At 66.6% G+C, this 56,728-nt stretch carries 50 protein-coding genes, 2 tRNA genes, 1 other RNA gene and 2 pseudogenes (2 of these 55 only partly in view); 23 read left to right on the plus strand and 32 right to left on the minus strand.

Going from position 1 to position 56,728, the window contains the following annotated elements:
• Window positions 1-663, plus strand: partial view of an NRDE family protein gene (locus VHP37_32770; protein HEX2831152.1) — the 3' portion only. The gene continues 138 nt to the left of window position 1, outside the view; 663 of the gene's 801 nt are visible here — the last part of the coding sequence; the start codon falls outside the window, past its left edge; it ends in the stop codon at window positions 661-663.
• Here the strand turns inward: VHP37_32770 and VHP37_32775 are convergent.
• The gene (locus VHP37_32775) at window positions 617-1,090 is read right to left on the minus strand and encodes a GNAT family N-acetyltransferase (GenBank protein ID HEX2831153.1); all 474 of its coding nucleotides are present in this window, start codon (window positions 1,088-1,090) and stop codon (window positions 617-619) included. The two genes, VHP37_32770 and VHP37_32775, sit on opposite strands and share 47 nt — an antisense overlap.
• 43 nt (window positions 1,091-1,133) lie before the next feature.
• Here VHP37_32775 and mtnA point away from each other — a divergent pair, with 43 nt between their 5' ends.
• On the plus strand, window positions 1,134-2,177 hold the full coding sequence (gene mtnA, locus VHP37_32780; protein ID HEX2831154.1) for an S-methyl-5-thioribose-1-phosphate isomerase: 1,044 nt from the start codon (window positions 1,134-1,136) through the stop codon (window positions 2,175-2,177).
• A gap of 83 nt (window positions 2,178-2,260) precedes the next feature.
• On the opposite strand, the gene fabG is transcribed toward mtnA, so the two are convergent.
• The 4 genes from fabG to guaB all read right to left on the minus strand — a co-directional run bounded on the left by fabG (window position 2,261) and on the right by guaB (window position 6,744).
• On the minus strand, window positions 2,261-3,001 hold the full coding sequence (gene fabG / locus VHP37_32785) for a 3-oxoacyl-ACP reductase FabG (GenBank protein ID HEX2831155.1): 741 nt from the start codon (window positions 2,999-3,001) through the stop codon (window positions 2,261-2,263).
• Between the two features lie 166 nt (window positions 3,002-3,167).
• Window positions 3,168-3,608 carry a tRNA adenosine(34) deaminase TadA gene (gene tadA, locus VHP37_32790; GenBank protein ID HEX2831156.1) on the minus strand — a complete coding sequence of 147 codons (441 nt, stop codon included), beginning with the start codon at window positions 3,606-3,608 and terminating at the stop codon, window positions 3,168-3,170.
• A 17-nt stretch (window positions 3,609-3,625) separates the two neighbouring features.
• On the minus strand, window positions 3,626-5,188 hold the full coding sequence (gene guaA / locus VHP37_32795; protein HEX2831157.1) for a glutamine-hydrolyzing GMP synthase: 1,563 nt from the start codon (window positions 5,186-5,188) through the stop codon (window positions 3,626-3,628).
• Window positions 5,189-5,277: 89 nt separating this feature from the next.
• A complete protein-coding gene (gene guaB, locus VHP37_32800; GenBank protein ID HEX2831158.1) occupies window positions 5,278-6,744 on the minus strand; it encodes an IMP dehydrogenase in 1,467 nt (488 codons plus the stop codon).
• A 118-nt stretch (window positions 6,745-6,862) separates the two neighbouring features.
• Here guaB and VHP37_32805 point away from each other — a divergent pair, with 118 nt between their 5' ends.
• Window positions 6,863-7,309 carry a DUF4124 domain-containing protein gene (locus VHP37_32805; protein HEX2831159.1) on the plus strand — a complete coding sequence of 149 codons (447 nt, stop codon included), beginning with the start codon at window positions 6,863-6,865 and terminating at the stop codon, window positions 7,307-7,309.
• Between the two features lie 4 nt (window positions 7,310-7,313).
• Here VHP37_32805 and VHP37_32810 read toward each other — a convergent pair.
• Both VHP37_32810 and VHP37_32815 read right to left on the minus strand, forming a co-directional pair.
• A pseudogene (locus tag VHP37_32810) lies at window positions 7,314-7,590 on the minus strand (RnfH family protein).
• 4 nt (window positions 7,591-7,594) lie between these two features.
• Window positions 7,595-8,026 (minus strand): type II toxin-antitoxin system RatA family toxin, encoded by a 432-nt coding sequence (locus tag VHP37_32815; GenBank protein ID HEX2831160.1) that lies wholly within the window; start codon window positions 8,024-8,026, stop codon window positions 7,595-7,597.
• A gap of 64 nt (window positions 8,027-8,090) precedes the next feature.
• Between VHP37_32815 and smpB the strand changes: the two genes are divergently transcribed.
• Window positions 8,091-8,534 carry an SsrA-binding protein SmpB gene (gene smpB / locus VHP37_32820; protein ID HEX2831161.1) on the plus strand — a complete coding sequence of 148 codons (444 nt, stop codon included), beginning with the start codon at window positions 8,091-8,093 and terminating at the stop codon, window positions 8,532-8,534.
• 42 nt (window positions 8,535-8,576) lie between these two features.
• Window positions 8,577-9,293, plus strand: a complete 717-nt coding sequence (locus tag VHP37_32825) for a ribonuclease HII (protein HEX2831162.1) — start codon at window positions 8,577-8,579, stop codon at window positions 9,291-9,293.
• A 37-nt stretch (window positions 9,294-9,330) separates the two neighbouring features.
• On the opposite strand, the gene VHP37_32830 is transcribed toward VHP37_32825, so the two are convergent.
• The 3 genes from VHP37_32830 to VHP37_32840 form a co-directional block, all read right to left on the minus strand.
• Window positions 9,331-9,819, minus strand: coding sequence for an adenine phosphoribosyltransferase (locus VHP37_32830; protein ID HEX2831163.1), 489 nt, complete (start codon window positions 9,817-9,819; stop codon window positions 9,331-9,333).
• A 166-nt stretch (window positions 9,820-9,985) separates the two neighbouring features.
• Window positions 9,986-10,061 (minus strand) — tRNA-His (locus VHP37_32835).
• Between the two features lie 79 nt (window positions 10,062-10,140).
• Window positions 10,141-10,217 (minus strand) — tRNA-Arg (locus VHP37_32840).
• Between the two features lie 249 nt (window positions 10,218-10,466).
• Here VHP37_32840 and dksA point away from each other — a divergent pair.
• Window positions 10,467-10,829 carry an RNA polymerase-binding protein DksA gene (gene dksA, locus VHP37_32845; protein ID HEX2831164.1) on the plus strand — a complete coding sequence of 121 codons (363 nt, stop codon included), beginning with the start codon at window positions 10,467-10,469 and terminating at the stop codon, window positions 10,827-10,829.
• Between the two features lie 132 nt (window positions 10,830-10,961).
• Here the strand turns inward: dksA and pnp are convergent, their stop codons facing one another.
• The 7 genes from pnp to rimP form a co-directional block, all read right to left on the minus strand.
• Window positions 10,962-13,109, minus strand: a complete 2,148-nt coding sequence (gene pnp / locus VHP37_32850) for a polyribonucleotide nucleotidyltransferase (GenBank protein ID HEX2831165.1) — start codon at window positions 13,107-13,109, stop codon at window positions 10,962-10,964.
• Window positions 13,110-13,284: 175 nt separating this feature from the next.
• On the minus strand, window positions 13,285-13,554 hold the full coding sequence (gene rpsO, locus VHP37_32855) for a 30S ribosomal protein S15 (protein ID HEX2831166.1): 270 nt from the start codon (window positions 13,552-13,554) through the stop codon (window positions 13,285-13,287).
• Between the two features lie 78 nt (window positions 13,555-13,632).
• A complete protein-coding gene (truB, locus tag VHP37_32860) occupies window positions 13,633-14,532 on the minus strand; it encodes a tRNA pseudouridine(55) synthase TruB (protein HEX2831167.1) in 900 nt (299 codons plus the stop codon).
• Window positions 14,529-14,903, minus strand: a complete 375-nt coding sequence (gene rbfA, locus VHP37_32865; GenBank protein HEX2831168.1) for a 30S ribosome-binding factor RbfA — start codon at window positions 14,901-14,903, stop codon at window positions 14,529-14,531. The genes truB and rbfA overlap by 4 nt, the downstream gene beginning before the upstream one ends.
• A complete protein-coding gene (gene infB / locus VHP37_32870) occupies window positions 14,903-17,512 on the minus strand; it encodes a translation initiation factor IF-2 (GenBank protein HEX2831169.1) in 2,610 nt (869 codons plus the stop codon). Before infB ends, rbfA begins: the two co-directional genes overlap by 1 nt.
• 66 nt (window positions 17,513-17,578) lie before the next feature.
• The gene (gene nusA, locus VHP37_32875; GenBank protein HEX2831170.1) at window positions 17,579-19,063 is read right to left on the minus strand and encodes a transcription termination factor NusA; all 1,485 of its coding nucleotides are present in this window, start codon (window positions 19,061-19,063) and stop codon (window positions 17,579-17,581) included.
• A 16-nt stretch (window positions 19,064-19,079) separates the two neighbouring features.
• The gene (rimP, locus tag VHP37_32880) at window positions 19,080-19,514 is read right to left on the minus strand and encodes a ribosome maturation factor RimP (protein ID HEX2831171.1); all 435 of its coding nucleotides are present in this window, start codon (window positions 19,512-19,514) and stop codon (window positions 19,080-19,082) included.
• A gap of 267 nt (window positions 19,515-19,781) precedes the next feature.
• Here rimP and lexA point away from each other — a divergent pair, with 267 nt between their 5' ends.
• From lexA to VHP37_32900, 4 genes are read left to right on the plus strand one after another with little or no spacing between them, the layout of a single operon-like run.
• Window positions 19,782-20,384 (plus strand): transcriptional repressor LexA, encoded by a 603-nt coding sequence (gene lexA, locus VHP37_32885; protein ID HEX2831172.1) that lies wholly within the window; start codon window positions 19,782-19,784, stop codon window positions 20,382-20,384.
• Window positions 20,385-21,077, plus strand: coding sequence for a translesion DNA synthesis-associated protein ImuA (gene imuA, locus VHP37_32890; protein ID HEX2831173.1), 693 nt, complete (start codon window positions 20,385-20,387; stop codon window positions 21,075-21,077).
• 34 nt (window positions 21,078-21,111) lie between these two features.
• A complete protein-coding gene (locus VHP37_32895) occupies window positions 21,112-22,560 on the plus strand; it encodes a DNA polymerase Y family protein (GenBank protein HEX2831174.1) in 1,449 nt (482 codons plus the stop codon).
• On the plus strand, window positions 22,557-25,748 hold the full coding sequence (locus tag VHP37_32900) for an error-prone DNA polymerase (protein HEX2831175.1): 3,192 nt from the start codon (window positions 22,557-22,559) through the stop codon (window positions 25,746-25,748). The genes VHP37_32895 and VHP37_32900 overlap by 4 nt, the downstream gene beginning before the upstream one ends.
• A 167-nt stretch (window positions 25,749-25,915) precedes the next feature.
• Here VHP37_32900 and def read toward each other — a convergent pair whose 3' ends face one another.
• From def to smc, 7 genes are all read right to left on the minus strand, one after another.
• Window positions 25,916-26,449, minus strand: coding sequence for a peptide deformylase (gene def, locus VHP37_32905; protein HEX2831176.1), 534 nt, complete (start codon window positions 26,447-26,449; stop codon window positions 25,916-25,918).
• Complete coding sequence (locus tag VHP37_32910; GenBank protein ID HEX2831177.1) at window positions 26,439-27,185, minus strand: S-methyl-5'-thioinosine phosphorylase; 747 nt, start codon at window positions 27,183-27,185, stop codon at window positions 26,439-26,441. Before VHP37_32910 ends, def begins: the two co-directional genes overlap by 11 nt.
• A gap of 71 nt (window positions 27,186-27,256) precedes the next feature.
• A complete protein-coding gene (locus VHP37_32915) occupies window positions 27,257-27,808 on the minus strand; it encodes a hypoxanthine-guanine phosphoribosyltransferase (GenBank protein ID HEX2831178.1) in 552 nt (183 codons plus the stop codon).
• Entirely contained in the window at window positions 27,808-28,689 is an 882-nt protein-coding gene (gene galU, locus VHP37_32920; GenBank protein HEX2831179.1) for a UTP--glucose-1-phosphate uridylyltransferase GalU, read from the minus strand. Before galU ends, VHP37_32915 begins: the two co-directional genes overlap by 1 nt.
• 39 nt (window positions 28,690-28,728) lie before the next feature.
• Window positions 28,729-30,813 carry an NAD-dependent DNA ligase LigA gene (gene ligA / locus VHP37_32925; protein HEX2831180.1) on the minus strand — a complete coding sequence of 695 codons (2,085 nt, stop codon included), beginning with the start codon at window positions 30,811-30,813 and terminating at the stop codon, window positions 28,729-28,731.
• Complete coding sequence (locus VHP37_32930; protein HEX2831181.1) at window positions 30,810-31,928, minus strand: cell division protein ZipA C-terminal FtsZ-binding domain-containing protein; 1,119 nt, start codon at window positions 31,926-31,928, stop codon at window positions 30,810-30,812. The genes ligA and VHP37_32930 overlap by 4 nt, the downstream gene beginning before the upstream one ends.
• Window positions 31,929-31,941: 13 nt before the next feature.
• Complete coding sequence (smc, locus tag VHP37_32935) at window positions 31,942-35,478, minus strand: chromosome segregation protein SMC (GenBank protein ID HEX2831182.1); 3,537 nt, start codon at window positions 35,476-35,478, stop codon at window positions 31,942-31,944.
• Between the two features lie 143 nt (window positions 35,479-35,621).
• Between smc and queF the strand changes: the two genes are divergently transcribed.
• From queF to prmB, 5 genes and pseudogenes are all read left to right on the plus strand, one after another.
• A complete protein-coding gene (gene queF / locus VHP37_32940; GenBank protein HEX2831183.1) occupies window positions 35,622-36,038 on the plus strand; it encodes a preQ(1) synthase in 417 nt (138 codons plus the stop codon).
• A 48-nt stretch (window positions 36,039-36,086) separates the two neighbouring features.
• A complete protein-coding gene (dapC, locus tag VHP37_32945) occupies window positions 36,087-37,280 on the plus strand; it encodes a succinyldiaminopimelate transaminase (protein HEX2831184.1) in 1,194 nt (397 codons plus the stop codon).
• Window positions 37,281-37,455: 175 nt separating this feature from the next.
• Window positions 37,456-38,277 (plus strand): 2,3,4,5-tetrahydropyridine-2,6-dicarboxylate N-succinyltransferase, encoded by an 822-nt coding sequence (gene dapD, locus VHP37_32950; GenBank protein HEX2831185.1) that lies wholly within the window; start codon window positions 37,456-37,458, stop codon window positions 38,275-38,277.
• A 63-nt stretch (window positions 38,278-38,340) separates the two neighbouring features.
• Window positions 38,341-39,528, plus strand: a complete 1,188-nt coding sequence (locus VHP37_32955) for a PilT/PilU family type 4a pilus ATPase (protein ID HEX2831186.1) — start codon at window positions 38,341-38,343, stop codon at window positions 39,526-39,528.
• Window positions 39,529-39,645: 117 nt separating this feature from the next.
• Window positions 39,646-40,380: pseudogene (prmB, locus tag VHP37_32960) on the plus strand (50S ribosomal protein L3 N(5)-glutamine methyltransferase).
• 49 nt (window positions 40,381-40,429) lie between these two features.
• Here prmB and VHP37_32965 read toward each other — a convergent pair.
• The 6 genes from VHP37_32965 to ffs form a co-directional block, all read right to left on the minus strand.
• Window positions 40,430-41,365 carry a pseudouridine synthase gene (locus VHP37_32965; protein HEX2831187.1) on the minus strand — a complete coding sequence of 312 codons (936 nt, stop codon included), beginning with the start codon at window positions 41,363-41,365 and terminating at the stop codon, window positions 40,430-40,432.
• Window positions 41,366-41,367: 2 nt separating this feature from the next.
• On the minus strand, window positions 41,368-41,964 hold the full coding sequence (recR, locus tag VHP37_32970; GenBank protein ID HEX2831188.1) for a recombination mediator RecR: 597 nt from the start codon (window positions 41,962-41,964) through the stop codon (window positions 41,368-41,370).
• A 107-nt stretch (window positions 41,965-42,071) separates the two neighbouring features.
• Window positions 42,072-42,398: a YbaB/EbfC family nucleoid-associated protein gene (locus VHP37_32975; GenBank protein ID HEX2831189.1), complete on the minus strand. Its 327-nt coding sequence runs from the start codon at window positions 42,396-42,398 to the stop codon at window positions 42,072-42,074.
• Window positions 42,395-44,041, minus strand: a complete 1,647-nt coding sequence (dnaX, locus tag VHP37_32980; GenBank protein HEX2831190.1) for a DNA polymerase III subunit gamma/tau — start codon at window positions 44,039-44,041, stop codon at window positions 42,395-42,397. The genes VHP37_32975 and dnaX overlap by 4 nt, the downstream gene beginning before the upstream one ends.
• 3 nt (window positions 44,042-44,044) lie before the next feature.
• Complete coding sequence (locus VHP37_32985) at window positions 44,045-44,596, minus strand: acyloxyacyl hydrolase (protein HEX2831191.1); 552 nt, start codon at window positions 44,594-44,596, stop codon at window positions 44,045-44,047.
• Window positions 44,597-44,642: 46 nt separating this feature from the next.
• Window positions 44,643-44,741, minus strand: an RNA gene (gene ffs, locus VHP37_32990) — signal recognition particle sRNA small type.
• Window positions 44,742-44,872: 131 nt separating this feature from the next.
• Between ffs and acs the strand changes: the two genes are divergently transcribed.
• From acs to VHP37_33015, 5 genes are read left to right on the plus strand one after another with little or no spacing between them, the layout of a single operon-like run.
• Window positions 44,873-46,840, plus strand: a complete 1,968-nt coding sequence (acs, locus tag VHP37_32995; GenBank protein ID HEX2831192.1) for an acetate--CoA ligase — start codon at window positions 44,873-44,875, stop codon at window positions 46,838-46,840.
• Window positions 46,841-46,850: 10 nt separating this feature from the next.
• Window positions 46,851-47,045: a hypothetical protein gene (locus tag VHP37_33000; GenBank protein ID HEX2831193.1), complete on the plus strand. Its 195-nt coding sequence runs from the start codon at window positions 46,851-46,853 to the stop codon at window positions 47,043-47,045.
• Entirely contained in the window at window positions 47,045-49,795 is a 2,751-nt protein-coding gene (locus VHP37_33005) for a sensor histidine kinase (GenBank protein HEX2831194.1), read from the plus strand. The genes VHP37_33000 and VHP37_33005 overlap by 1 nt, the downstream gene beginning before the upstream one ends.
• Window positions 49,792-50,175: a response regulator gene (locus tag VHP37_33010; GenBank protein HEX2831195.1), complete on the plus strand. Its 384-nt coding sequence runs from the start codon at window positions 49,792-49,794 to the stop codon at window positions 50,173-50,175. Before VHP37_33005 ends, VHP37_33010 begins: the two co-directional genes overlap by 4 nt.
• Window positions 50,176-50,178: 3 nt before the next feature.
• A complete protein-coding gene (locus VHP37_33015) occupies window positions 50,179-51,615 on the plus strand; it encodes a DUF294 nucleotidyltransferase-like domain-containing protein (protein ID HEX2831196.1) in 1,437 nt (478 codons plus the stop codon).
• A gap of 58 nt (window positions 51,616-51,673) precedes the next feature.
• Here the strand turns inward: VHP37_33015 and VHP37_33020 are convergent, their stop codons facing one another.
• Window positions 51,674-52,663 (minus strand): tripartite tricarboxylate transporter substrate binding protein, encoded by a 990-nt coding sequence (locus tag VHP37_33020; protein ID HEX2831197.1) that lies wholly within the window; start codon window positions 52,661-52,663, stop codon window positions 51,674-51,676.
• A gap of 163 nt (window positions 52,664-52,826) precedes the next feature.
• Here VHP37_33020 and VHP37_33025 point away from each other — a divergent pair, with 163 nt between their 5' ends.
• Window positions 52,827-53,783 (plus strand): tripartite tricarboxylate transporter substrate binding protein, encoded by a 957-nt coding sequence (locus VHP37_33025; GenBank protein HEX2831198.1) that lies wholly within the window; start codon window positions 52,827-52,829, stop codon window positions 53,781-53,783.
• Between the two features lie 16 nt (window positions 53,784-53,799).
• Here VHP37_33025 and VHP37_33030 read toward each other — a convergent pair whose 3' ends face one another.
• Window positions 53,800-54,477, minus strand: coding sequence for a response regulator transcription factor (locus VHP37_33030; protein ID HEX2831199.1), 678 nt, complete (start codon window positions 54,475-54,477; stop codon window positions 53,800-53,802).
• A 195-nt stretch (window positions 54,478-54,672) separates the two neighbouring features.
• Here VHP37_33030 and VHP37_33035 point away from each other — a divergent pair, with 195 nt between their 5' ends.
• Both VHP37_33035 and VHP37_33040 read left to right on the plus strand, forming a co-directional pair.
• The gene (locus tag VHP37_33035; GenBank protein HEX2831200.1) at window positions 54,673-54,939 is read left to right on the plus strand and encodes a DUF4212 domain-containing protein; all 267 of its coding nucleotides are present in this window, start codon (window positions 54,673-54,675) and stop codon (window positions 54,937-54,939) included.
• Window positions 54,936-56,728 carry the 5' portion of a sodium:solute symporter family protein gene (locus VHP37_33040; protein ID HEX2831201.1) on the plus strand. 277 nt of this gene lie beyond the right edge of the window, so only the first 1,793 of its 2,070 coding nucleotides appear in the window; the start codon lies at window positions 54,936-54,938; the stop codon falls past the right edge of the window. The genes VHP37_33035 and VHP37_33040 overlap by 4 nt, the downstream gene beginning before the upstream one ends.

Consider the following 56,728-nt stretch of genomic DNA (forward strand, 5'->3'; position numbering starts at 1 on the left):
GATCTCACCGCCGGCGGCACGTGGCTCGGCCTGAGCACGACCGGCCGCTTCGCGGCGATCACCAATTACCGCCAGGGCATACGCGCCGGCGCCGCGCCGCGCTCGCGCGGTGCGCTCACGAGCGACTTCCTGACCGGCCGCGACGAGCCTTCCGCATACATGGAGGAAGCGGCGCGGCACGGCGACGACTACGGCGGCTACAGCCTGATCGCAGGCACGCCGGAGCGGCTGTACTTCTGTTCGAACCGCGGTGTAGCGCCGCACGCGGTCGCGCCCGGCGTGCACGGTCTTTCCAATCGGCTGCTGGACGAGCCGTGGCCCAAGGTGCAGCGCGGCATGGCCGTGCTGGAATCGCTGGCCGATGCGAGCGAAGCGGCGCTGCTGGAAGGACTGTTCGAGGTGCTCGCGGATACCGCCGCCGCGCCCGACCATCTGCTGCCTTCGACGGGCATCACGCTGGAGCGCGAGCGCGACCTCTCGGCGCTCTTCATACCGGGAGGGAGCTACGGCACGCGCGCGTCGACGGTGGTGCTGGTGCGCGAGGACGGAGGGGTGGTCTTCGTCGAGAAGAGCTTCGGGCCGCGCGGCAAGCCGCTCGGCATCGCGGAGCGGCGCTTTAGGCTCGAGCCCTCGGCGATAGCGGCTTTGCAGGCGACGCCTTGAGATCGAGCGTCATGACCCGGTGCGGCATGCCGGCCTCGTCGAACTCCTCGCCGACCGCGACGAAACCGAAGCGCGCATAGAACGCCAGCGCGTGCGTCTGTGCGTGCAGCCGCACTTCGCTGCACCCTTCCCTGCGCGCGAAATCGATCAGACGCTCGAGTATCGCGCTGCCCACCCCGCGCCCGCGCCACGACTTCAGCACGGCCATGCGTCCGATGTGGCAGTCGAGCTTGAGCCTGCCGGTGCCGATCGGCTTGCCGTCCACGGCGGTCGCGAGCACGTGATACGCGTGCTCGTCGGCATCGTCCCACTCGAGCTCTTCGGGGACCTGCTGCTCTTTGACGAAGACGGTGATGCGCACCGAACGCAGCGCTTCGCGGCTCGCATTCCAGTTGACGGGCCGCACCGTAAAGGGGGGAGTGCTCATGCGCGGCCATTATAATGATGGCCTTTCTTCGTTCAGTGACGCAATGCCATCCTCGTTCGAAACCCTGCGCTGGCGCGATGGCGCGGTCGAGATGCTCGACCAGCGTGTCCTGCCTTTCGAGCAGGTCTATCTCAGGTTCGAAAGCGCCGCCGCCGTCGCGCAGGCGATCCGCGACATGGTGGTGCGCGGCGCGCCGGCGATCGGTTGCGCCGCCGCATTCGGTATTGCGGTAGAAGGACTGCGCGTCAGGGATCGCGCGCGCGGCGAGTTCGACGCTTCGATGGCGCACGCGTTCGACGTGCTCGCGGCGAGCCGGCCGACCGCAGTGAACCTCTTCTGGGCGCTCGAGCGCATGAAGAAGCGGCTCGCGCATACGCACGACGCGAACGCAATGGCTGCCGCCGACGCGCTCGTCGACGAAGCGCAAGCGCTGTGCCGCGAAGACCTCGCGCTGAACCGCGCGATGGGCGTTCACGGCGCGACGCTGCTCGACAGCGGGTCACGCGTGCTCACGCATTGCAACGCCGGCGCGCTCGCGACCGCCGGACACGGCACCGCGCTCGGCGTCATCCGCTCGGCGGTCGAAGCGGGCAAGGCGATCGAGGTGTATGCCGACGAGACGCGGCCTTTCCTGCAAGGCGCGCGGCTCACCGCATGGGAGCTCGCGCAGGACCGCATACCGGTGACGCTCATCGCGGACAACGCGGCGGGCTTTCTCATGAGCCGCGGCAAGGTCGATGCGGTGATCGTCGGCGCCGATCGCGTCGCGGCCAACGGCGACGTCGCCAACAAGATCGGCACCTATCAGGTCGCGGTGCTCGCCCGGCGCCACGCGATCCCGTTCTATGTCGCGTGCCCGCTGTCGACGATCGATACGGCGATCGCGAGCGGCGCGGACATTCCCATCGAGGAACGCGGCGCCGAGGAAGTGCTCGGTTACCGGGAAACGCGCTGGGCGCCGGCCGGTATCGGCGTCGAGAATCCGGTGTTCGACGTGACGCCGGCGGAGTTGGTCAGCGCGTTGATCACCGAGAAGGGTGTGGTGAAAGAACCCAACGCCGCAAAGATTGCGGCGTTGTTTAAATAAGACGTAGCGCCGGCAGGCGCATAAGCGCGCCGTTGCGCGGCGAGGCTCAGCTTTAGCTGAGCCGAAGCAGCGGTGTGGACCTTTCAGATCGTAAGGCCGCCGCTCACCTCGATCACTGCGCCGTTGATGTAGCTCGCTTCGTCCGACGCGAGAAACGCGAAGGTGTTCGCGATCTCTTCGGGCTTGCCCAAACGGCCCATCGGCACTTTCTCTTCGAGGGCGCTCAACACGCGCTCGGGCATGGCGCTGAGGATGCTCGTCGCGATGAATCCCGGACACACCGCGTTGGCGCGGATGCCCTTGCGGCCGAGCTCGCGCGCCCACGTCTTGACCATGCCGATCACGCCGAACTTCGCCGCCGCGTAGTTGGTCTGCCCGAAGTTTCCGTAGAGGCCGACGATCGACGAGGCGTTGAGGATGACGCCCGACTGCTGGTCGAGCATCGTCTTCACGACCGCCTTGGTGCAGTTGTAGACGCCCTTGAGATTGATCTCGATGACGCGGTCGAACTGGTCTTCCGACATGTTCTTGAGCTGCGCGTCCGCCACGATCCCGGCGTTGTTCACCAGGACGTCGACGCGTCCCCATTTGGCGATCGTCGCGTCGACCATCTGCTCGAGCGATTGCGGGTCGCGCACGTCGGCGACGAAACCGAACGCGTCGCCGCGCGACTCTTTGCACAACTGCACCGTCTCTTCGATCCACTCGGGCGACAAGTCGCACACCACGACTTTCGCGCCTTCACGGGCGAATTTGACGGCCGTCGCTTGCCCGATGCCCCTGCCGGCACCGGTGATAATTGCAACTTTGTCCTGTAGCCTCATTGTTCGCCCCTATGCCAAAAGATAATTGCGGTTGCCGCTGCGCCGCACAATCTAACTGATTATCTCGCGTTGCACAACGCGTGCCAGGGCACTTATGCCGCTAGGATTCGGGCTCCTGCTGTCGGGAAACCACAACCTCTAGGGGTTTTAGCGGAATGCCGCGGTACTAACGGGGTTGTCGCCGCCGTGCAAGAAAGAAGCGCTGCAGCAACGTCACCGCATCGGCGGCGAGCACCCCGGGGGTGACCGCGGCGTGGTGGTTGAGACGGGTCTCGGCAAAGAGATCGAGGACGCTGCCGCACGCGCCGGTCTTCGGATCCGCCGCGCCGTAGACCACCCGCGCGATCCTCGCGTGGAGCATCGCCCCCGCGCACATCGAGCACGGCTCCAGGGTCACGTAGAGCTCGCAGCCGCCGAGGCGATAGTTGCCGAGCCGCTGCGCCGCGTCGCGCATGGCGACGATCTCCGCATGCGCGGTGGGATCGTGCGCGGATATGGGATGGTTGTAGCCGCGGCCGACGATCTCGCCGTCCTTCACGACCACCGCGCCGACCGGCACCTCGCCGCACGCTTCGGCTTGCGCGGCAAGCTCGAGCGCGGCGCGCATGAACGGGGCGTCGTCGTCTATTCCCACTCGATGGTGGCGGGCGGCTTGCCTGAGATGTCGTACACGACGCGGTTGATCCCGCGCACTTCGTTGATGATGCGGTTGGAGACCTTGCCGAGCAGCGCGTGCGGGAGCTCGGCCCAGTGCGCGGTCATGAAGTCGGTGGTCTGCACCGCACGCAGCGCGACGACGTATTCGTAAGTGCGCCCGTCACCCATCACGCCCACCGACTTCACAGGAAGGAACACGGCGAAGGCCTGTGCGGTCTGCTCGTACCAACCCGCGGCCCGAAGCTCGTCGATGAAGATCGCGTCGGCCGAGCGCAGGAGATCCGCGTACTCGCGCTTCACTTCCCCGAGGATGCGCACCCCGAGGCCCGGACCCGGGAACGGATGGCGGAACACCATGTCGTGCGGCAGGCCGAGCGCCAGGCCCAGCTCGCGCACCTCGTCCTTGAAGAGCTCGCGCAACGGCTCGAGCAGCTTCAGGTGCAGCGTCTCTGGCAGTCCGCCGACGTTGTGATGCGACTTGATGTTCGTCGCCTTCTTGGTCTTGCCGCCCGCCGACTCGATCACGTCGGGATAGATCGTGCCCTGCGCGAGCCACTTCGCGTTCTCGATCCTGCCCGCTTCGCGCTGGAAGACTTCGACGAAGTGCTTGCCGATGATCTTGCGCTTGTGTTCCGGATCGGACACGCCTTTCAACGCGCCGTAGAACTCCTGCGACGCGTCGACGTGGATCACTTTCAGGTGCATGTGCTTGGCGAAAGTGTCCATGACCTGCTGCGCTTCGTTGAGCCGCAGCAGACCATGATCGACGAACACGCACGTCAACTGATCGCCGATCGCCTTGTGGATGAGCGCGGCCGCGACCGATGAATCGACGCCGCCCGAGAGCCCGAGGATCACTTCCTCTTTCCCGACCTGAGCGCGAATGCGCGCGACGGCTTCGGCGACGTAGTCGGGCATGTTCCAGTCGCCCTTGCAGCCGCAGATGTCGTAGACAAAACGCTGGAGCAGCGCCTTGCCCTGCAGCGTGTGCGTCACTTCGGGGTGGAACTGAACGCCGTAGAAGCGCCGTGCCTCGTCGGCCATGGCCGCGATCTCGCACGAGTCGCTCGACCCCATGAGCTTGAAGCCCGGCGGCATCTCGACGACCTTGTCGCCGTGGCTCATCCAGACTTTGAGCATGCCGTGTCCTTCCGGCGTGCGCAGGTCTTCGATGCCGTCGAGCAGTTTGGTGTGTCCGCGCGCGCGGATTTCGGCGTAGCCGTACTCGCGCACCTTGCCCGGCTCGACCTTGCCGCCGAGCTGATACGCCATGGTCTGCATGCCGTAGCAGATGCCGAGCACCGGCACGCCGAGCTCGAACACCGATTGCGGCGCGCGGTTGATCTCGTCCTCGTAGACCGAGGAAGGCCCCCCCGAAAGAACGATGCCGGCGGGCGCGAAGGACCTGACGAACTCGCTCGAGACGTCGCCGGGGTGGATCTCGCAGTAGACGCGAAGCTCGCGAACCCGGCGCGCGATGAGCTGCGTGTACTGCGCGCCGTAATCGAGGATGAGGATTTTCTGGTGCATTTTGCAGAGAGGAGAGAGACGAGAGGAGAGAGGAGAGAGGAGAAACTGCGCGGGTCACTCTCTCCTGTCTCCTCTCTCCTATCTCCTCTCTATTCAATCCTGTAGTTCGGCGCCTCCTTGGTGATCTGCACGTCGTGCACGTGCGATTCGCGAATGCCTGCGCTGGTGATCTCGACGAACTCGGCCTTGGTGCGCACTTCGTCGATGGTGCGGCAGCCCAGATAGCCCATGCTCGCGCGCACGCCGCCCATGAGCTGCTTGAGGAGCGGCACCAGCCCGCCTTTGTAAGGCACGCGGCCTTCGACGCCTTCGGGCACGAGCTTGTCGGTGTCGAGCTCGTCGGTCTCCTGGAAGTAGCGGTCGGCGGAGCCCTGCTGCATCGCCCCGAGCGAGCCCATGCCGCGATACGCCTTGTACGAGCGGCCCTGATACAGCTCGATCTCGCCGGGCGATTCCTCGGTGCCGCCGAAGAGGCTGCCGATCATGACCAGGTGCGCGCCGGCCGCAATCGCTTTGGAAATGTCGCCGGAGTAGCGGATGCCGCCGTCGGCGATGACCGGCACGTCGGCGCGCGCGAGCGCATCCGCGACGTTCGCGACCGCGCTGATCTGCGGCACGCCGACGCCCGCGACGATCCGCGTCGTGCAGATCGAGCCCGGCCCGATGCCGACCTTGACGCCGTCCGCGCCGTTGTCGACGAGCGCCTTGGCGGCGGCGGCGGTCGCGATGTTGCCGCCGATGACCTGGGTTTTCGGATGCGTGCGCTTGATCCAGCGCACGCGGTCGAGCACGCCCTGCGAGTGGCCGTGGGCGGTATCGACGACGATCACGTCGACGCCGGCTTCGAGCAGCGCCTCGACGCGCTCCTCGGTGCCTTCACCGACGCCGACGGCGGCGCCGACGCGCAGCCGGCCGAGGTCGTCCTTGGTGGAGAGCGGGTGCTCGGACGACTTCAGCACGTCCTTGACCGTGATCAGGCCCTTGAGCTCGAAGTCGCCGTTGACCACGAGCACGCGCTCGAGGCGGTGCTTGTGCATGAGCGCCAGCGCTTCATCGCGCGGCGCGCCCTCGCGCACCGTGACCAGCCGCTCGCGCGGGGTCATGATGTTGCGGATCGGCTGGTCGAGCTCGGTCTCGAACCGCAGGTCCCGGTTGGTGACGATCCCGACGACCTTGCCCGCGCTCGTGACCACGGGCAGCCCGGAGATCCGGTGCTGGCGGGTCAGGTGCAGCACGTCCCGCACCGTCATGCCCTCCGAAACCGTGATCGGTTCCTTCACGATGCCGCTCTCGAAGCGCTTGACCTTGGTGACCTCGGCCGCCTGGGCGCGCGGCGACATGTTCTTGTGGACGATGCCGATGCCGCCTTCCTGGGCGATGGCGATCGCGAGCCGCGATTCGGTGACCGTGTCCATGGCCGCCGAGGCGACCGGGATGTTCAGCGAGATGCCGCGGGTGATCCGGGTCTGGAGGTTGACTTCGCGCGGAAGGACGGCAGAGTGAGCGGGGACGAGCAGGACATCGTCGAAGGTCAGGGCTTTCTGCACCACACGCATGTTTCTATCCTTCGCAAAGGCGGCATTATACGCTCGGACCGGTAAACCGCCAATGAAATCAGACGTTAATGCACTGTCCCTGAGGGGCCGACTCATCATCGAGGAGACCGCAAGCACCATGAAAACGATCGTCGCAATCGCCCTGCTGGCGCTGTCGGCCGGCGCCTACGCCGGCCAGATCAACAAATGTGTAGACGCCGCCGGCAAGGTCGTCGGCTACGGCGATTGCCCGCCCGGTTCGCGCAGCGAGGCGAGCAACGTGAAGAGCGCCCCGCCCGCCGCCCCGGCGCCTGCGGCTAAGTCCGCCGCCGAAAAAGACGCCGAGTACCGCAAGCGCCAGCTCGAGAAAAAGGAAGCGGAGGAGAAATCGTCCAAGAAAGCCGAGGTCGCCGCGCAGAACGAGCGCGCGTGCGCCGACTCGCGGGCCTATCTCAAATCGCTGCAGGCGGGGAACCGCATCACCCGCAACGATCCCAAGACCGGCGAGCGCGTGTTCCTGCAGGACAACGAGTACGCCTCCGAGATCGCCCGCGTGCAGAAGAACATCGACGCGAACTGCCGCTAGCGTTTCGGCGGCGCTTGCGCTTCGGCGCGGCGGCGGCGCGCCTGCTTCGGATCGGCGATCAGCGGCCGGTAGATCTCCACGCGGTCGCCCGCGCCCAGCGGCGTATCGGCAGGGACGATGCGGCCGTAGATGCCGAGCTTCGCGTCTGCCGCGATCTCCGGAAAGCGCGCCGGCAGCCCCGAGCGCTCCACGGCGTCGGCAGCGCTCGCGCCGGGCGGCAGCGCGAGGCGCACGACGACCTGCTCGCCCGGCAGCGCATACACCACCTCGACCTCGAGCAGCGCGTCAGCCGCCATAGACCTTTTCGGCGCGCTGCACGAAAGCGTCGACCATCGTGTTCGCGATATAGCTGAACACCGGCCCCACCAGCTTCGCCAGCAGCCAGCTCGAGAATTCGTAATGCAGCCGGAACTGGATCCGGCACGCCTCGGGGGAAAGCTCGACGAAACGCCACTCGCCGTCGAGCACCTTGAACGGTCCTTCGACCAGCCGGATCGTCATCGACTGCGGGGGGTTCTTGGCGTTCTCGGTGGTGAAGCTGTGGGTGACGCCGTGATAGTTGATGTGGATCGTGGCACGCGTGCGCTGCTCGTCGCGGTGTAGCACGGTGGCGCCGTCGCACCAGGGAAGGAACTGAGGATACGTCTCGACCGCATCGACCAGCCCGAACATCTGCCGGGCCGAATGGCCGACGAGCACTGTTTTTTCTACGACCACTTCTTCTCCGTCGGGCCCGGGGCGTGCGAGTCACGCTAGAATGACGGCGCCACGGCAGCCTCCCATGAGTATCGTTCAAAACAAAAAAGCCTTCCACGACTATTTCATCGAGGAGCGCTTCGAAGCCGGCATCGTCCTCGAAGGCTGGGAAGCCAAGGCGATACGCGCCGGCCGCGTCCAGATCAAGGAAGCGTACGTCGTCATCAACAACGGCGAGATCTTCCTCATCGGCTCCCACATCACCCCGCTCGCCACCGCGTCGACGCACGTCCATCCCGACCCGACGCGCACCCGCAAGCTCCTGCTCAACGCGCGCGAGATCGACAAGCTCATCGGGGCGGTCGAGCGCGCCGGCTACACGCTGGTGCCGCTCGACATGCACTACGCCAAGGGCCGCATCAAGCTCGAAGTGGGGCTTGCGAAAGGCAAGAAGCAGCACGACAAGCGGGAAGCCGAGAAAGAGCGCGACTGGAAGCGCGAGCAGCAACGCCTCCTGCGCGCGCGCTGACGCCCTTTCGGGCTAAACTTTCAGCACGATCAGGGAACCACAGTGGCGAGCACCCAACCCGCGCGGCGCAGGAAAAGAAAGCGGCACCCGAATCTGCGCTTCGAGCAGGAAGCGGGGTGCGTCGTCTGCGGCGTCGACGAAGTGGGCTGTGCTCCGCTCGCAGGTCCGGTCGTTGCCGCCGCGGTGATCCTGCCCGAGTGGTCGTTGTCACGCAGGCTCGTGCGCATGATCAACGACAGCAAGATCGTGCCGCCGGACGTCCGCGAAAAAGTGGCCGCCGAGCTGCCCGAGTACTGCACGATCAGCTTCGGCGAAGCGAGTGTCGAGGAGATCGACACGCTCAACATCTACCACGCGCGCATGCTCGCCATGCACCGCGCGATCTCGGGACTTTCGGTCACGCCGGAGCTCGCGCTCATCGACGGCAACGCCAAGCCCAAAGACGTGACGTGCAGCGTACGCACGATCGTCGACGGCGACGCCAAGTGCCTGTCCATCGCTGCCGCGTCGATCGTCGCCAAGGTGAAGCGCGACACTTACATGCGCAAGCTGGCGCAGGAGTTCCCGGGCTACGGCTGGGAGACCAACGTCGGCTACGGCACGCGTGATCACCGTCAGGGCATGGCTAAGCTCGGCATCACGCCTCACCATCGCCGCAGCTTCGCGCCGGTGCGGCTGCACCTGGGGCTGCCGCTTTTTCCCGATCCCTCGATGCTGCCGGCGGTCGAGGACGAGATCTCCGAAGGTCAGTGGGACTAGCCGTCATTCCCGCGGGGGCGGGAATCCGTTTTGACCTTCAGTAAGTGATCAGGCTGTAAACCTCGCACGGCGCGAGCACGCGCCGCCCGTTGAGCGCCGCCAGCTCGATCACGAACGCGCACGCCTCCATCTTCGCGCCCATCTTCTGCAGCAGGTTGCAGCACGCGCGCGCGGTGCCGCCGGTGGCGAGCAGATCGTCGATCAACAGCACGCGCTGGCCCGAGCGCACGCCGTCGACGTGCATCTCGAGCGCGTCGGTCCCGTACTCGAGCTCGTATTGGTACGTATGCCTCTGGAACGGCAGCTTGCCCGGCTTTCTCACCGGGACGAATGCGGCCGCAAGCTCCAGCGCGAGCGGCGCGCCGAAGATGAATCCCCTCGCCTCGCGCGGCCACGACGGCGTCGATATGCCGCCCGCGGAAATGGTCCGCGAGCCGCCGCACCGTCTCGCGAAACGCCTCGGGTGACGCGACGAGCGGTGTGATGTCCCGGAAGAGAATGCCGGGCTTGGGAAAATCGGGGATATCGCGAATGAACGACTTCAGGTCCACTGCGCCTCCTTCGTTGTGCTTTTAAATAGCGGAGCGAGCGGGAGCGAGCCGAAGGGAAAGGAGGTCCAAGGAGGGAAACCGTAGGTTTCCCTCCTTGGCGTTACCCCATCTTTTAAGCGCGCCGAAGGCGCGCTTAAAAGATGGGGTGGCTGATGGGACTCGAACCCACGACAACCGGAATCACAATCCGGGACTCTACCAACTGAGCTACAGCCACCACTGAACCTGCGGAACTGCCTGACGCTCTCCTCGCAGCGGCTCGGGACGTGCGCGCTTCACACGCCCTTCACACGCTTTGGCGCGCCCGGCGGGACTCGAACCCACAACCCCCGGCTTAGAAGGCCGGTGCTCTATCCTGTTGAGCTACGGGCGCCTCTAGAACGGCGGCGAGGGCTCGCTTGAAACCTTGCGCGGGACGCCCTGCGAGAAGGCCCGTAATGATAATCGGCGCCCTCCTCACGGTCAATTGAAACCAATGTGCAAAAAGGCTGTCCGAGTTCGCTTGCTGCCCCAGTAGAATTCTGATATTAAAGCGCTCTTTTATTAACGAGACCCCTGTCCAATGCCCTCCGAACTCCATAAAGCCATACCCCCTTACAAGCCGAAGGGGAAAGAGGAATACATGAATGCGAGACAGCTCGCCTACTTCCGCAGCATGCTGGAAGAGATGAAGCGCGAGCTGTCGCAGGACATCGACCGCACCGTCCACACCATGCAGGACGAAGCGACGATCTTCGCCGACCCCAACGACCGCGCAAGCCAGGAAGCCGACATGTCCCTCGAGCTTCGCAACCGCGACCGCGAGCGCAAGCTGATCAAGAAGATCGACGAAACCATCCAGCACATCGACGCCGGCGAATACGGCTACTGCGAGTCGTGCGGAGTCGAGATCGGCCTGAAGCGACTCGAAGTGCGGCCGACCGCGACGCTGTGCATCGACTGCAAGACGCTCGACGAAATGAGGGAGCGGCAGGTCGCCAAGTAGGGCCGGGAGCCACGGAGGGCTCTCGCAACGGGTCTGAGAATAAAAAGAAAGGGGCAGCCGGCGGCTGCCCCTTTTGTTTTGGCTTGAGACCAAACCCGGGTCAGACCCCGATGAAACCGGGGTCAGACCCGCTTACTGCACCGGCTGCGGCTGGGGCTGCTGTTGCTGCTGGCCCTGCTGCTCGCCGCTCGCCGCCGCTTCCTGCGCCGCGGCCTTCATCGACAGCCGCAGGCGGCCTTTCTCGTCGGCCTCGAGCACTTTCACGCGCACCTGCTGGCCTTCCTTGAGATGGTCGGAGACGGCGTTGACGCGCTCGTTGGCGATCTGCGAGATGTGAAGCAGCCCGTCGCGTCCCGGCAGCACGCTGACGATCGCGCCGAAGTCGAGGAGCTTGAGCACCGTGCCTTCGTAGATCTTGCCCACTTCGACGTCCGCGGTGAGCTCTTCGATGCGGCGCTTGGCCGCCTCGCCGCCTTCCGCCGAGACGCACGCGATGGTGACCGAGCCGTCGTCCTGGATGTCGATCGTGGTGCCGGTCTCCTCGGTGATCGCGCGGATGACCGCCCCGCCCTTGCCGATGACGTCGCGGATCTTCTGCGGGTTGATCTTCATGGTGATCATGCGCGGCGCGAACGCGGAGAGCTCCGAGCGCGGGTGATCGACCGCCGCTTTCATCTTCTCGAGGATGTGCATGCGGCCTTCCTTCGCCTGCGTGAGCGCCGCGTGCATGATCTCTTTGGTGATGCCCTGGATCTTGATGTCCATCTGCAGGGCGGTCACGCCCTTCTCGGTGCCCGCGACCTTGAAGTCCATGTCGCCGAGGTGGTCCTCGTCGCCGAGGATGTCGGTCAGCACCGCGAAACGGTTGCCTTCCTTGATGAGACCCATCGCGATGCCCGCGACGTGCCCCTTGAGCGGCACGCCCGCGTCCATCAGCGCGAGGCAGCCGCCGCACACCGAAGCCATCGAGGACGAGCCGTTCGATTCGGTGATCTCGGAGACCACGCGCAGCGAGTAGGCGAACTCTTCGGGCGTGGGCAGCACCGCCAGCAGCGCGCGCTTGGCGAGCCGGCCGTGGCCGATCTCGCGGCGCTTCGGCGAGCCGACGCGGCCGGTTTCGCCGGTGGAATACGGCGGGAAGTTGTAGTGGAGCATGAAGCGATCGCGATACTCGCCCTGGAGCGCGTCGATGATCTGCTCGTCGCGTGAGGTGCCGAGCGTCGCGCTGACGATCGCCTGGGTCTCGCCGCGCGTGAAGAGCGCGGTGCCGTGGGCGCGCGGCAGCACGCCGGTGCGGATGGTGATCGGGCGCACGGTGCGCGTGTCGCGACCGTCGATGCGCGGCTCGCCGTCGAGGATCTGGTTACGGACGATCTTCGCTTCGAGGTTGCTGAACTCCGCTCCGATCGCGGTGAGCTGCTGCGGCGTCGCGTCCGCGCCCAGCTCGGTGACGATGCGGCTGCGGATCTCGTCGACACGGCGGGTGCGATCCTGCTTGCCGCGGAGCGTGTAGGCTTCGCGGAGCTCGTTCTCGCAGCTCTGCGCCATGCGCGCGATCATGGTTTCGTCCTTGGCGGGCGCGGTCCATTCCCACGCGTTCTTGCCGCCTTCTTCGGCGAGCTGGTGGATGAGCTCGATGACCGCCTGCATCTGCTCGTGGCCGAACACCACCGAGCCGAGCATCACGTCTTCCGGAAGCTCGTGCGCTTCCGACTCCACCATCAGCACCGCGGCCTGAGTGCCGGCGACGACGAGGTCGAGCTGCGAGGTCTGGAGCTCGGTCTTGGTCGGGTTGAGGATGTACTGTCCGTTGGCGTAGCCGACGCGCGCCGCGCCGATCGGGCCGTCGAACGGGATGCCGGCGACCGCGAGCGCGGCGGAGGCGCCCACCATCGCGGGAATGTCCGAATCGACTTCGGGATTCATCGACATCACGGTCGCGACGATCTGCACTTCGTTGTAGAAGCCTTCGGGGAACAGCGGGCGGATCGGGCGATCGATGAGGCGCGAGGTGAGGATCTCTTTCTCGGAAGGGCGTCCTTCGCGCTTGAAGAAGCCGCCGGGAATCTTGCCCGCGGCGTAGGTGCGCTCCTGATAGTCGACCGTCAGGGGGAACCAGTCCTGTCCGGGCTTGGGATCGCGCGCGCCGACGACGGTCACCAGCACCACCGTGTCGTCGTAATTGACCAGCACCGCGCCGCTGGCCTGTCGCGCGATCTCTCCGGTTTCGAGCGTGAGCTGTCGCCCACCCCAGTTCATCGTCTTGGTTATCCGAGTCATCGTGTCCTTATCACAAACAAAAAAGACCGCGCATCAGGCGGTCTTGGGTTGTAGGGTTCGAGCGGCGGTGAAGGCCGGGAGGACAATGCGCTGCGGCCGCGAAGCGCGGCCGGCGTTATTTGCGCGAAAGTCGATGCGCGGTGCGAGCCCGCCGGCCATAGCCACAGGGTTGCGCTTACTTGCGCAGTCCGAGCCGTTCGATCAGCGCTCTGTACTTGTCCGCGTTCGTCCGCTTGAGGTAATCCAGCATCTTGCGGCGGCGGCTCACCATGCGAAGCAATCCGCGGCGCGAGTGATGGTCCTTGACGTGAGTCTTGAAGTGCTCCGTCAGATCGGTGATACGCGCAGTCAAGAGCGCGATCTGGACCTCGGGGGAGCCAGTGTCGCCCTGTGCCCGCTGGTAGTCCTTCACCAGTTGGGCTTTCTGCGTAACGTTTACGGCCATTGAAATTCTCCGGTCTGTGTCTTCGGCTGCTGAAAAGTCGGCTATTTTACTCTGTAAGTGTCGGTCGGCTCAACAGATTTAGCTCGTTGCAAGGAGTCGCCGCGGCGCCAGCACCCCGGTCGTGGAGAGCTCGCACACGCCCAGAAACGCGCCGGCCGGCCCGTACGCGCGGACCAGGCCTGCGCCCGCCGCGAGGCCGCTCACGCTCTGCCCCAGACCGAGGCGGCGCGCCTGCCCGGCGTCCAGCGCCACCGCCGGCAGCTCGCGCACGAGCGTATCGGCCGGCAGCAGCGCGCCGGCGCGTTCGTCCGGCGGGACCGCCTCGAGCGCTTCCAGCGTCGTCGCGGCCTCGACCGAAAACGGCCCGACCGCGGTGCGGCGCAGGGCTGCAAGCGTCGCGCCGCAGCCGAGCGTCTCCCCGATGTCTTCCGCCAGCACGCGGATGTAGGTGCCCTTGCTGCACCAGACGCGGATGCGGGCGGTGTCGCCGGCAAAACTGTCCAGCTCGAGCGCGTGAATCGTGATCCGCCGCGGCTCGCGCACGATTTCGGTGCCTGCTCGGGCGTATTCGTAGAGCGGCTTGCCCTGGTGCTTCAGTGCGCTGTACATCGGCGGGACCTGGACGATCTCGCCCCGAAACCGTGCCAGCGCATTCAGGAGCCGCGGCTCGTCGAGGTCGACGGGTTTCGTCGAAACGACGTCCCCTTCGAGGTCCCCGGTCGTCGTCGTCACGCCGAACCGCACGTCGGCGACGTACGCCTTGTCGGCGTCGAGCAGCGAGTGCGCGAACTTGGTCGCCTCGCCGAAAGCGAGCGGCAGGAGCCCGGTCGCCATCGGATCGAGCGTCCCGGTGTGGCCGGCTTTGGCCGCGCCGAACAGGCGCTTGGCGCGGCTGACCGCACCCTGCGAGGTGATGCCGGGCGGCTTGTCGAGGAGGAGAACGCCGTCGAGCTTGCGCCGCTCCTTCTTGGCGCTCACTTAGTCCTAGGCTTGGGATCGCTCGCGACCGCCTCGTCGATGAGGCGCGAGAGCTTCATGCCGCGCTCGACCGAGGCGTCGTACTTGAAGTCGAGCGTGGGCACGGTGCGAAGCTGCATGCGTTGCGCGAGCTGAGTGCGCAGGAACCCGGCCGCGCGTTTCAGGCCCTGCGTCGTCTCGTCGACCTTGCTCGCGTCGCCGAGGATCGTGAAGAAGACCTTGGCGTGCGACTGGTCCTGGCTCACCTCGACGTCGGTGATCGTGATGAAGCCGCTCACGCGCGGGTCCTTGAGCCCGGTGCGGATCACCTCCGCGAGCTCGCGCTGGATCTGCTCGGCGATGCGCCGGGTGCGCGGATAGTCTTTCGGCATTACAGCGTGCGCGCGACCTCCACGACCTCGTACACCTCGAGCTGGTCGCCGACCTTCAGGTCGTTGTAGCCCTTCAACCCCAGGCCGCACTCGAAGCCCGCCTTGACCTCGCGCACGTCGTCCTTGAAGCGCTTGAGCGAATCGAGCTCGCCGTCGTGGATGACCACGTTCTCGCGCAGCAGGCGGATCTTCGCCCCGCGCTTGATGAGGCCTTCGGTGACGTAGCAGCCGGCCACCGTGCCGACCTTGGAGATCTTGAACACCTGGCGGATCTCGACGAGGCCGAGCGTGTTCTCCTTGCGCTCCGGCGCGAGCATGCCGGACAGCGCCGCTTTCACCTCATCCACCGCTTCGTAGATGATGTTGTAGTAGCGGATGTCCACACCGGCCGACTCGGCGAGCTTCCTCGCCGCGGCGTCGGCGCGCGTGTTGAAGCCGATCACCACCGCCTTCGACGCGAGCGCGAGGTTGATGTCGGACTCGGTGATACCGCCCACGGCCGAGTGAACGATGTTCACTTTCACCTCGTCGGTCGAGAGCTTGCCGAGCGCGTGGGCGAGACCTTCGTACGAGCCCTGCACGTCCGCCTTGATGATCAGCGTCAGCGTGCGCTTCTCGCCTTCGCCCATCTGCTCGAACATGTTCTCGAGCTTCGCCGATTGCTGCTTGGCGAGCTTGACGTCGCGATACTTGCCCTGGCGGAAGAGCGCGATCTCGCGCGCCTTGCGCTCGTCGCCGAGCGCGATCACTTCCGCGCCCGCCGCGGGCACGTCGGAGAGACCGAGCACCTCGACCGGGATCGAAGGACCGCCCGAGTCGATGGTCTTGCCGTTCTCGTCGAGCAGCGCGCGCACGCGGCCGAACACCGCGCCCGCCAGCAGCACGTCGCCGCGCTTGAGCGTGCCCGACTGAACGAGCACGGTCGCGACCGGGCCGCGTCCCTTGTCGAGGCGCGATTCGATGACGATCCCTTTCGCGAACGCTTCCTTCGGCGCCTGGAGCTCCAGCACTTCGGCCTGGAGCAGCACGCGCTCGAGCAGGTTGTCGATGCCCTGTCCGGTCTTCGCCGAGACCTGGACGAACTGGGTGTCGCCGCCCCACTCTTCGGGAACGACTTCGCGCGACGCGAGCTCCTGCATGACGCGCTCGGGGTTCGCTTCGGGCTTGTCGATCTTGTTCAGCGCGACCACGATCGGCACGTTGCCGGCCTTGGCGTGGGCGATCGCTTCCTCGGTCTGCGGCATCACGCCGTCGTCGGCGGCCACCACCAGGATGACCATGTCGGTCACTTTCGCGCCGCGCGCACGCATCGCGGTGAACGCTTCGTGGCCCGGCGTATCGAGGAAGGTGATCATGCCGCGCGGCGTGTTCACGTGGTACGCGCCGATGTGCTGCGTGATACCGCCTGCTTCACCGCTCGCCACTTTAGTGGTGCGAATGAAGTCGAGCAGCGAAGTCTTGCCGTGGTCGACGTGACCCATGACGGTCACGACCGGCGCGCGCGGCTCGAGCTTGAGCTCGCCGTGTGCGACGTTCTCTTCGGCAAGGAAAGCATCGGGATCGTCGAGCTTGGCGCGGACCGCCTTGTGGCCCATCTCCTCGACGACGATCATCGCGGTGTCCTGGTCGAGGACCTGGTTGATCGTGACCATGCTGCCGAGCTTCATCATCTGCTTGATGACCTCGGCCGCCTTGACGCTCATCTTGTGGGCGAGGTCGGCGACGGTGATCGTCTCGGGAACGACGATGTCCTTGGTGATCGGCTCGGTCGGCGCGGCAAACCCGTGGGCCTGATCGCCGTCCTCGTGCGCACCGTGACGTCCGCCGCCGCGGCGTGCGCGCCAGCCCGACTGCCCGCCGGAATCGCCGCGCGTCTTGATCTGGCGGCGCTTGGCCGCCTCGTCGCGCCAGACCACCTGCTTGGCGGGCTTGGCGACTTTCTTCTTGTCCTTGTCGGCGGGCTTGGCGGTCGGCTTGTGCAGCGTGCCTTCGACCTTCGCTTCGGGCTGGGCGCCGGGCGCTGCAGCAACCGCCGTCGCGGCGGGCGCGGCTTCCGGCGCGGCCGGCGCGGCTTCGGGCGCGGGCGCAGCGGTCTTCGCTTCCGCCGCCGCCTTCGCCGCTTCTTCGGCGGCCTGCGCTTCGGCTATGGCTTCCTGCTTGCGGCGCTCGGCCTCGGCCTTGCGCTCGATGTCCGCCGCCTGGCGCGCGGCGAGCTCGGCGTGCTGCTTCGCTTCTGCTTCGCGCTTGGCGACCTGCTCGGCGTCGAGCACGACTTTGGGCTGTTCGACCGGCGCCTCGGGCTCGACCGCGTCGCGTTTGACGAGCACGCGCTTCTTGCGGACTTCGACCTGGATCGTCCGCGACTTGCCGGTGCTGTCGGACTTCTTGATCTCGGTCGTCTGCTTGCGCGTGAGCGTGATCTTCTGCTTCGACTCCTTCGCGCCGTGCTTCTGGCGCATGTAGTCGAGGAGCTGGGTCTTGTCTTTCTCGGTGAGCGCAGTGTCGGCGGTCAGCGCGCGAGCGACGCCCGCAGCCTGAAGCTGCTCGATCAGCAGCGCGGGCGGCAGCCCGAGCTCTTTAGCGAATTCCGTTACGTTGATTTGCGCCATCTAGTCTGTATGTACCCCGATATCTCTATTCGTCTATGTAGCGCCGCCAGGGCGCGTCGTAGCCCTTTACGCGTTGTTTTCCGCGAACCACGGCGCGCGCGCCGACATGATCAGCGTCTTTGCACGATCGGCGTCGAGGCCGGTCAGCTCCACGAGATCGTCGGTGCCGAAATCGGCGAGGTCTTCCTGCGTGCCGACGCCCTTCGAGGCAAGCAGTCGCGCGGTATCGTTGTCCATGCCTTCGACCTTCATCAGGTCCTCGATGTCGTGCTCGACTTTTTCTTCCGAGGCGATCGCCTGCGTGAGCAGGGCGTTGCGCGCGCGGCTGCGCAACTCGTTCACGGTCGCCTCGTCGAACGCCTCGATCTCGAGCATCTCGTTGAGCGGCACGTAAGCCACCTCCTCGAGCGTGGAGAAGCCTTCTTCCACCAGGATGCCCGCGACTTCCTCGTCGACGTCGAGCTTGTCCATGAAGATCGAGCGGATGCGGGTCGTCTCTTCCTCGCTCTTCTTCTCCGACTCCTCGAGCGTCATGATGTTGAGCTCCCAGCCGGTGAGCTCGGCGGCGAGACGCACGTTCTGGCCGTTACGGCCGATCGCCTGCGCGAGGTTCTCTTCCTCGACGACGATATCCATGCTGTGCTTCTCTTCGTCGACGGTGATGCGGCTCACTTCGGCCGGCGCCAGCGCGTTGATCACGAACTGCGCCGGGTCCTGGTTCCACAGCACGATGTCCACGCGCTCGCCGGCGAGTTCCGACGTCACCGCCTGCACGCGCGAGCCGCGCATGCCGACGCAGGTGCCGATCGGGTCGATGCGCGCGTCCTTCGAGTGCACGGCGATCTTCGCGCGCGAGCCCGGGTCGCGGGCGGCGGCCTTGATCTCGAGCAGGCCGTCTTCCAGCTCCGGCACTTCGAGCTCGAAGAGCTTCACGATGAAATCGGGCTGGGTGCGCGACAGGATCAACTGCGGACCGCGCGCCTGACGGTCGATCTTCCAGATCAGCGCGCGCACGCGGTCTCCGACGCGCAGGTTCTCCTTGGGGATCATCTGGTCGCGCGGCAGCACCGATTCCAGGCGGCCGGATTCGATCAGCGCGTTGCCGCGCTCCATGCGCTTGATGACGCCGGTGACCAGCGACTCCTTGCGCGCGAGAAAGTCGTTGAGGATCTGCTCGCGCTCGGCGTCGCGGATCTTCTGCAGGATGACCTGCTTGGCGGTCTGCGCGCCGATGCGGCCGACCTCGAAGCCTTCGAGCGGCTGCTCGATGTATTCGCCCATCTGGGCGTCGGCTTTTTCCTCGAGCGCTTCGCGCAGCATGTACTGGCGCGACGGCACCTCGAACTCTTCGTCCGGAACGATGAGCCAGCGGCGGAAGAACGAGAAATCACCGCTCACGCGGTCGACGTGGGCGCGGATGTCGACATCTTCGGTGAAGCGCTTCTTGGAAGCCGACGCGAGCGCGAGCTCCAGCGCACCGAAAACGGTGTCTTTCTCGACGTTTTTCTCGCGGGCCAGCGCATCCACGAGTAACAATATTTCCCGGCTCATCACGGCTCCTAAGTTCTCAAATTGCAGGCACCAGGCGCGCCTTGTCGAGGTTCGCGAGATCGAGCTCGACGACCTTCCCGTCCACTTCGATCTCGACCTTCCCGGCGTGCGTCTCCCGCAACACCCCTACGAAATTCCTTTGCCCTTCGACCGGCACGCGCACCTTGATGCGCGCCTTCTGGCCGGCGAAACGCACGAAATCCTGTTCCTTTTTCAACGCACGGTCGAGACCCGGCGAGGAGATCTCGAGCCGGTCGTAATCGATGTCCTCGACCGCGAAAAGGCGGCTCAGATGATTGCTGACGGCCGCGCAGTCATCGACGTTGATGCCTTCGGGCTTGTCGATGAAGACGCGCAAGAGCTTGCCCTTGCCCGAGCGCTCGAAATCGACGAGCTCGTAGCCCATGCCATGGAGCGTCGATTCCAGTAGTCGAGCAAGGTCCGTCGCCATCAGTGCAAATTTTTCCGCGCTACAAACAAAAAATGGGCTCACAGCCCATCGTTTCCACAGAGCATTGAAGTGTAACAGGAAAATCGATAGGAGAGAAGAGATAGGAGAGAGGAGAACGGTATCGCGAGCCCCTGCAATGGCCGCTGTTGCCGCACTGCGGGCGGCGTGCGCGCCCTTGACTCTCCCATCTCCTCCCTCCTTTTTCCTCTCCGGCGCTTGCGAAGCACCCCAACCTGTATATACTTACAGGAAAAGGAGCCCGCCCCCATGGACACGCTGACCCCACGCCAGGCCCAGATCCTCAAGCTGATCGAGGAATACACCGAGCAGTCGGGCTATCCGCCCACGCGCAGCGAGATCTGCGAGGCCATGGGCTTCAAGTCGCCCAATGCCGCCGAGGAGCACCTCCGGGCGCTCGCGCGCAAAGGCGTGATCGACATGATCCCCGGCGCCTCCCGCGGCATCCGGCTCAAGCACGAGCCCGGGCTGCCGGTCATCGGCCGCGTCGCCGCCGGCTCGCCCATCCTCGCGGCCGAGCACATCGAAGGCCGTTACCAGCTCGATTCGTCGCTGTTCAACCCCTCGGCCGATTACCTGCTCAAGGTCCGGGGCTTAAGCATGCGCGACGCCGGCATCCTCGACGGCGACCTGCTGGCCGTGCACAAGACCATCGATTTCCGCTCCGGCCAGATCGTCGTCGCCCGCATCGAAGACGAGGTCACGGTCAAGCGCATCCGCCGCAACCGCTCGTTCGTCGAGCTCATTCCCGAGAACCCCGATTTCGAGACCCGCGTCGTCGATCCGCGGCGCGACCATCTCACGATCGAAGGCATCGCGGTCGGCGTCATCCGCAACGGCCGGAGCCTGTAAATGGGATCACTGGACGCAGTTCTCAACCACCCTGCCGTCTGGCGCGGCAGCGAATGCGCGCGCGTCGCGCCCGGTGTCTCGACCGGTTTCGCCGAGCTCGACGCCCACCTCCCCGGCAGCGGCTGGCCGATCGGCGCGATCACCGAGATCTATGCGGAACGTCCCGGCGTCGGCGAAGTGAAGCTCACGGTGCCCGCGGCCGCGAAGCTCACGCAGGCCGGACGCTGGGTGACGGTCATCGCGCCGCCGCACGTGCCGTACGCGCCGGCGCTCGCCGAGCACGGCGTCGCGCTCGAGCGCCTGCTGCTGATCAAACCCGGCGCGGCCGAGGACAATCTCTGGGCGGGCGAGCAGGCTTTGCGCGCGTCGTGCTGCGGCGCCGTGCTGCTGTGGCAGGACCACGTCCACGAGCGCGCGCTGCGCAGGCTTCAGCTCGCCGCGGAGGCCGCGTCGACTTCGCTCATCCTCTTTCGCTCGGCGCGCGTCGCGCCCGCCTCGCCTGCCGCGCTGCGGCTGCACGTCTCGCGTGCCGAAGGCCGCACCGTCGTGCGCATATTGAAGCGCCGCGGCGGCGGGCTGCCGCCGCCGGTCGTGCTCGACCTGCACGCTTTTACCGGCCGGCCGCTGTCGAGGCTGAAGCGCCCGCTGCCGCCGCGCGTCGTGCGGCAGCCGCTGCAAGCCGCGCTGGCCTGATCGATCGTCGTCACGCCGCTTCGGAACGTGAGCGATGCTGTGGCTCGCGCTGCACTTCCCTTCCCTGCCCCTGCAGGTCTACACGCGCGCCATACGTAACGCCGGCGGCGCCGCGCCGCTCGCGGTCGTCGGCACGCAGGGCTCGCAGTCGTTCATCGTCGGCTGCAATGACGCGGCGAGAAGACGCGGCGTAAAAGCCGGGATGCCGCCCGCCGCGGCGTCCGCGCTCGCGTGCGATCTTCGGCTCGTGCCGCGAGACTTCGCCGCCGAAGAAACCACGCTCGAGCGCATCGCTGCGTGGGCGATCCAGTTCACGCCCGCGGTGCACATCGCACCGCCGTGCACGTTGCTGCTCGAGATCGCGGGGTCGCTGACGCTGTTCGGCGGATTGAAAGCGCTGTGGAACATCGCTGCCGAGGGCTTGCGCGCCCTCGGGTACACCGCGCGCATCGCGTGCGCGCCCACGCCGCTCGCGGCGCAGTGGTTCGCACGCGCGGGCCTCCCGGTGCATCTGCGTCATGCCGACGCACTGCGTGTGAGCCTGCCCAGTCTTCCCGTCGACGCGATGGACCTCGCAGCGGATGCGCTCGCGCTCTTACAGAACGTCGGGGCGAAGACCGTCGGTGACGTCATCGCGCTGCCGCGCGACGGCATCGCGCGCCGGCTCGGCCAGCGCGTGCTCGACGATCTCGACCGCGCATACGGCGCATTGCCCGACCCGCGCACGTACCACACGCCGCCTTCGGTCTTCAAGGCCGAGCAGCCGCTGCCTGCGCCCGCGCACGACGCGGGCATGCTGCTCTTCGCGGCGCGGCGCATGCTCGTCGAGCTGTGCGGCTATCTCACCGCGACTGCGAGCGGCGCGCAGCGGCTCACGTTTTCTTTCGAGCACCACAAGCGCGAGCCGACGCGCGTCACGCTCTCGCTGGTCGCGGCGACGCGCGACGCCGAGCACCTGACGAACGTGCTGCGCGAGCGCCTCGAGCGCACCGAGCTCGCCGCGCCCGCGACCGCGATTCAGCTTTCGAGCGAGATCCTGCTGCCGCTCGCCTCGAGCAATCTCTCGCTCATTCCCGACGCCGGACAGAACGAGGAAGCCGCCGCACACCTCATCGAGAAGCTTCGCGCACGCCTCGGCGACGACGCGGTGCTGGGACTCACGCGCCACGCCGACCACCGGCCCGAACGCGCGTGGCGCTATACCGAACCCGGCAGCCGCGACGCCAAGCTCGGCGACATCCGTTCGCGGCCGCTGTGGCTGCTCGCGCAACCTCGGCCTTTGAGCGAGATCGACAATGCGCCGTGCTACGAAGGCCGGCTCTCGCTCCTCGCGGGCCCCGAGCGCATCGAATCGGGGTGGTGGGACGGTAACGACGTCATGCGCGATTACTTCGTCGCGGCGAATCCTGTCGAAGCGATGCTGTGGATCTATCGCGAGCACGGCAAAGCCGGCCGCTGGTTCCTCCATGGTTTTTTTGCGTGAACGATTCGCAAGCCGGCTCGCTCCCAGCCTACGCGGAGCTGCACTGCCTCACCAACTTCTCGTTCCTGCGGGGTGCCTCGAGCGCCGAGGAGCTCGTCGCCCGCGCGCACGCGCTGGACTACAGAGCGCTTGCGATCACCGATGAGTGCTCGGTGGCAGGCGTAGTGCGTGCGCATGTCGCGGTGAAAGAGCTCACGGCAAAGAAGCTCCCGACGAACGAGTCGAAGAAACACAAGCTGAAGCTGATCGTCGGCACCGAGATCACGCTCACGAACAACCTGAAGCTGGTTTTGCTCGCGACCGATCGCAAAGGCTACGGCAGGATGTGTGCGCTGATCACCCTCGCGCGTACGCGCACACCCAAAGGGCAATATCGCCTCGAACCCGAAGATCTGGACGACGGTATCCCGGGATGTCTCGCGCTGCTCGTACCCGGCGCCGAGCCGAGCATCGATCATGCGAGGTTCGTCGCCCACCGCTTCGCCGGGCGTGCGTGGATCGCTGCCGAGCTCTGCTATGGATCGAACGACGGAGCGCGGCTGCGCAGCCTGCGCGAGCTCGGTAAACAGAGCGGCCTTGCGGTCGTCGCAGCCGGCGACGTCCATATGCACGTGCGCTCCCGGCGCCCGCTGCAGGACGTCCTGACGGCGATCCGGCTCGGTGTAACCGTCGATAAAGCCGGCGAAGCGCTGCATCCGAATGCCGAACGCCACTTGCGGCGCTTGTCGCATATCGCCAAGAAATATCCCGAAGACGATCTCCTGGCAGAAACGATTCGTATTGCGGAGCGCTGCCGGTTCGATCTCGGCGAGCTCAAATACGAATATCCCGCCGAGCTGGTTCCCGAAGGGCATACCGCATCGAGCTATCTGCGAGAGCTCACCGAAGCGGGTCTGCAGCATCGCTTTCCGGACGGTCCTACACCGGAGATCAAGGCGCTCGTCGAGCGCGAGCTCGCGCTGATCGAGGATCTCAAGTACGAGCATTTCTTTCTGACCGTGCACGACATCGCGCGCGAGGCGAGAGCCCGGAACATCCTGTATCAGGGCCGTGGATCCGCTGCGAATTCTGCGGTGTGTTACTGCCTGCGCATCACCGCGATCGATCCGGCGAGACAGCACGGCCTCTTCGAGCGCTTTCTTTCCCGCGAGCGTGACGAACCACCCGACATCGACGTCGACTTCGAGCACCAGCGGCGCGAAGAGATCATCCAGTACGTCTACGACAAGTACGGACGCCATCGCGCAGCGATCGCGGCGACCGTGATCTGCTACAGGCCGCGCAGCGCGTTACGCGACGTCGGGAAGGCGCTCGGCCTCGACACGGCACAGATCGCCGCGCTGACGCGGTCGATGGCATGGTGGGATAACCGCAGTGCGATTCCGATGCGGTTGCGCGAGGCGGGCTTCGATCCCGACAGCCTCGTCGTGCAGCATCTGGTAGAGCTGGTGACCACGCTCATCGGATTTCCGCGCCATCTGTCGCAGCACGTCGGCGGCTTCGTGATCTCGCGCGGACCGCTCGCGGAGCTCGTGCCGGTCGAGAACGCGGCAATGGCCGAGCGCAGCGTGATCCAGTGGGACAAGGACGACCTCGAAGCGCTCGGCTTATTGAAGGTCGACGTGCTCGCGCTCGGCATGCTGTCGGTGATCCGCCGCGCGCTCGAATTCATCGCGCCCGATCGCCCTCCGGCCGACACGATGCCCGAGATCGTCGATCGCGCCGACGATCCGAAGGTCTTCGAGATGATCCGGCACGCCGACACGATCGGCGTGTTCCAGATCGAATCGCGCGCCCAGATGTCGATGCTGCCGCGGCTCAAGCCCGTGGAGTTCTACGACCTCGTGATCGAGATCGCGATCGTGCGGCCCGGCCCGATACAGGGCGGCATGGTGCATCCGTACCTCAAGAGGAAGCAGGGCCTGGAGCCGGTGACCTATCCGTCCGAAGCGGTGAAGAAAGTGCTCGAGCGCACGCTCGGCGTGCCGATCTTCCAGGAGCAGGTGATGCAGCTCGCGATGGTCGCCGCCGGCTTCACGGCGGGAGAAGCCGATCAGCTTCGGCGTGCGATGGCGGCATGGAAGCGCAAAGGCGGCCTGGAGCCCTTCGAGCAGAAGCTGCGCACCGGCATGACCGAAAGGGGCTACAGCGAAGAGTTCGCGGCAAACATCTTTCGCCAGATCTGCGGCTTCGGCGAATACGGCTTCCCCGAATCGCACTCGGCGAGCTTCGCGCTGCTCGCGTACGTCTCGGCGTGGATCAAGTATTACGAGCCCGCAGCTTTCCTCGCCGCGCTGCTCAACAGCCAGCCGATGGGTTTCTACTCGCCTTCGGTGCTGGTGCAGGACGCGCAGCGCCACGGCGTCGAAGTGCGGGCGGTCGATGTCACTCAAAGCGATTTCGACTGCGCGCTCGAAAAAGGAAAGGAGGTCTCGGAGGAAAACCCTGGTTTTCCTCCGAGGCGTTCACCGGGTGCGCGACCATCCGCAGTCCGATTAGGACTGCGGATGGTCAAAGGGCTTCGCGCCGAAGGCGCGAAGCGCATCGAAGCCGCTCGAGGGGAACGGCCGTTCAGCGACGTGCAGGACCTCGCCCGCCGCGCCGCGCTCAATCGCCGCGACCTCGCCAACCTCGCCCAGGCCGGCGCGCTGCAGCGCCTCGCGGGCCACCGGCGCAACGCGCACTGGCTGGTCGCGGGCGCCGGTGCGATGCCCGAGCTGCTGGCGAATGCGCCGGTGCAGGAGACGCTGCCTTTCCTCGAAGCGCCGAAGGAAGCCGAGGAGATCGTCGCCGATTACCGCAGCCTCGGTCTCACGCTCGGCCGCCATCCGCTCGCGCTGCTGCGCAAGCGATTCACACGCATGCGGCTGTCGACCGCGAAGGAATTAAGAGCGATGAAGAACGGCAAGCCCGTTCGCACCGCCGGCATCGTCACGTGCCGCCAGCGGCCGGGCACTGCGCAGGGCGTTGTCTTCGTGACGATCGAGGACGAGACCGGCTACACCAACGTCGTGGTGTGGAACGACCTCGTGGAAAGACAGAGGAAAGAGCTCTTGAGCTCGCGCCTGCTCGGCGTCGAAGGCTACATGCAGATCGAAGGCGAGGTGGTGCACCTCGTGGCGCGCAGGCTGGTGGATCACAGCGCGCTGCTGGGGCGCCTCCTCACCGAGTCTCGGGATTTTCACTGAAGCAAGGCAAAAGCATATACCGCGAAGGACGCAAAGGACGCGAAGGAAAACCAAATCAAAAAACGGAATCACAAACGACGCATATCCAACGAATGCGCTATTGCGAGGAGTTCGCTCCCGAATCGCCTTCCTTTGCGTCCTTTGCGTCCTTTGCGGTTAAAACGCCCTTAGTCGTCCCGGATGTCCTGCCCCGGGAAGAGCTCCTCGGTGAAGCCGAAGTTGCGCAGGTCCTGTATGCGCATCGGATAGAGCACGCCCATCAGGTGATCGACCTCGTGCTGCACCACGCGCGCATGGAAGTCGCTCACGGTGCGGTCGATCGGCTGGCCGAACGGGTCGAAGCCCCGGTAGCGCAGGCGCTTGTGGCGCGGCACCAGGCCGCGCATGCCGGGCACCGAGAGACAGCCTTCCCACCCCTCTTCCATCTCGTCGTCGACCGCTTCGAGCTGCGGGTTGACGAGGACGGTGTACGGCACGACCTCGGCGTCGGGATAGCGCGGATTCTGTTCCACGCCGAAGATGACGACCTGCAGCCCCACGCCGATCTGCGGCGCGGCGAGGCCCGCACCGTTGAGCGCCTTCATCGTGTCCTGCATGTCTTCGATGAGCGCGTGGAGCTCGGGCGTGTCGTACGCCTCCACGCTCTTCGAGACTTCGAAGAGCCGCGGGTCGCCCATGCGCAACACCGGCTTAATCGCCATCGAGCGTCACCAGCGAATCGAGAATCTTGTGCACCCGCGACAGCGCCTCGCGCGAGACCGCGTTGATGTCGGCCATGCGTATGCCCTCGGCGCTGTCTTCGCGCCCTGCGGCGTAGTTCACCACCACCGCGATCGCGGCATAGCAGAGGCCGAGCTCGCGCGCGAGCGCCGCTTCGGGCATCCCTGTCATTCCGACCATGTCCGCGCCGTCGCGTTCCAGGCGGTTGATCTCGGCCGCGGACTCGAGGCGCGGGCCCTGGGTCGCGGCATACGTGCCGCCCTGCAAGATCGACTCACCCGCCTCTGCGGCGGCGCGCGCGAGCCGCTCGCGCAGAGGCTCGCAATACGGGTGCGTGAAATCGACGTGCACCACGCTGCGGTCGTTGCCTTCGAAATAGGTGTGGCAGCGCCCGTGGGTGTAATCGACGATCTGGTCCGGAATCGCCAGGACCCCGGGTCCCATGTCGCGCCGTATGCCGCCGACCGAGGCGACCGCGACGACGTACTTCACCTTCGCCTGCGCGAGCGCCCACATGTTCGCGCGATAGTTGACCTTGTGCGGCGGAATGGTATGGCCGTAGCCGTGGCGCGCGAGGAAAGCGACTTCCTGGCCGCGGATGGTCCCGTAGGTGATCGCGCCCGACGGATCGCCGTACGGCGTCCGGACGATCTCCCTTCTGACGACTTCCAGATTCGCGAGCTGCGTGAGTCCGCTGCCGCCGATGATCGCAAGCATATTCAGTGAAACGTGAGTGAAAAGTGAAAAGTGCTCATCGTGGTTTGCATCTACGTTTCACGTTTCACATTTCACGTTTCACGCATGGCGTAGATCGCCGGGAGATTGCGCCACGCGCTGTAGACGTCCATGCCGAAGCCGAAGACGTAGCGGTTGGGCACGGTGAGGCCCACGAAGTCAGCCGCGATCGGCTTGGCGCGGCCGGTGTCCTTCTGGCAGAAGACCGCACTGAAAAATTCCTTCACGCCGGCCTCGAGCAGGTTCTTGCGGATCGCCGCGAGCGTATGGCCTTCGTCGAGGATGTCGTCGAGCACGAGCACCGTGCGGCCTTCGACCGCCGTGCCGGGGCTCACCTTCCACGTGATCTCGCCGCCGGTGGTCTTGCCGCCGTAGCGCGTCACGTCGAGGTAATCGAAGTGCAGCGGGAAGCGCAGCTGCGGCAGGAGCTGGCCGGCGAAGATGACGCTGCCGCGCATCACGCCGAGCACGAGCGGCTCGCTCTTCGAGAGGAGCGACGTGATCTCGCGCGCCATGCGCGCGACTTCGGCCGCGACGCACTCGGCCGAGCAGATCTCGTCTGCGCTCTCGAGGATCTTCCAGGCTTCTTCGGAGGTCGCTTTCACTAGTCGGGAATGGTACAGCCCATCGACTTCAAATAGGTGCGGAACTCCGATCCGATCTCGGGATGCTTCACCGCGAAGGAGAGGTTCGCCTTGAGGTAATCGAGCTTGCTGCCGCAATCGTAGCGCACGCCCTCGAACTCGTAGGCGAACACGTCCTCGTCGGCGAGCAGCGCCTGGATCGCGTCGGTGAGCTGGATCTCGCCGCCCGTGCCTGGGGTCTGGTGAGTCAGGTGGTGGAAGATGCGCGGCGTGAGGATGTAGCGGCCCACGACGCCGAGCGTCGAAGGCGCCTTGGCGGGCTCGGGCTTTTCCACGATCCCCTGGATGCGGTGCGGCGACTTCGACTCGCCGTCGGTGCGCACGATCCCGTAACGCTTGGTTTCCTCGCGCCCGACGTTCTGCACCGCGAGGATGGAGCGTCCGACGCGGCCGTAGAGCGAGGCCATCTGGGAGAGCACCGGCGTCTGCGCGTCGATCAGGTCGTCCGCGAGCACCACCGCGAAAGGCTCGTCGCCGACGACCGGATAGGCGCACAGCACCGCGTGACCGAGCCCCAGCGCCTGCGGCTGGCGCACGTACACGCAGCTGACGTTCTTCGGGATGATGTCCTGCACCGCGCGCAACAGGTCTTCCTTGCCGCGCGCCGAGAGCTCGGTCTCGAGCTCGGTCGCCTTGTCGAAGTGGTCCTCGATCGCGCGCTTGCCCCGGCCGGTGATGAAGATCATCTCGGTCATGCCCGCGGCGACGGCTTCCTCCACGGCATACTGGATGAGCGGCTTGTCGACGACCGGCATCATCTCCTTGGCGCTCGCCTTGGTCGCCGGCAGGAAGCGCGTGCCCATGCCCGCGACCGGAAATACCGCTTTGGTAACTTTGTTCATCGGAGGCTCTTGGTCAGTAATCGCTGTTGAGGCGCGAAATCACGAGGCGAGCAAGTTTAGCAAGTCCTGTTCCTCCAGCACCGTGACGCCGAGCGCTTGCGCCTTGTCGAGCTTGCTGCCGGCTTCGGCGCCCGCCACGACGTAATCGGTCTTCTTCGAGACGCTGCCGGTCACGCGTCCGCCTTCGGCCTGTATGCGTTCGGTAGCTTCCTCGCGCGTGAGCGTAGGCAGCGTGCCGGTGAGCACGAAGGTCTTGCCGGTGAGCTTGCCGATGCGCTTGGTCTCGACCGGCACCGGAGGAGGCGCGACGCCCGCGTCGAGCAGCGCGCCGATCACTTCACGGTTGTGCGCCTGCCCGAGGAAGTTCGCGACGCTTTGCATGATCTCGGGCCCGACGCCGGGCAGGATCGCATCGAGCAGCGGCTCGCCCTTGTTGCGACGGCGCGTGTTCTCCTTCTGCACCGTGTCTTTTTCGCTGATCAGCACCGGCCAGTCCGCCGCGAGCAGCGCCTCGATCGAGCCGAAGTGCTGCGCGAGGATCTTCGCGACTTCCTCGCCGACGTGATGCATGCCGAGCGCGTAGACGAAGCGCGCCAGCGTGCGCGATTTGCTGCCTTCGATGGCGGCGACGACGTTGGCTGCGGACTTCTCGCCCATGCGCTCGAGCCCCGCCAGCGTCTCGGCGTCGAGCTTGTAGAGGTCGGCGGGCGTGTGCACGAGCCCGCTTTCGACGAGCTGGTCGACGAGCTTCTCGCCCAGGCCTTCGATGTCCATCGCGCGGCGCGACGCGAAGTGGATCACCGCCTGCTTGCGCTGCGCGCCGCAGAACAGTCCGCCGGTGCAGCGGAAGACCGCTTCGCTCTCGATGCGCTCGACCTTCGAGCCGCAGATCGGACAGGTCTGCGGCATGTCCCACTGTGCAAGCTCGCCCTCGCGCTTGTCGAAGACGACGCGCGCGACCTCGGGAATGACGTCGCCCGCGCGCCTCACGACGACGGTGTCGCCGACCCGCACGTCTTTCGCGCGGATCTGGTCGAGGTTGTGCAGCGTCGCGTTGCTCACGGTCACGCCGCCGACGAACACCGGCTCGAGCTTGGCGACCGGCGTCAGCGCGCCGGTGCGCCCCACCTGCACGTCGATCGCGAGCACCGTGCTGGTCGCCTCCTCCGCGGGGTACTTGTGGGCGAGCGCGAAGCGCGGGGCGCGCGCCACGAAGCCCAGGCGCTCCTGCGCCGCCAGCGCATTCACCTTGTAGACGACGCCGTCGATGTCGAAAGGCAGCCCGGCGCGCTTCTCGCCGATCTTCGAGTAATACGACATCAGCCCCTGTACGCCGCGCACCACTTCGCGCTCCGCGGCGACGCGGAAGCGGTTCTTCGCGAGATAGTCGAGCATGTCGCTGTGACGGGCGAACGCCGGCGTGCCTTCGACGGCGCCGAGGCCGTAAGCGTAGAACGTGAGCCGGCGCTGCGCGGTGATGCGCGGGTCGAGCTGGCGCAGCGATCCCGCCGCAGAGTTGCGCGCGTTGACGTACTCGCGCTCAGCCTTAGCGCGCTGCGCGGCGTTCAACGCGTCGAAGTCGCGCTTCCACATCAGCACCTCGCCGCGCACTTCGAGGCGCTTCGGCGGCTTGGCACCGCCGAGCCTGAGCGGGATGGATTTGATCGTGCGCAGGTTCGCCGTGACGTCCTCGCCGACATAGCCGTCGCCGCGCGTCGCACCCTGCACGAAAAGACCGTCCTCGTAGGTGAGGCTGATCGCGAGCCCGTCGAACTTGGGCTCGGTCGCGTATTCGATCTCGTCCTGGCTCAAGCCTTCGCGCACGCGGCGGTCGAACGCGACGACTTCTTCCTCGGAGAACGCGTTGCCGAGCGAGAGCATCGGCACGCGATGGGTCACCTGCCCGAACTCCACGTTAGGCAGCGTGCCGACGCGCTGCGTCGGCGAATCCGCGGTGACGAGGTCGGGATGCTCCGCTTCCAGCGCCTGGAGCTCGCGAAACAACGCGTCGTAGTCGGCATCCGGGAGTTCCGGCGCGTCGAGCGAGTAGTACAGGTAGTTGTTTCGCTCGATCTCTTCGCGCAACGCCGCGATGCGAGCGCGCGCGCCGCGCGCGGCGCTCATGAGAACAGCCGGAGCGCGCGCTCGCTGCCCGGGGCCATGCCCCGTTCCGCCATCTTCGCGTGGATCGACTTCAACTGCTGCTGGATCGCGCGCACCGCGTTGTCCGAGAGCGGCACCCGATTGTCGTCGACGAGCGTGCCGCCGAGGCCCTCGGCGAGCGCCCTGCCGACCGTGACCATGACATCCAGCGCGGCGTAGCCGTCGGCGACGCGAGGCACGTCGAGCAGCAGCGTGACCCCGCTGGTCGAGAGATGCTTGATCTGCTCCGGCAGGAACGGCGCGGGCTCGTGGTTATCGAGCGTAAAGAGCGTGTTGCGCGCGGCGTCGCGGTAATGGAACACGCCGTCGGGCTCGAGCTTGAAGCCGACGCCTTCGGCGAGGCTGCGGATGCGCGTGCCCGCGATCGTCTCGCCCGCCGGCGGCAGCACGTTGACGCCGATCGCGACGTCGACGTCGGCGCAGTACGCATCCAGGTCTTTCGCCGCGATCACCGCGGTGTGCACGTCGGGACAGTGCGCCGAAGCGGAGAAGCGCGCGGCGCATTCGCGCACCGCGTCGCAGATCGTCGTCAGCGCCGCGCTGTCGACGATGCCCTTGCGCGAGACGAGCTGGGTCGCGACGCGCAGATGGGCGTAACGGCCGCCGGACAGGCGGCCCGCTTCCTCCCACGCGTTGAGGTCTTCGTTGTAGCCGACGACCCGGAATCGCTTGCCGGCCGTGGCCGCGCGGGTGTGCAGCTCGGCGAGGCCGGCCGCGCTGATCGGCTCGCCGGCGTCGATGGCGCACACGTAGTCGATCGTGGCATCGAAACCCGGCACCTCGGGCAGGGCCTGCACCGCCTCGATGCGCGCGGCATTCGCCGGCATGGGCGCGGCCGGTTCGGGCGCGACGTATTCCTCGGGCTCTTCGGCCGCTGCGGCCGTCTTGAGCTGCGGCTCGACGCGCGGCGCGGGCTCGCGCCGGACGTCGTCGCGCAGCAGCACGTCCTCGGGCTTGTCGCCGAACGAGTCTTCCAGCCTACGCCGCAGGCGCCACTGCTGGAACCAGTTGAATGCAGTCACGCCGCCGACCACGACCGCGCCGATGATCAGCAGGCTTACCTGCAAATCGCTCATACCGTTTTTCTTTCTATGCCGCCGCCTCTTCGGTGAGCTTCATCGCTTCCTCGATGTCGACCGCGACCACGCGCGAGACACCGGGCTCCTGCATGGTGATGCCGAGCAGCTGGTTCGCCATCTCCATCGTGATCTTGTTGTGGCTGATGAAGAGGAACTGGGAGGTCGCGGACATCTTGGCAACGAGGTCCACGTAACGCTGCGTGTTGTAGTCGTCGAGCGGCGCATCGACCTCGTCCAGCAGGCAGAACGGCGCCGGGTTGAGCTGGAAGATCGAGAACACCAGCGAGAGCGCGGTCAGCGCCTTCTCCCCGCCCGAGAGCAGATGGATCGAGCTGTTCTTCTTGCCCGGCGGCTGAGCGATCACCTGCACGCCGCCGTCGAGGATCTCCTCGCCGGTCAGCACCAGCTTCGCGTTGCCGCCGCCGAAGAGCGCGGGGAACATCTTGCTGAAATGCTCGTTGACGTCGTCGAAGGTCTGCTGGAGGCGTTCGCGCGTCTCGCGGTCGATGCGCCTGATCGCGTCCTCGAGCGTCGTCAGCGCCTCGGTGAGGTCGGCCGACTGAGCGTCGAGATACTGTTTGCGCTCGGTCGAAGTCTGCAGCTCTTCGAGCGCGGCGAGGTTGACCGCGCCGAGCGCCTTGATCTCCTCGTTGAGCCGCGCGATCTCTTCGATCAGCGCGCGGGAGCGCGTGCCTTTCTCGAGCGCGTTGGTGAGCTCTTCCTCGTTCGCGCCGGCTTCGGCGAGCTGCTGCGCGTATTGCTCCTCGGTGAGCCGCGCTTCCTGTTCCTTCAGCCGCACGTCGTTGATGCGGTCGCGCAAAGGTCCCAGGCGTTGCTCGGCGGAGAGCCGCTCCTGCTCGAGATCTTTCACCTGCGTCTCGAACCCTTCGAGCGCGTCGCGCGCCTGCGCCAACGCCTGCTCGCGCTCGCCGCGGGTGAGCAGCGAAGACTGGAGCTGCTCCTGCCACTGCGTCTCGTCGAGCGTCGCGAGCGCCTCTTCTTCCCGCGCGATGGTCTCCGCGAGCTGGCCGGTCTGCGCGGTCAGCGCGCCGATCTGATTCTCGATCTCGGTGACCCTGGCCTGCGCGCTGCGTGCTTGGTACTGCGCTTCCTGGTGCGCGGCCTGCGCGCGCTGGAGCTCTTCGCGCTGGAGCCTCAGCACCGATTCGGCGCGCTGGTAGAGATCGAGCGCGGCCTCGAGCTCCTCGCGGGCGTGCGCGCCCTGCGCTTCGAGCTCGGCGCTGTGCGCGGCGGCTTCTTCGCGCGCGGCGGTCTCGTTCTCGATCTGCTCGGTGATCTCGGCGAGCTCCTCGGCGATCTGCTCCGCGCGCTGCATGAGGCGCTGCGCTTCGGCATTCATGCGCACCGCTTCCATCTGCATCGCGTGGTGCCGCGACTGCGCCTCGGTCGCGCTTTCGCGAAGCTCGGCGACCTCGGAACGGTGCTGCTCGATCGCGCCTTCGGCGATTCCGACGTCGTCCTGCGCGGCGCTCTGCGCCTCGCGCTCCCGATCGAGCTCGCGCTCGAGGTCTTCGATCTCGCGCTGGCGCGACAGCACGCCGTGCAGCTCCGAATCCGGGGCGTGGAAGCTCACGCTGTGGCGCGTATAGACGTGCCCTTCGCGGGTCACGAGCACCGCACCCGCGGGCAGGCGGCTCCGCAGCGCGAGCGTGCCTTCCGCGTCGAGGTCCTGCTCGGGCACGTAGACTTCGTGCAGCCACTCGCGCACCACCGCTTCGAGCTTCGGATCGCGGCAGGTGACGTACCGTGCGAGCGGCGCGAGGCCCGAGGGATCGATGCTGCCGCGGACCTCATCGGCTGCGCTGCCTTCGATCACGGTCATCTTGCCCGGCGGCGTGTCGCTGCTCCATTCGACGGCGCGGCCGACGCTCTCGAGGACGATGCCGTTCAGGCGCTCGCGCAGGACCGATTCGAGCGCGTCTTCCCAGCCCGGCTCGATCGCGATGCCCTGCCACAGGCGCGGCGCCGAATCGAGCTGCCGCGACTCGAGCCAGCCCTGAAGCTCGGCGCCGCGCGCGATGCGGTCCTGCAATTGACGCAGCGCCTGCACGCGCGCCTCCACGCCGGTGAGCCGCTGGCTCGCGGCGTCCAGCGCTTCGGTGCGGCTGCGCAGCTCCGCTTCGAGCGAAGGCAGCTCGGCTTCCTTGTCGGCGAGCTGCGCGCGCAATGACTGCAGCGATTCTTCGAGCTCGCGCGCTTCCTCGGCGATTCTTTCGAGCGCCGCTTCGTCCGCCGCGGGCAGCGCGGCCTGCTCTTCGCGCAGGCGCTGCTCGCGGCTGGTGAGCTGGTCGAGGACCCGGGCGGCGTGGTCGAGCTTGGTGCGCTCGACGTGCAGCGCCTGCTCGGCCTGCGCGACGGCGCGCTGCAGCTCCTCGCGGCGCAGATTGCTCGCGCGATACGCTTCCTCGGCGAGCGGCAGCTTGTCGCGCTCAGCCGTCAGCGTCTCTTCGGCGGCGGCGGCGCGCTCTTCGGTCTCCGCGCTCTGCCCGCGCCAGTCTTCGAGGTTGGCCTGCGCGGCGGCGAGCTGACCTTCCGCGGCGGCGAGCTGCGAGCGCAGCGTGCCGACCTGGTGCTCGACACGCGCGCGGTTCTCGCGCACGTGCTCGATCTCGCGCTCGAGCCTCGCGACCTCGGCGTTCGATTCGTACAGCGCGCCCTGCGCGGCGTGCATGGTGTCGCTCGCCTTGTAGTGCTCGTCGCGCAGCGTCTCCAGGCGGTTCTCGGCTTCGCGCAGCCTGGCGGTCTCGGCTTCGAGCTCGACGCCGAGGCGCTCGATCTCGCGGCCGTGGCGCGCGCGCGCCGAGGCGGCTTCGTTGCGCTTGGTGAGCCACATCAGGCCCTGGGTGGTGGAGAGCTCGGCCTGCAGCTCGTGGTATTTCCTGGCGACCTCCGCCTGCTCGGCGAGGTGCACGAGCTGTTTGTCCAGCTCCTGGCGGATGTCCTCGACGCGGGAGAGGTTCTCCCGCGTGTCTTTCAACCTGAGCTCGGTCTCGCGGCGGCGCTCGCGGTACTTGGACACGCCCGCGGCCTCTTCGAGGAAGACGCGCAGCTCCTCGGGCTTGGCCTCGATGACGCGCGAGATCATGCCCTGCTCGATGATGGCGTAGGCGCGCGCGCCCAGGCCGGTGCCGAGGAAGATGTCGGCGATGTCCCGCCGGCGCACGTGCTGGTTGTTGATGTAGTACGACGAATCGCCGTCGCGCTGCAGCACGCGCTTGATCGACACTTCGGCGTACTGCGACCACTGCCCCGCGGCCTTGCCAAGGCTGTTGTCGAACACGAGCTCGACGCTGCAGCGGTTCACCGGCTTCCTCTGGCCCGAGCCGTTGAAGAGCACGTCCTGCATGGTCTCGCCGCGCAGGTGCTTGGCGGACGTCTCGCCGAGCACCCAGCGCACCGCGTCGATGATGTTCGACTTGCCGCAGCCGTTGGGGCCGACGATGCCGACGAGCTGGCCGGGCGTGGGAATCTTGGTGGGGTCGACGAACGACTTGAAGCCGGCGAGATTGATCTGCGTGAGTCGCACGGGAGGCGCTTATAATTGGTGCTGGAATTAGCGCAGCATTCTAACTGATTTGGCGCGCGGCTCATCCGCGTTTCAGCCTTGACTTCTCGCGAGCGAGCGCGATTTTTTCGCGCCGCGGAGCGTGTTTCTCTCCCCATCGCCTCATGCCGACCGAACCCTCGAAGACGCTCGAGACTTTTCCCAATCCCGCGCCCGGCAACGACTACCGGATCCACATGGAGATCCCGGAGTTCACCTGTCTCTGCCCGAAGACGGGACAGCCCGATTTCGCCACACTCATCCTCGATTACGTGCCGGACAAGCTCTGCGTCGAGCTGAAGAGCCTGAAGCTGTACATCTGGTCGTTCCGCAACGAAGGCGCGTTTCACGAAGCGGTCACCAACCGCATCCTCGACGACCTCGTGCGAGCCACCCGCCCGCGCTTCATGCGGCTCACCGCGCGCTTCTACGTGCGCGGCGGCATCTTCACCACCGTCGTCGCGCAGCACGCGAAAACCGGATGGAAGATCGAGAAGCTGCCGCACCTCGACGCGCACGATCCCCAGGCGAGCGTGCGCTGACGGCGGCTAAATCTCTATAATCTCTGGTTTTTCGGCGAGATCAGGACGTTGAATCCCCGCCTTTCCAAGTTACAGAGCTATCCGTTCCAGAAGCTCACCGCGCTGCTCGAAGGCGCGAGGCCCAATCCGGACCTGCGTCCGATCCCGCTGTACATCGGCGAGCCCAAGCACCCGACGCCCGAGTTCATCAAGCGCGCGCTGACGGACAATCTCTCGGGGCTCGCGGCCTATCCCGCGACCGCCGGCACGCCGGAGCTGCGCGAGGCGATCGCGGCGTGGCTGACCCGGCGCTACGGCATCCCGCCGATCGACCCGGCGACCCAGGTCGTGCCCGTGACGGGCACGCGCGAAGCGCTGTTCGCGATCGCGCAGGCGGTGGTCGATACGACCAAGCCTGATCCGGTGGTCGTCTGCCCTAATCCGTTCTATCAGATCTACGAAGGCGCGGCGCTGCTCGCCGGCGCGCAACCGGTTTTCCTCAACCAGGTCGCCGCCAACGATTACGCGCTCGATCTGGAGCAGATTCCGAACGACGTGTGGCGGCGCATCCAGCTCGTCTACGTCTGCTCGCCCGGCAACCCGACCGGTCACGTGATGACGCTCGGGGACTGGAAAGCGCTGTTCGAGCTCTCCGACCGCTACGGGTTCGTGATCGCCTCCGACGAGTGCTACTCGGAGATCCATTTCGACGAAGCCCATCCGCCGCTCGGCGGGCTGGAAGCCGCGCACAAGCTCGGCCGCACCGGCTACCCGCGGCTCATCATGTTCTCGAGCCTGTCCAAGCGCTCGAACGTGCCGGGCATGCGTTCGGGTTTCGTCGCGGGCGATCCCGCCATCGTCAAGCCCTACCTGCTCTACCGCACCTATCACGGCTGTGCGATGAGCGGTCCGGTGGGTGTGGCGAGCGCCGTCGCGTGGAAAGACGAGGCGCACGTCGTCCAGAACCGCAGGCTCTACCGCGAGAAGTTCGACACCGCGATCGAGATCCTCAAGCCGGTGCTGGACGTGAGCATGCCCGACGCGGCGTTCTATCTGTGGGTCCACACGCCCATACCCGACACCGAGTTCACGCGCCGCCTGTACGAGTCGCAGGCGGTGTCGGTGCTCCCGGGAAGCTATCTCGCGCGCGAGTCGAACGGGATCAACCCCGGCACCGACCGCGTGCGCATCGCGCTGGTGAGCACGACCGAGGAATGCGCGGAGTCCGCCACCCGGATCCGCGACTTTGTTAAAAGCCTTTAAAGGCAAAAGCTGGAACCGCAGGGGACGCAGAGGACGCAGAGGAAAGGCATACGTTCGCAAATGCCTCGCGCTATCGCTGGTCTTGAGCATGAGGGGCTGATGATAATTGCCCGCCGAAATCCTCTGCGTCCTCTGCGTCCTCTGCGGTTAAATGCTTTGATGTAAGGAAAACACGATGGAACAACTCCAGAAGACCATAGACGCCGCCTGGGAAGACCGCGCGAGCATCACCCCCACCAGCGCGAAAGCCGAGATCCGCGACGCGGTGCTCGCGACCATCGAGCGCCTCGACAGCGGCAAGCTGCGAGTGGCCGAGAAGAAGAACGGCAAGTGGGTCACCAACGAGTGGGCGAAGAAAGCGGTGCTGCTCTCGTTCAGGCTCGAAGACAACGACGTGATGGAAGACGGCTACACCCGGTACTTCGACAAGGTGCCGTCGAAGTTCGCGGGCTACGACCGCAAGACGTTCCAGGACGCCGGCTTCCGCGTCGTCCCGCCCGCGGCGGTGCGTTACGGCGCGTACATCGCCAAGAACGTGGTGCTCATGCCCTCCTTCGTCAACATCGGCGGCTACGTCGACGAAGGCACCATGGTCGACACCTGGGCGACCGTCGGCTCGTGCGCGCAGATCGGCAAGAACGTGCACCTCTCGGGCGGCGTGGGCATCGGCGGCGTGCTCGAGCCGCTCCAGGCCAACCCGACGATCATCGAGGACAACTGCTTCATCGGCGCGCGCTCGGAGATCGTCGAAGGCGTGGTCGTCGAGGAAGGCAGCGTGATCTCGATGGGCACCTTCATCGGCGCCTCGACCAAGATCTACAACCGCCTGACGGGCGAAGTGCTGTACGGCCGCGTGCCCGCGGGATCGGTCGTCGTGTCGGGGTCGCTGCCGAGCGCCGACGGCAAGTACAACCTGTACTGCGCGGTCATCGTGAAGCAGGTGGACGCCCAGACCCGCGCCAAGACCAGCATCAACGAGCTGCTGCGCAGCGATTAATGCCTCCTCGGGCAGGCACGAAAGCGGCACAATGTCCGGGATAGGGAACGACTAGGAGACGCCATGTTCGTCAGATCGCTGTTCAAGCTGATGGCCGATACCAAGGCCTCGGACATGTTCTTCACCGCCGGCTCGCCCGTGCAGATCAAGATCAAGGGCGACGTCGTGCCGGTCGACGGCAACCTCCTCGATTCCGCCGCGACCAAGCGCATCTGCTACGAGGCGATGAACGAGGAGCAGGTCGCCCATTTCGAGAAGGAGATGGAGATCAACTTCTCGCTGGTCGAGCCGGGTGTCGGCAGCTTCCGCGTCAACGTCTTCCGCCAGCGCGGGGCGTGCGCGATGGTGATCCGCCACATCAAGCACGGCATCCCGACGATCGAGGAGCTCCAGCTCCCGCCGAAGCTCACCGAGCTGGTGGTCGAGAAGCGCGGCCTCATCCTCGTCGTCGGCTCGACCGGCTCGGGCAAGTCGAGCACGCTGGCGGCGATGATCAACCACCGCAACCAGACCCAGTCGGGCCATATCCTCACGATCGAGGACCCGATCGAGTTCATGTACCGCCACGGCAAGAGCATCGTGAACCAGCGCGAGGTGGGCATCGACACCCGGTCGTACCACAACGCGCTGATCAACGCGATGCGCGAAGCGCCCGACGTGATCCTGATCGGCGAGAGCCGCGACCGCGAGACCTTCGGCGCCGCCCTCCAGTACGCGCAGACCGGCCACCTGTGCCTGACGACGGTCCACGCCAACAACAGCTACTACGGGCTGAACCGCGTCATCAACATGTACCCGCACGACGCGCGCGAGTCGCTGCAGATGGACCTCTCGGTGAGCCTCAAGGCGGTGATCTCGCAGCGCCTCGTCCACGACGTCAACGGCGAGATCCTCCCGGCCGTCGAGCTCATGATCAACACCAAGCACATCCAGGAGCTGATCAAGAACGGCGACATCGACCAGATCAAGGACGCGATGGAGAAGAGCCTCGCGCCGGGCTCGCAGACCTTCGAGCAGTCGCTGTTCAAGCTCTACCAGGAAGGCCGCATCACGCTCGAGGAAGCGATGGCGAACTCCGACTCGCCGACCAACCTGCACTGGCTGATCAACAACGCGGCGAAAGCGCCCGCGCGACCCGCCCCGGCCCCCGCCGGCGCACCGGCGGCCGCGCCGCAGGCGCCCGCGGCGCCCGCACCGGCGGCGCAGGACGACTTCTCCGGGATCAAGCTCAATCTCGACGCGCTCGGGTAAGAACGAGGACGCAAAGTCGGCAAGCAAGGTCGCAAAGGACAGCCGCGTATCGGCACAGAGCCGCTCACGTTGCGCGCGCTGCTCGCCGAAAGCGAGCGGCGCCTCACGCGCGCGCAAGTGTCGTTCGGGCACGGCACGACCCATGCGCGCGACGAAGCGGCATGGCTCGCGCTGCACGCGCTTGAGATTCCTTTCGGGAAGCTCGAGGCCAAGCTCGATTCCGGCTTGAGCCCGGACGGGGTCGAGCGCGTCCGCGCGTTGATCGCCGAGCGCATCGCGACCCGCAAGCCCGCCGCCTACCTCACGCACCAGGCGTGGCTCGGGGATCACGAGTTCTACGTCGACGAGCGCGTCATCGTGCCGCGCTCGTTCATCGCCGAGCTTCTGCGCACCGGGCTCGCGCCGTGGGCGCCGCGCCGTGTCGAAGCGGCGCTCGACCTCTGCACCGGATCGGGTTGCCTCGCGATCCTCGCCGCGCTCACGTTTCCGCGAGCCCACGTCGACGCCGCCGACCTCTCGCGCGACGCGCTGGACGTCGCGAAGCGCAACGTCCGCGATTACCGGCTCGGCGACCGCGTCACGCCCGTCGAATCGAACCTGTACAGCGCGCTGGGCGATCGGCGCTACGACCTCATCCTCACCAATCCGCCGTACGTGACCGACGCGTCGATGCGGCGCCTGCCCGAGGAGTATCGAAGGGAGCCGAGGATGGCGCTCGCCGGCGGCCGCGACGGGCTCGACCTGGTGCGCGAGATCGTGGCGCGGGCGCCCGATCACCTGACCGAGGGCGGGTTACTGGTGGTGGAAGTGGGTCACGCGCGGGCGCGCGTCGAGCGCGCGTTCCCGGACCTGCCTCTTCAGTGGGCCGCGACCAGCGGCGGCGACGACAACGTCTTCCTGATCACGCGGCCGTCGCTTCGTCGTGCACCGGCCGCGAACCCGGCGCCGGCGCGTGCTCCTCGAGCCACGCGAGCAGCCCCTTCACCTCGCCCGCGGTCAGCGGGCTCACCTGCCCGCGCTTCAACCGCGGCGGCAAAGCGACGACGCCGAAGCGGACGCGCATCAGGCGGCTGACGGTCAGGCCCAGCGCTTCGAACAGCCTGCGCACCACGCGGTTGCGGCCTTCCTTGAGGACGATGCGGTACCAGTGGTTGGTGCCCTCGCCGCCTTCGTCGGTGAGCGACTCGACTTTGGCGACGCCGTCGGAGAGCTGAATGCCCTGCTCCAGACGGCGCGCCTGCTCGGGCTTCAACTGGCCGACGATGCGCACCGCGTACTCGCGCTCGACCTCGAAACGCGGGTGCATCATGCGGTTGGCGAGCTCGCCCGACGTCGTGAAGATGAGCAGCCCCGAGGTGTTGAAGTCCAGCCGTCCCACCGCGAGCCATTTCGCGCCGCGGATCTGCGGCAGCTTCTCGAACACGCTCGCGCGGCCTTCGGGATCCTCGCGCGAGACGATCTCGCCTTCGGGCTTGTGGTAGACGAGCACGCGCGGCAGGCGATGCGTGCCGGGCCATCGGATCGTCTTGCGGCCGATGCGGATGACGTCGGTCGGCGTGACGCGGCTGCCGACGGTCGCGACCGCGCCGTTCACCGTGACCTTGCCGTCCTTGATCCACTGCTCCATCTCGCGGCGCGAGCCGACGCCCGCCTGCGCGAGGACCTTGTGGAGCTTCTGCGACGGCGCGTCGGGGGGCGCCGCGCCGGGCGCCCTGCGGCCGTACGGGCCGGTGGTCGCGCCTTCGGCGCGCGCTTTGCGCGCCTTGGCGGCGGGCGGCCGCAGCGGACGATTCACCTTGCGCGCGCGTTTGATCGGTTTTTTTCGTTGTTGGGCCATCGTTATAGATCCCGCCGCTCCATCACGGCCTGCGCGAGTGTACCGCTGTCCACGTGCTCGAGCTCGCCGCCCACCGGCAGTCCGCGCGCGATGCGGCTGGTCTTCAGGCCTTTCGCGCGCAGCAGCTCGCTGACGTAATGCGCGGTCGCTTCGCCTTCGACGGTGAAGTTGGTCGCGAGGATCGCTTCCTGCACCACGCCGTCGGTCGCGCGCTTCAGCAGCCGGTCGAGGTGGATCTCACGCGGGCCGATGCCGTCGAGCGGCGAGAGCACGCCCATCAGCACGAAATACAGGCCATCGTAGCATTGCGCCTGCTCCATCATCAGGAGGTCGCCGGGCGTCTCGACCACGCAAAGCAGCGTCTGATCGCGGCGCGGCGAGCGGCACAGCGCGCACACCGCCTCTTCGGCGTAGCTGTTGCACTTCTCGCAGTGTCGGATGCGCTCGAGCGCGAGCGCCAGCGCGTTCGCCAGTCGGTGCGCTCCCGGCTTGTCGCGCTGGAGCAGGTGATACGCCATGCGCTGCGCGGACTTGGGTCCGACGCCGGGCAGGCAGCGCAGCGCGGCGATCAGTTCGTCGAGAGTGCTCGGAGTCTTCATTAAAAAGCGAAAGGCAAAAGCAAACCGGGGTCAGACCCCATTTTCGCTAACGCAGGAAAATGGGGTCAGACCCCGAGTTACCGGCCGTCCTGCCGGACGGCCGCGAATTAGAAAGGCATCTTGAAGCCGGGCGGCAGCGGCATGCCCGCGGTCACGGCGCCCATCTTGTCCTGCACGGTGGTCTCGACCTTGCGCACCGCGTCGTTCATCGCGGCGGCGATGAGGTCCTCGAGCATCTCCTTGTCGTCCTTGAGCAGACTCTCGTCGATGGTGACGCGCTTCACGTCGTGGCGGCAGGTCATCACGACTTTCACCATCCCGGCGCCGGACTGCCCTTCGACCTCGGTGAGCGCGAGCTGCTCCTGCACCTTCTTCATGTTGTCCTGCATCTGCTGAGCCTGCTTCATGAGCCCCGCGAGCTGGTTTTTCATCATGTCGGTTCCTGTGACTGTAGAGGTTTGATCGACTGGACCTGTCCGCCGAGCTCGTCGACGAGCGCCTGCACGAAAGGATCGCTCTCGATGGCGGCGTTCGCCTCTTCCTGCTCGCGCTCGCGATCGCGCTGCGCGAGCTGTGCGGGCGAGTTGCCGTTGCTCGCGCCCACCGCGATCGCGACGTGCAGGCCGGCGCCGAAGTGCTTCTGGAGCGCGGCCTTGAGGCGCTCCTTGTGAGACCCGTCGAGCAGCCTTTCGTGCGCTTTGGGCAGCGTGAGCTCGATGCGCTCGGGCGTGAGCCGGGTCATCTCGCAATTCTTCGCCAGCATCGCGGCCATGCCGACCACGCCGATGCGATCGACGATGTCGGACCAGCTCGCGCCGAAGTCGGCGGACGCGGCAGGCCTCGGACCCGTGGTTTCACGGGTCTGGTCCGACACCGGTTTTTGCGCAGGCGTCGCGGCAAAACCGGGGTCAGACCCCGATGAAGCCCGGGTCTGACCCCGGGTCGGAGCCTGAGCCCTCGGCGGCGACTCGGCTCGCTTGGGCGCACCGCCAACCGGCGCGGGCGCGAAGGCGAGCATGCGCAAGAGCGCCATGGTGAAGCCGGCGTATTCGTCGGGCGCGAGGCCGATCTCGTTACGCGCCTGGACGGCGATCTGGTAGTAGAGCTGGAGATCTTCGGCGCCGAACAGCCCGCTAAGCTCGCGCAAGGTCGCGGCGTCGGGATCGTCGTCGGCGACGATCTGCGGCACCTTCTGGACGAGCGCGAGCCGGTGCAGGAGCACGCCCAGCTCCTGCAGCGCCATCTCGAACGACAGGCTGCGCTCGGCCATGGCATCGGCTTCGGCGACGAGCTTGGCGCCGTCGCCTTGCGCGAGCGCGCGCAGGATCGCATGCAGATAGGTCTGGTCGACCGTGCCGAGCATGGCGCGCGTCGACGGCACGTCGACCTTGCCCGCGCCGTGCGCGATCGCCTGGTCGAGCAGCGACAGCGCGTCGCGCAGGCTGCCTTGCGCGCCGCGCGCGATCAGGGCGAGCGCCTGCGGCTCGGCGGGGATGCCCTCTTCGTTCAGCACGTGCTGCAAACGGCCCTGGATCTGCGCCTGCGGGATCTGCTTGAGGTTGAACTGCAGGCAGCGCGACAGCACGGTCACCGGGATCTTCTGCGGGTCGGTGGTCGCGAGGACGAACTTCACGTGCTCGGGCGGCTCTTCGAGCGTCTTCAGCATCGCGTTGAAGGCGTTGCGCGAGAGCATGTGCACTTCGTCGATGATGTAGACCTTGTAGCGGCCCGCGGTCGGCGCGTACATCGCGTTCTCGAGGAGCTCGCGCATGTTGTCGACCTGGGTGTTCGACGCGGCGTCGAGCTCGATCAGGTCGACGAAGCGCCCGGCGTCGATCTCGGTGCACGCCGGGCACTTGCCGCACGGCGTGGCGGTGACGCCGGTCTCGCAATTCAGCGATTTCGCGACGATGCGCGCGAGCGTGGTCTTGCCGCAGCCGCGGGTGCCGGTGAAGAGATAGGCGTGGTGCAGCCGCTGTTCGGAGAGCGCGTTGGTCAGCGCGCGAACGACGTGCTCCTGCCCGACGAGCTCCGCGAATGTCTTAGGACGCCACTTGCGGGCAAGAACCTGGGTCACGACCTAGAAATGGTACAGGAGCCGGACTTCGTGGAAGTTGATCCCCGGGTTCGGGCGCTTGATGCTCGCGTTCGAATGATGCTGGAAGCGGTAGTTCAGGTCGAAAGCGCTCTTCGCGCCGAAGCGGTAGCCGAACCCGATGTGATCGCCGAACTGGAAAGCGGTCGACATGTTCTTGCTGCCGATGCTCGTGTGCGACTGCAGATGCAATCCGATGCCCGCTTCGAGATACGGGCCGACGAGGCTGTTCGGCTGGATGCGGAAGACCGGCGTGAAGCCGACGTCGGTGATGTTGTCGTTTTGGCCGGGACCGACGTCGCTCTTGTGCCACTGGCTGAGCGAAGCTTCCCAGAAGCCCCCGAGGTGCCAGTCGGACGAGATGCGCAGCAGCGGCTTGCCCCAGTCCCACGACAGCGCGAGCCCGGCGCGATTCACGTCGTCATCGGTGCTGCGGGCGCCTTCGGCGGCGAATCCGTCGATCGCAAACGCGGGCGTGCTCGCCGCATACAGCGCGCCGGCGAGCAGCGCCGCTCCAATCACGTTTTGTCTGTTCATTCTTATTGAGACAAAGCGGCGCCGCACGATGCGTCGCCGAAAAAAGGGTGGCGAGCCGAACCCCCGGCACTTGCAGAGAATAGCTGTGGCTGCTTCCTTCCGGACCTGACCAGGTTCACTACCATGCAATGCGGGGCGGCCCGCCGTAGAGAGAAAACGTCAAACCGTAAGTATGCCTGCTCCGGCGTGCGGCCGCCAGTTTTCGGGCCGGCTCGTCCCTTTACAACCCAGCACTTTAGTGATTCCATTCAACGCAAAAGACGTTCGGAGGACTGCATGGCCACCACGATCGAATCGGTACTTCAGGAAAACAGGAAGTTCCCGCCCGGCGCCGACATGGTGCGGGAGGCCAACATTCCCGGCATGGACGCGTACCGCCGCCTGTGCGAGGACGCCGGGCGCGATTTCGAAGGCTTCTGGGCGAAGCTCGCGAAGGAGGAGCTCCTCTGGAAGAAGCCTTTCGGCAAGGTGCTCGACGAATCGAACCCGCCGTTCTTCAAGTGGTTCGAGGACGGCCAGCTCAACGCGTCCTATAACTGCCTCGACCGCCATCTGAAGACCCAGCCCGACAAGGTCGCGATCGTCTTCGAGGCCGACGACGGCAAGGTCACGAAGATCACCTATAAAGAGCTGCACGCGCACGTGTGCAAGCTCGCCAACGGGCTGAAGACCCTCGGCATCGGCAAAGGCGATCGCGTCCTCGTCTACATGCCGATGTCGATCGAAGCGGTGGTGTGCATGCAGGCGTGCGCGCGCATCGGCGCGATCCACTCGGTGGTGTTCGGCGGCTTCTCCGCCAAGAGCATCAACGAGCGCATCATCGACGCCGGCGCGATCGCGGTGCTCACCGCCGACGAGCAGATGCGCGGCGGACGCGTCATCCCGCTGAAGTCCGCGGTCGACGAAGCGCTGGCCATGGGCGGCTGCGAGAGCATCCGCCACGTGGTCGTGTACAAGCGCACCGGCGGCGCGGTCGCGTGGGACGGCAAGCGCGACATCTGGCTCGAAGACCTGATGCGCGACCAGGCCGACCAGTGCGAGCCCGAATGGGTCGGCGCCGAGCACCCGCTCTTCATCCTCTACACCTCGGGCTCGACCGGCAAGCCCAAGGGTATCCAGCACTCCACCGGCGGCTATCTCCTGTGGTGCATCCTCACCATGAAGTGGACGTTCGACTACAAGCCGAACGACGTCTTCTGGTGCACCGCGGACGTGGGCTGGGTCACGGGCCATTCCTACGTCTGCTACGGGCCGCTCGCGTGCGGCGCGACCGAGATCGTGTTCGAAGGCGTGCCGGTGTACCCCGACGCCGGCCGCTTCTGGAAGATGATCCAGGACCACAAGGTGACGGTGTTCTATACCGCGCCCACCGCGATCCGCTCGCTCATCAAGGCCGGCGGCGACCTGCCGAAGAAATACGACCTGTCCAGCTTGCGCATCCTCGGCACCGTCGGCGAGCCGATCAACCCCGAAGCGTGGATGTGGTACCACGAGACCGTCGGCAACGCGCGCTGCCCGATCGTCGACACCTGGTGGCAGACCGAGACCGGCGGCCACATGATCACGCCGCTGCCGGGCGCGACGCCGACCAAGCCGGGCTCCGCGACTTTCCCGCTGCCGGGCATCATCGCCGACATCGTCGACGAGACCGGCGAATCGGTCGGCAGGGGCAAAGGCGGCGTCCTCGTCATCAAGAAGCCGTGGCCTGCGATGCTGCGCACGATCTGGGGCGATCCCGAGCGCTTCCGGAAGACCTACTACCCCGCCGAGTTCCACGGCAAGTACTACCTCGCCGGCGACGGCGCGACGTACGACGAGGACGGCTACATCCGCATCATGGGGCGCATCGACGACGTGCTGAACGTCGCGGGCCATCGCCTGGGAACGATGGAGATCGAATCGGCGCTCGTCGCCAACCCGAAAGTCGCCGAAGCCGCGGTCGTCGGCCGCCCCGACGACGTCACCGGCGAAGCGGTCGTCGCGTTCGTGGTGCTCAAGGGCGCGCGGCCCTCGAGCGCCGAGGCGCAGAAGGTCATCAAGGAATTGCAGGACTGGGTGGGCAAGGAGATCGGGCCGATCGCCAAGCCGCGCGACATCCGCTTCGGCGAGAACCTGCCCAAGACGCGCTCGGGCAAGATCATGCGGCGGCTGCTGCGGTCGATCGCCAAGGGCGAGACGATCGCCCAGGACGTGTCGACGCTGGAGAATCCCGCGATCCTGGAGCAGTTGAGCCAGACGGCGTAAGGCGCCGGCCATGCGCGGCCTCAAGGGACAGCGGCTGGTCGCGCTGTTCCTGTTCGGCGCGCTGCTCCTCAACTACCCCCTCTTCTCGCTGTTCGCGGGGCCGGCGGTCGTCTTCGGCATCCCGCTCATCTACGTGTACGTGTTCGCGGTGTGGGCGGCGCTCATCGCGCTGCTCGCGCTCGTGGTCGAGCGCGGCGGCGACTGATGCTCGTCGCCACCGTCATCGTCTTCGCCTCGTTCCTCTACGTGGGGCTGCTCTTCGCGATCGCGTACTACGGCGACAAGCGCGCCGACGCCGGCCGCAGCATCATCGCCAATCCGTACATCTACGCGCTCTCGCTCGCGGTCTACTGCACCTCGTGGACGTTCTACGGCAGCGTCGGCCGCGCAGCGACGAGCGGCATCGGCTTCCTGCCGATCTACCTCGGCCCGACGCTGATGGCGGCGCTGTGGTGGTTCGTGCTGCTCAAGATGATCCGCATCAGCAAGGCGAACCGCATCACCTCGATCGCCGACTTCATCGGCTCGCGCTACGGCAAGAGCCACGTGCTGGGCGGGCTGGTCACGGTGATCGCGGTGCTCGGCGTGGTGCCCTACATCGCGCTGCAGTTGAAGGCGATCTCGACCTCGTTCGCCATCACGCTGCGCTATCCCGAGGTCGCGCTGCCGGCGGCGCAGCAGGCCGCGCCGCTCTTCATCGGCGACAACACTTTCTACATCGCGATGATGCTCGCGGCGTTCACCATCCTGTTCGGCACGCGCCACCTCGACGCCACCGAGCGTCACGAGGGTCTCGTCGCGGCGATCGCCTTCGAGTCGATCGTGAAGCTCGTCGCTTTCCTCGCGGTCGGCGCGTTCGTGACGTGGGGCATGTACGACGGCCTGGAAGACATCTTCGGGCGCGCCAACGCGATCCCGCACCTGCACGGTCTGTTCATGCTCGGCGGCGCGGGCGGCAACTACATGACGTGGGCGACGCTCACCTTCGTCTCGATGCTCGCGATCCTGTTCCTGCCCCGGCAGTTCCAGGTCGCGGTGGTCGAGAACGTCGACGAGCGTCATCTCGTCAAGGCGAGCTGGCTCTTTCCGCTGTATCTCTTCGCGATCAACCTGTTCGTGCTGCCGATCGCGCTCGGCGGTCTGATGCACTTCGGCGCCGGACGCGTCGATGCCGACACCTTCGTGCTCACGCTGCCGATCACGCAGCACCAGCCGATGCTCGCGCTGCTCGCGTTCGTCGGCGGGCTGGCGGCGGCGACCGGCATGGTGATCGTGGAGACCATCGCGCTCTCGACGATGGTCTGCAACGACCTCGTGATGCCGGTGCTGCTGCGCTGGAAGCTCCTCGGGCTCGCCGGGCGCCAGGACCTCACGTCGCTCCTCCTCGGCATCCGGCGCGGCGCGATCGTCGCGATCCTGATGCTGGGCTATCTCTACTTCTATCTCGCCGGCGAAGCGTACGCGCTGGTGTCGATCGGGCTCATCTCGTTCTCGGCGGTCGCGCAGTTCGCGCCCGCCATGATCGGCGGCATGTACTGGAAAGGCGGGACCAGGCTCGCGGCGACGTGCGGGCTCGCGGCGGGCTTCGTGCTGTGGCTGTACACCCTGCTGCTGCCCTCGTTCGCCAAATCGGGCTGGCTGCCGATCGAGTTCCTGTCGCAGGGCATATCGGGCATGGATCTTTTGCGCCCGCAGCAGCTCTTCGGCCTGACCGGCCTCGACGAGATCACGCACTGCCTGTTCTGGAGCCTGCTCGCGAACATCGGCTGTTACGTCGGCATCTCGCTCGCGAAACGGCCGGGGGCGGCCGAGCACAGCCAGGCGACGCTCTTCGTCGACGTCATGAGGCAGCCGTCGGCGGCGGGGTCGCAGTTCTGGCGCGGCAGCGCGTCGCTGGTCGAGCTCACCGGGCTGCTCCAGCGCTTCCTCGGCCGCGACCGCGCACACGCGGCGCTCGCCGAGTATGCGGCGGCGCGCCGCACGCGCGTCGACGAGCTTGCGGCCGACGCCGGGCTGGTGCACCACGTCGAATCGCTGCTCGCGGGCGCGATCGGCAGCGCGTCGGCGCGCGTGATGGTCGCGTCGGTGGTGCAGGAGGAGCCGCTCAGGCTGGATGAAGTGCTCGACATCATCGACGAAGCCACGCAGGCCCTCGCCCACAGCCGCCAGCTCGAGCAGAAGTCGCGCGAGCTCGAAGCGGTGACCTCGAGCCTGCGCGGCGCCAACCAGCGCCTGCAGGAGCTCGACCGGGTGAAGGACGATTTCATCTCCACCGTCACCCACGAGCTCAGGACGCCGCTCACGTCGATCCGCGCGTTCAGCGAGATCCTGCACGACCACCCGCAGCTGGCGGCGGAAGAACGCCAACGGTACCTGGGCATCGTCATCCGCGAGACCGAGCGCCTGACGCGCCTCATCAACCAGGTGCTCGATCTGTCCAAGCTCGAATCGGGCAACGCCGAATGGCGTCCCGCCGAAGTCGACATGTGCGAGGTGGTGGAGGAAGCGGTGAGCTCGACCGCGCAGCTGTTCAGGGACCGTGACGTCGCGCTGGAGACGCGGCTGCCCGCGTCGTGCCCCCCGATCTACGCCGACCGCGATCGCGTGGTGCAGGTCCTGCTCAATCTGCTGTCGAACGCCGCGAAGTTCTGCGAGCCGCATCGCGGCCGCGTGATCGTGAGCCTCTCCCGCGGCAGCGACAGCGTGCAGTGCGACGTCGAGGACAACGGCGCCGGCATCTCGCCCGCGCACCAGAAAGTCATCTTCGAGAAGTTCCGGCAGGCCGGCGACTCGATCAGCGCCAAGCCGCAGGGCACCGGGCTCGGACTGCCGATCAGCCGCAGCATCGTGCAGCACCTCGGCGGACGGCTGTGGGTGAGCAGCACGCCCGGCGCGGGCGCGCGCTTTTCCTTCACGATCCCGCTCGCGCGCGAGCGCGAAACCGCTTCGGCATGAGCGCGATGACCGCGAAGGTGCTGATCGCCGAGGACGAAGCGAACATCGCCCTCTCGCTCGAGTTCCTCATGCGCAACCAGGGCTACGAAGTGAGGAGCGCGACCGACGGCGAAGCGGCGTTGCGCGAGATCGAAAGCTTTCGGCCCGACCTGATCCTGCTGGACATCATGCTGCCGCTCTGCGACGGTTTCGAAGTCTGCCAGCGAGTACGCGACGACCCCGCCTGCAAAGAGATGAAGATCGTCATGCTCACCGCCAAAGGCCGCGAGGTCGAGGTCGCCAAAGGTCTCGCGCTCGGCGCCGACCTCTACCTCACCAAGCCGTTCGCGACACGCGAGCTCATCGCGAGCGTGGAGCGGCTGCTCGCCGAATCCCGCTGAGCGATGCGCGCGTCACCGGGCGAAGCCGGCGTCGACGACGCGCGGCCGTTGTCGGCGGTGATGCGCGAGCCGATCCATTGTCCGCGTTCGACGCCGCTGCGGGCGGCGCTCGAGACGATGCAGGCGCGGCGCATCGGCTCGATCCTGGTCACCGAGGATGACGCCAAGCCGGTCGGCATCCTGACGCTGCGCGACGTGGTCGACCGCGTGGTGCTGCGCGAAGGCGCGCTCGACCGTCCGGTCGAGACCGCGATGAGCGGACCGCTGCACGTCCTGCCTCCGCACGCGACGCTGTACGAGGCGGCGCTCCTCATGCTCGCCAAAGGCATCCGGCACATACCGGTCGTGGAGAGCGGCCGCCTCGGCGGCATCGTCTCGGAGAAAGACCTGTTCGCGCTCCAGCCGCCGAGCATGCGCCGGCTCGCCGCGGCGATACGCGGGGCGACCGAGGTCGAATGCCTCGTCGAGCTCGCGGGCGAGCTGCGCGCTCACGCGCGCGAGCTCCTCGTGCGCGGCACCGCCGCCGAGCCGCTGACCTCGGCGATCGCGTCGCTGAACGACATGCTCGCCCAGCGCGTGGTGGAGCTCGAACGCTCCTCGCTGCCGCCGTCGAGTCCCGCGTTCTGCTGGCTGGCGTTCGGCAGCGAAGGCCGCCGCGAGCAGACGTTCGCGACCGACCAGGACAACGGGATCGTGTTCGCCGACGGCGCGGATGCGCACGGCGCGCGCGCCGAGCTCCTCCTCTACGCGCGGCGCGTCAACGACACGCTCGCGCGCTGCGGCTACGCGCTGTGCAAAGGGCTCGTGATGGCGAGCAACCCCGAGTGGTGCGCGAGCCTCGCCGAATGGCAGCGGCGCTTCGCCGCATGGATCGACAGCGGCGATCCGCAGGCATTGCTCAAAGCGTCCATCTTCTTCGACATGCGCCCGGTGCACGGCGCGCGCGAGCTCGCGGACGCGCTGCGCGCCTTCGTCTTCGAGCGCGTCGCACGATCGCAGCGCTTCCTGCACCAGATGGCGGCCAACGCGGTGCGCAACCGCGTTCCGCTCGGCGTGCTCGGGAACTTCAGGACGAGCGGCAGCGGACGCGAGGCGCACACCCTCGATCTCAAGCTGAACGGCACCGCGATCTTCGCCGACGCCGCGCGCGTCTACGGCCTCGCGGCGGCGGTGCCGCACACCAGCACCTGCGACCGGCTGCGCGGGTTCGGCCGTCACGCCCGGCTCGACCCGCTCGAAATCGAGGCGTGGATCGAAGGCTTTCTCTTCCTGCAGGTGCTGAGGCTCAGGACGCAGAACGCGCAGGCCGACGCGAACGAGCCGGCCGGCAACCGTATTCAGCCGGAGCGCCTCAACGCGATCGAGAAACACATCCTTCGCGAAGCCCTGCGCCAGGCAAGGTCGCTGCAGACCCGCCTGCGCATGGACTATCGGCTCTAGCGATGCGGTGCGTTATGGCTTGCGCCTGACGCACCCTACGCATGGATCTCGCGCTCGCTCAGTCCGCGCGTATTCCCGCGTCCTTCACCCACTTCGCAAAGCCTTTCACGTCGTTCGCGAGCTGTTTCTGCAGCGCCTGCGGCGTGCTGCCCACGTACTCCGCGCCCATCTCGGTGAGGCGTGTCTGCACGTCGGGACGCTTGAACACCTTGATCATCTCGGCATTGAGCTTGTCGATGATGGGCTTGGGCGTCGCGGCCGGTGCGAGCACGCCGTACCACTCGCGGATGTCGAGCCCCGGCGGCGGCGGCACGCCGGCTTCGGTCATGGTCGGCGTCGAGGGCAGCGCGCTCAGGCGCTTCAGGCTCGTCACGGCGATCGGCCGCAGGCGCTTGGCGTTGATGAGCGGCACCGCGGACGGCATCGACGTGAAGCCGAAAGTGACTTCGTTACCCGCGAGCGCGGTGAGCGCGGGACCCGCGCCCTTGAACGGGACGTGGGTCATGTCGGTGCTCGTCAGGCGCTTCAGGATCTCGCCCGACAGATGATGCAGCGAGCCCGAGCCCGACGAGCAGAAGGTGACCGTTCCGGGCTTTTCCTTCGCCATGCGGATGAGATCCTGCAGGCTCTTCACCGGCGAAGCCTGCGGCACGACGATGACGTTGGTCACCCACGTGAGCTGCGACACGCCCTGGAAATCGTTCACCGCGTCGTACGGCAGGTTGTGGTACGTGCTCGCGCCGATCGTGTACGGGCCGCTCGGCACCATCATGAGCGTGTAGCCGTCCGCCGGCGCCTTGGCGACCATCGCCGCGGCGATGGTGCCGCTCGCCCCGCCGCGATTGTCGACGACCACGGTCTGGCCGATCGATTCCGGCATGTATTGCGACAGGATGCGCGCGAAGATGTCGGTCGCGCCGCCGGGCGGGAACCCGACCACGAGCCGGATGGGGCGCTCGGGATAGGCGCCCGCAGGTGCGGCGGACGCAGGCGCGGCGGCCGCGGCTGCGGCGGCGATCAACACTGAGACTGCTACTTCTCTCCTCATTGCTCTTTCCTCATGTAAGGCGCGACACGCGTGACGCCACCGTCGTGGCGGACGTCGCCGGCATCGCGCAGCGCCAGTCTAACGTGTGTACGCGATGGCCGATGGCTCCTGCGCATAGGAAGCTCTGCTAGGATGGTCAGGCCGCTACCGTCGAGGAGGTCGCATGGTCGTCGCGCTCGCCGCTTTGCTGCTGCCGCTCGTCTCGCTTGCCGCTGCCGCCGCCGAATCCTACCCCGTGCGACCGGTCCGGCTGATCGTCAGCTACCCGCCGGGCGGCGCGGACGACGCCCACGGCCGGCTGCTGGCCGAGCGCCTCACCGAGATCCTGGGCAAGCAGGTCATCGTCGACAACCGTCCCGGCGCGGCCGGCCTGATCGGGCAGGACACCGCGGCCAAGGCCGCCCCGGATGGATACACGCTGCTCTTCGCCGGCAGCACCATCGTCATCAAGCCGCTCTTCTATCCGAAGATGCCCTACGACCTCGCGCGCGATCTCCTGCCGATCGGCCAGGTCGTCAGCACCCGCTTCGTGCTCGTCGTTCACCCGTCCTCGCCCGCCAAATCGGTCGGCGACCTGATCTCGCTCGCCAAGGCGCAGCCCGGCAAGCTCAACTTCGCGTCTTCCGGCACCGGTGCGACGCCGCATCTGTGCGGCGAGCTCTTCAAGCAGATGGCGCACGTCGACATCGTGCACGTGCCGTACAAAGGCGGCGGTCCCGCGATGACCGATCTCGTCGCGGGCCAGGTCGACATGAGCTTCGCGACGACCGGAAGCTCGATCGGCTTCATCGGCACGGGCAAGCTGCGCGCGCTCGGGGTCACCAGCCTGACGCGATCGAAAGTGCTGCCCGACGTGCCCACCGTCGCCGAGTCCGTGCCGGGCTTCGAGATCACGAGTTGGTACGGCGTGTTCACGCCCTCGGCGATTCCGCGCAGCCTGGTTCCGCGTCTGAGCAAAGCGGTGCTCGACGCCGTCGCCACGCCCGTCTTGCAGGAGCGCTTCATGAAGCTCGGCTCCGAGCCCATGGGCACCACACCCGCGCAGTTCCAGAAGCTCGTGCTCGACGACACCGTCCGCCTCACGCGCATCGCCAAAGCCGCGGGGATCAAGACGGACTAAGGTGCGCGCAGGTCGGTCAATGGTTCTGGCCGAGGTAGTCGAGTCGGTAGCCTCGTCCGTAGTGGGTCCGCACCGAGACGCCGGCGCCGGAGAGCTTCTTGCGCACGCGGTGCACGTAGACCTCGATCGCGTTGGGGCTGACCTCGCGGTCGAAGTTGTAGAGCTGCTCGACGAGTTGCTCCTTGCTGACGATGCGGCCGAAACGGTGCAGCAGGAACTCGAGCACGCTGGTCTCGTGCGTCGAGAGCTCGACCGTGCGGCCGCCGACCGCGGCGGTGCGGCCGACGGTGTCGAACGTGAGGTTCCCGTAGCTCATCACACCCGCGGTCGAAGCGCTTCCGCGCCGCAATAAGGCGCGTGCGCGCGCGAGCAGCTCGGGCACGCTGAACGGTTTGACGAGGTAGTCGTCGGCGCCGAGGTCGAGGCCCGTCACTTTCTCTTCGGCGCTCTCGCGCGCGGACAGGATGAGAACCGGCAGCGACGCATTGCGACGGCGCAGGCGCCGCAGCACTTCGAAGCCGTCGAGCCGCGGCAGCCCGAGATCGAGGACGACGAGAGAGAAGACGTCCTGCTTCAGCGCTTCGTCGGCTTGCGCGCCGTGCGATGCGCGGTCGACCGCGTAGCCGGCTTTCATCAACGCGACACGCAGCGCTTCGGCGAGCGCTTCGTCGTCCTCAGCGATCAGTATGCGCACCGACTGCCCCCTCCGGCCCGGCGCATCGCGTATGGATACAGCTCGTGCCCGGCCGCCCCTGTTGGCGAACCATTCTAGTGCGCGGTTCAGGATTTTGTAAGACTTTTTCTCTAGCATCGGCGTGGCAAAGAGATCGAGACATCGACCCGCCGGTCGTCGCTCGCGCGCGGCCGTACGCTGACAAGGAGGATGCGCATGGAGCTGTCCGGTAAGCATCACGAGTACTGGCGGAAGAATCTGGTCGTCACCGCGATACTGCTGGGCGTGTGGTTCGTCGCCACGTTCGTCGAAGCGTGGTTCGCGCGGGATCTCAACAACTACACCTTCCTCGGCTTCCCGCTCGGCTTCTACATGTCGGCACAGGGCTCGCTGATCATCTACGTGCTGATCATCTGGACCTACGCGAAATACATGCAGAAGCTCGACAAGGAATACGGCGTCGACGAAGGAGACCTCGAATGAGCCAGGCGATCTCCCACAGCGCGTTCAACTCCCAGCTCAAGCGCTACTACTCCTTCTATACCGGCGGCTTCATCCTGTTCCTGGTCGCGCTCGCCATCGGCGAGCAGATGGGCATGTCGCGCGAGTGGATAGGCTATTGCTTCCTGTTCGCGACGATCGGTCTCTACGCGGGCATCGGCATCATGAGCCGCACCGCGGAAGTCGCCGAGTACTACGTCGCGGGCCGGCGCGTCCCGGCGTTCTTCAACGGCATGGCGACCGGCGCGGACTGGATGAGCGCCGCGTCGTTCATCGGCATGGCCGGCACGCTGTATCTCGCGGGCTTCGACGGCCTCGCGTTCGTCATGGGCTGGACCGGCGGCTACTGCCTCGTGGCGCTCTTCCTCGCGCCGTACCTGCGCAAGTTCGGACAGTTCACGATCCCCGACTTCCTCGGCGCGCGCTACGGCGGCAACATCGTGCGCAGCATCGGCATCGTCGCGGCGATCGTGTGCTCGTTCGTGTACGTGGTCGCGCAGATCTACGGCGTGGGCATCATCACCAGCCGCTTCACCGGCCTCGAGTTCGGCATCGGCGTGTTCGTCGGCCTCGCCGGCATCCTGGTGTGCTCGATGCTCGGCGGCATGAAAGCGGTGACGTGGACGCAGGTCGCGCAGTACATCATCCTGATCATCGCCTATCTCACCCCGGTCGTCTGGCTCGGCATGAAGCACACCGGCGTGCCCATCCCGCAGCTTGCGTACGGGCAGACGATCCAGAAGCTCACCGAGGTCGAGAAGAAGATCTTCGCCGACCCGCGCGAAGCCGACGTGCGCAAGATCTACGCCGAGCGCGTGGCGGCCGCGGCGGCGGCGGAGAAGGACGTCAAGAAGGCGCACGCCGATCGCAAGGCTCAGCTCGAGAAAGAGCTCGCGGACCTGAAAGCGGCGAACGCACCGCAGGCGCGCATCGACCCGATCCAGAAATACCTGGCCGAGTACCCGACCGATCCGGAAGCGTGGAAGAAGTCGGTCGCCAAGGACAAGGCGCTCGCCGCGCGCGCCGCCGCACCGCGGGCTCACGCCGAGCCCTATGCGGGCAAGGACGAGAAGGCGCGCGACACCGCGAGGCTGAACTTCATCGGCATCGTGTTCTGCATGATGTTCGGCACCGCGGCACTGCCCCACATCCTGATGCGCTACTACACGACCCCGAGCGTGCAGCAGGCGCGGCAGTCGGTGTTCTGGTCGCTGTTCTTCATCTTCCTGCTGTATTTCACCGCGCCGTGTCTGGCGGTGCTGGCGAAATACGACGTATACACCAACCTCGTCGGCTCGAGCTTCGCGTCGCTTCCGGGGTGGGCCGCGGCGTGGGCGGCAGTGGATCCGACGCTGCTCAACATCACCGACATCAACCGCGACGGCATCGTGCAGCTCGCCGAGATCGTGATCGGCGGCGACCTCATCGTGCTGGCCACACCCGAGATCGCCGGCCTGCCCTACGTCGTATCGGGGCTGGTCGCCGCGGGCGGCCTCGCCGCGGCGCTGTCGACCGCGGACGGGCTGCTGCTCACGATCTCGAACGCGCTGTCGCACGATCTCTACTACAAGATGATCGACCCGACCGCGTCGACGCAGAAGCGCGTGACGATCTCCAAAGTGCTGCTCGTCGTGGTGGCGATCATCGCGGCCTACGTGACCTCGCTCAAGCCGGGAGACATCCTGTTCCTGGTCGGCGCGGCCTTCTCGCTGGCGGCGTCCGCGTTCTTCCCGGCACTGGTGCTCGGAGTGTTCTGGAAGCGCGCGACCAA

Source organism: Burkholderiales bacterium, from assembly GCA_036262035.1.
GTDB lineage: Bacteria > Pseudomonadota > Gammaproteobacteria > Burkholderiales > SG8-41 > JAQGMV01.

Bases quoted from the DNA above. Each gene is read 5' to 3' on its own strand.
- galU (HEX2831179.1), bottom strand. From the start codon at position 28,689: ATGAACAAAGTTACCAAAGCGGTATTTCCGGTCGCGGGCATGGGCACG.
- VHP37_32895 (HEX2831174.1), top strand. From the start codon at position 21,112: ATGCTGTGGCTCGCGCTGCACTTCCCTTCCCTGCCCCTGCAGGTCTAC.
- VHP37_33025 (HEX2831198.1), top strand. From the start codon at position 52,827: ATGGTCGTCGCGCTCGCCGCTTTGCTGCTGCCGCTCGTCTCGCTTGCC.
- imuA (HEX2831173.1), top strand. From the start codon at position 20,385: ATGGGATCACTGGACGCAGTTCTCAACCACCCTGCCGTCTGGCGCGGC.
- VHP37_32975 (HEX2831189.1), bottom strand. From the start codon at position 42,398: ATGATGAAAAACCAGCTCGCGGGGCTCATGAAGCAGGCTCAGCAGATG.
- ligA (HEX2831180.1), bottom strand. From the start codon at position 30,813: ATGAGCGCCGCGCGCGGCGCGCGCGCTCGCATCGCGGCGTTGCGCGAA.
- VHP37_32805 (HEX2831159.1), top strand. From the start codon at position 6,863: ATGAAAACGATCGTCGCAATCGCCCTGCTGGCGCTGTCGGCCGGCGCC.
- smpB (HEX2831161.1), top strand. From the start codon at position 8,091: ATGAGTATCGTTCAAAACAAAAAAGCCTTCCACGACTATTTCATCGAG.
- tadA (HEX2831156.1), bottom strand. From the start codon at position 3,608: ATGCGCGCCGCGCTCGAGCTTGCCGCGCAAGCCGAAGCGTGCGGCGAG.
- infB (HEX2831169.1), bottom strand. From the start codon at position 17,512: ATGGCGCAAATCAACGTAACGGAATTCGCTAAAGAGCTCGGGCTGCCG.
- guaA (HEX2831157.1), bottom strand. From the start codon at position 5,188: ATGCACCAGAAAATCCTCATCCTCGATTACGGCGCGCAGTACACGCAG.
- VHP37_32930 (HEX2831181.1), bottom strand. From the start codon at position 31,928: ATGAGCGATTTGCAGGTAAGCCTGCTGATCATCGGCGCGGTCGTGGTC.
- VHP37_32775 (HEX2831153.1), bottom strand. From the start codon at position 1,090: ATGAGCACTCCCCCCTTTACGGTGCGGCCCGTCAACTGGAATGCGAGC.
- pnp (HEX2831165.1), bottom strand. From the start codon at position 13,109: ATGACTCGGATAACCAAGACGATGAACTGGGGTGGGCGACAGCTCACG.
- lexA (HEX2831172.1), top strand. From the start codon at position 19,782: ATGGACACGCTGACCCCACGCCAGGCCCAGATCCTCAAGCTGATCGAG.
- queF (HEX2831183.1), top strand. From the start codon at position 35,622: ATGCCGACCGAACCCTCGAAGACGCTCGAGACTTTTCCCAATCCCGCG.
- VHP37_32910 (HEX2831177.1), bottom strand. From the start codon at position 27,185: ATGCTTGCGATCATCGGCGGCAGCGGACTCACGCAGCTCGCGAATCTG.
- recR (HEX2831188.1), bottom strand. From the start codon at position 41,964: ATGAAGACTCCGAGCACTCTCGACGAACTGATCGCCGCGCTGCGCTGC.
- VHP37_33035 (HEX2831200.1), top strand. From the start codon at position 54,673: ATGGAGCTGTCCGGTAAGCATCACGAGTACTGGCGGAAGAATCTGGTC.
- rimP (HEX2831171.1), bottom strand. From the start codon at position 19,514: ATGGCGACGGACCTTGCTCGACTACTGGAATCGACGCTCCATGGCATG.
- rpsO (HEX2831166.1), bottom strand. From the start codon at position 13,554: ATGGCCGTAAACGTTACGCAGAAAGCCCAACTGGTGAAGGACTACCAG.
- def (HEX2831176.1), bottom strand. From the start codon at position 26,449: ATGGCGATTAAGCCGGTGTTGCGCATGGGCGACCCGCGGCTCTTCGAA.
- VHP37_32955 (HEX2831186.1), top strand. From the start codon at position 38,341: ATGTTCGTCAGATCGCTGTTCAAGCTGATGGCCGATACCAAGGCCTCG.
- rbfA (HEX2831168.1), bottom strand. From the start codon at position 14,903: ATGCCGAAAGACTATCCGCGCACCCGGCGCATCGCCGAGCAGATCCAG.
- VHP37_32985 (HEX2831191.1), bottom strand. From the start codon at position 44,596: ATGAACAGACAAAACGTGATTGGAGCGGCGCTGCTCGCCGGCGCGCTG.
- VHP37_33015 (HEX2831196.1), top strand. From the start codon at position 50,179: ATGCGCGCGTCACCGGGCGAAGCCGGCGTCGACGACGCGCGGCCGTTG.
- VHP37_33020 (HEX2831197.1), bottom strand. From the start codon at position 52,663: ATGAGGAGAGAAGTAGCAGTCTCAGTGTTGATCGCCGCCGCAGCCGCG.
- guaB (HEX2831158.1), bottom strand. From the start codon at position 6,744: ATGCGTGTGGTGCAGAAAGCCCTGACCTTCGACGATGTCCTGCTCGTC.
- dapD (HEX2831185.1), top strand. From the start codon at position 37,456: ATGGAACAACTCCAGAAGACCATAGACGCCGCCTGGGAAGACCGCGCG.
- acs (HEX2831192.1), top strand. From the start codon at position 44,873: ATGGCCACCACGATCGAATCGGTACTTCAGGAAAACAGGAAGTTCCCG.
- VHP37_33010 (HEX2831195.1), top strand. From the start codon at position 49,792: ATGAGCGCGATGACCGCGAAGGTGCTGATCGCCGAGGACGAAGCGAAC.
- dksA (HEX2831164.1), top strand. From the start codon at position 10,467: ATGAATGCGAGACAGCTCGCCTACTTCCGCAGCATGCTGGAAGAGATG.
- VHP37_32965 (HEX2831187.1), bottom strand. From the start codon at position 41,365: ATGGCCCAACAACGAAAAAAACCGATCAAACGCGCGCGCAAGGTGAAT.
- VHP37_33005 (HEX2831194.1), top strand. From the start codon at position 47,045: ATGCTCGTCGCCACCGTCATCGTCTTCGCCTCGTTCCTCTACGTGGGG.
- nusA (HEX2831170.1), bottom strand. From the start codon at position 19,063: ATGAGCCGGGAAATATTGTTACTCGTGGATGCGCTGGCCCGCGAGAAA.
- mtnA (HEX2831154.1), top strand. From the start codon at position 1,134: ATGCCATCCTCGTTCGAAACCCTGCGCTGGCGCGATGGCGCGGTCGAG.
- fabG (HEX2831155.1), bottom strand. From the start codon at position 3,001: ATGAGGCTACAGGACAAAGTTGCAATTATCACCGGTGCCGGCAGGGGC.
- VHP37_33000 (HEX2831193.1), top strand. From the start codon at position 46,851: ATGCGCGGCCTCAAGGGACAGCGGCTGGTCGCGCTGTTCCTGTTCGGC.